The sequence below is a fragment of the uncultured Roseibium sp. genome, from assembly GCF_947494555.1.
Lineage (GTDB): Bacteria > Pseudomonadota > Alphaproteobacteria > Rhizobiales > Stappiaceae > Roseibium.
The window spans coordinates 287,456-343,396 of record NZ_CANLVF010000002.1; the positions used below are offsets into that span (position 1 = coordinate 287,456).

56 protein-coding genes, 2 tRNA genes and 1 pseudogene (2 of these 59 only partly in view) are annotated in these 55,941 nt (G+C 56.7%); 33 read left to right on the forward strand and 26 right to left on the reverse strand.

The genetic code is table 11. From position 1 onward, the window contains the following. From Q0915_RS09900 to Q0915_RS09910, 3 genes are all read left to right on the forward strand, one after another. Positions 1-5 carry the end of a hypothetical protein gene (locus Q0915_RS09900; protein ID WP_299470875.1) on the forward strand. The gene continues 1,012 nt to the left of window position 1, outside the view, so the window shows 5 of its 1,017 coding nt (coding positions 1,013-1,017); its start codon lies off the left edge, out of view; its stop codon occupies positions 3-5. Between the two features lie 265 nt (positions 6-270). Then, the gene (locus Q0915_RS09905) at positions 271-975 is read left to right on the forward strand and encodes a Crp/Fnr family transcriptional regulator (RefSeq protein ID WP_299470877.1); all 705 of its coding nucleotides are present in this window, start codon (positions 271-273) and stop codon (positions 973-975) included. Positions 976-980: 5 nt separating this feature from the next. Further along, entirely contained in the window at positions 981-1,535 is a 555-nt protein-coding gene (locus Q0915_RS09910) for a DUF4202 domain-containing protein (RefSeq protein ID WP_299470879.1), read from the forward strand. On the opposite strand, the gene Q0915_RS09915 is transcribed toward Q0915_RS09910, so the two are convergent. From Q0915_RS09915 to Q0915_RS09940, 6 genes are read right to left on the reverse strand one after another with little or no spacing between them, the layout of a single operon-like run. Next, positions 1,525-1,797, reverse strand: a complete 273-nt coding sequence (locus Q0915_RS09915; RefSeq protein WP_299470881.1) for a hypothetical protein — start codon at positions 1,795-1,797, stop codon at positions 1,525-1,527. The two genes, Q0915_RS09910 and Q0915_RS09915, sit on opposite strands and share 11 nt — an antisense overlap. 7 nt (positions 1,798-1,804) lie before the next feature. Beyond that, complete coding sequence (locus Q0915_RS09920) at positions 1,805-2,368, reverse strand: cytochrome c oxidase subunit 3 (RefSeq protein WP_299470883.1); 564 nt, start codon at positions 2,366-2,368, stop codon at positions 1,805-1,807. A 4-nt stretch (positions 2,369-2,372) separates the two neighbouring features. Next, positions 2,373-4,310, reverse strand: coding sequence for a VWA domain-containing protein (locus Q0915_RS09925; RefSeq protein ID WP_299470885.1), 1,938 nt, complete (start codon positions 4,308-4,310; stop codon positions 2,373-2,375). Between the two features lie 10 nt (positions 4,311-4,320). After that, complete coding sequence (locus tag Q0915_RS09930; protein WP_299472302.1) at positions 4,321-5,130, reverse strand: CbbQ/NirQ/NorQ/GpvN family protein; 810 nt, start codon at positions 5,128-5,130, stop codon at positions 4,321-4,323. 5 nt (positions 5,131-5,135) lie between these two features. Further along, positions 5,136-6,506 (reverse strand): cbb3-type cytochrome c oxidase subunit I, encoded by a 1,371-nt coding sequence (locus Q0915_RS09935; RefSeq protein WP_299470887.1) that lies wholly within the window; start codon positions 6,504-6,506, stop codon positions 5,136-5,138. Positions 6,507-6,529: 23 nt separating this feature from the next. Beyond that, positions 6,530-6,982: a cytochrome c gene (locus tag Q0915_RS09940; protein WP_299470889.1), complete on the reverse strand. Its 453-nt coding sequence runs from the start codon at positions 6,980-6,982 to the stop codon at positions 6,530-6,532. A gap of 219 nt (positions 6,983-7,201) precedes the next feature. Here Q0915_RS09940 and Q0915_RS09945 point away from each other — a divergent pair, with 219 nt between their 5' ends. The 15 genes and pseudogenes from Q0915_RS09945 to Q0915_RS10015 all read left to right on the forward strand — a co-directional run bounded on the left by Q0915_RS09945 (position 7,202) and on the right by Q0915_RS10015 (position 19,970). After that, entirely contained in the window at positions 7,202-8,878 is a 1,677-nt protein-coding gene (locus Q0915_RS09945) for a cytochrome D1 domain-containing protein (RefSeq protein ID WP_299470891.1), read from the forward strand. Between the two features lie 242 nt (positions 8,879-9,120). Further along, positions 9,121-9,612, forward strand: a pseudogene (locus tag Q0915_RS09950) (NapC/NirT family cytochrome c); the annotation flags it as partial. Between the two features lie 66 nt (positions 9,613-9,678). Continuing rightward, positions 9,679-10,857 carry an ethylbenzene dehydrogenase-related protein gene (locus Q0915_RS09955; RefSeq protein WP_299472303.1) on the forward strand — a complete coding sequence of 393 codons (1,179 nt, stop codon included), beginning with the start codon at positions 9,679-9,681 and terminating at the stop codon, positions 10,855-10,857. 55 nt (positions 10,858-10,912) lie between these two features. Next, positions 10,913-11,335, forward strand: coding sequence for a plastocyanin/azurin family copper-binding protein (locus tag Q0915_RS09960; RefSeq protein WP_299470893.1), 423 nt, complete (start codon positions 10,913-10,915; stop codon positions 11,333-11,335). 116 nt (positions 11,336-11,451) lie between these two features. After that, positions 11,452-12,246 (forward strand): uroporphyrinogen-III C-methyltransferase, encoded by a 795-nt coding sequence (gene cobA / locus Q0915_RS09965; protein WP_299470895.1) that lies wholly within the window; start codon positions 11,452-11,454, stop codon positions 12,244-12,246. Beyond that, entirely contained in the window at positions 12,239-12,544 is a 306-nt protein-coding gene (locus tag Q0915_RS09970) for a cytochrome c (protein ID WP_299470897.1), read from the forward strand. Before cobA ends, Q0915_RS09970 begins: the two co-directional genes overlap by 8 nt. After that, positions 12,541-13,704, forward strand: coding sequence for a cytochrome D1 domain-containing protein (locus Q0915_RS09975; protein ID WP_299470899.1), 1,164 nt, complete (start codon positions 12,541-12,543; stop codon positions 13,702-13,704). The genes Q0915_RS09970 and Q0915_RS09975 overlap by 4 nt, the downstream gene beginning before the upstream one ends. A gap of 3 nt (positions 13,705-13,707) precedes the next feature. Next, entirely contained in the window at positions 13,708-14,697 is a 990-nt protein-coding gene (locus tag Q0915_RS09980) for an Lrp/AsnC family transcriptional regulator (RefSeq protein ID WP_299470901.1), read from the forward strand. Then, a complete protein-coding gene (locus tag Q0915_RS09985; RefSeq protein WP_299470904.1) occupies positions 14,694-15,149 on the forward strand; it encodes an AsnC family transcriptional regulator in 456 nt (151 codons plus the stop codon). Before Q0915_RS09980 ends, Q0915_RS09985 begins: the two co-directional genes overlap by 4 nt. Then, positions 15,146-15,634, forward strand: coding sequence for an Lrp/AsnC family transcriptional regulator (locus Q0915_RS09990; protein ID WP_299470906.1), 489 nt, complete (start codon positions 15,146-15,148; stop codon positions 15,632-15,634). The genes Q0915_RS09985 and Q0915_RS09990 overlap by 4 nt, the downstream gene beginning before the upstream one ends. Positions 15,635-15,637: 3 nt before the next feature. Continuing rightward, complete coding sequence (gene nirJ, locus Q0915_RS09995; RefSeq protein WP_299470908.1) at positions 15,638-16,858, forward strand: heme d1 biosynthesis radical SAM protein NirJ; 1,221 nt, start codon at positions 15,638-15,640, stop codon at positions 16,856-16,858. After that, positions 16,833-18,365, forward strand: coding sequence for a nitrite reductase (locus Q0915_RS10000; protein WP_299470910.1), 1,533 nt, complete (start codon positions 16,833-16,835; stop codon positions 18,363-18,365). Before nirJ ends, Q0915_RS10000 begins: the two co-directional genes overlap by 26 nt. Next, on the forward strand, positions 18,322-19,272 hold the full coding sequence (locus Q0915_RS10005) for a CbiX/SirB N-terminal domain-containing protein (protein ID WP_299470912.1): 951 nt from the start codon (positions 18,322-18,324) through the stop codon (positions 19,270-19,272). Before Q0915_RS10000 ends, Q0915_RS10005 begins: the two co-directional genes overlap by 44 nt. Further along, positions 19,269-19,517 carry a hypothetical protein gene (locus Q0915_RS10010; RefSeq protein WP_299470914.1) on the forward strand — a complete coding sequence of 83 codons (249 nt, stop codon included), beginning with the start codon at positions 19,269-19,271 and terminating at the stop codon, positions 19,515-19,517. Before Q0915_RS10005 ends, Q0915_RS10010 begins: the two co-directional genes overlap by 4 nt. 54 nt (positions 19,518-19,571) lie before the next feature. Further along, the gene (locus Q0915_RS10015; RefSeq protein WP_299470916.1) at positions 19,572-19,970 is read left to right on the forward strand and encodes a hypothetical protein; all 399 of its coding nucleotides are present in this window, start codon (positions 19,572-19,574) and stop codon (positions 19,968-19,970) included. Between the two features lie 66 nt (positions 19,971-20,036). Here Q0915_RS10015 and Q0915_RS10020 read toward each other — a convergent pair whose 3' ends face one another. From Q0915_RS10020 to Q0915_RS10055, 8 genes are all read right to left on the reverse strand, one after another. Continuing rightward, positions 20,037-21,047: an FAD:protein FMN transferase gene (locus Q0915_RS10020; RefSeq protein WP_299470918.1), complete on the reverse strand. Its 1,011-nt coding sequence runs from the start codon at positions 21,045-21,047 to the stop codon at positions 20,037-20,039. After that, complete coding sequence (locus tag Q0915_RS10025) at positions 21,044-21,592, reverse strand: nitrous oxide reductase accessory protein NosL (protein ID WP_299470920.1); 549 nt, start codon at positions 21,590-21,592, stop codon at positions 21,044-21,046. Before Q0915_RS10025 ends, Q0915_RS10020 begins: the two co-directional genes overlap by 4 nt. Continuing rightward, positions 21,589-22,419, reverse strand: coding sequence for an ABC transporter permease subunit (locus Q0915_RS10030; RefSeq protein WP_299470922.1), 831 nt, complete (start codon positions 22,417-22,419; stop codon positions 21,589-21,591). Before Q0915_RS10030 ends, Q0915_RS10025 begins: the two co-directional genes overlap by 4 nt. Positions 22,420-22,422: 3 nt before the next feature. Continuing rightward, positions 22,423-23,328 (reverse strand): ABC transporter ATP-binding protein, encoded by a 906-nt coding sequence (locus tag Q0915_RS10035; RefSeq protein WP_299470924.1) that lies wholly within the window; start codon positions 23,326-23,328, stop codon positions 22,423-22,425. Beyond that, positions 23,325-24,608: a nitrous oxide reductase family maturation protein NosD gene (locus Q0915_RS10040; RefSeq protein WP_299470926.1), complete on the reverse strand. Its 1,284-nt coding sequence runs from the start codon at positions 24,606-24,608 to the stop codon at positions 23,325-23,327. The genes Q0915_RS10035 and Q0915_RS10040 overlap by 4 nt, the downstream gene beginning before the upstream one ends. A 3-nt stretch (positions 24,609-24,611) precedes the next feature. Then, on the reverse strand, positions 24,612-26,522 hold the full coding sequence (gene nosZ, locus Q0915_RS10045; protein ID WP_299470928.1) for a TAT-dependent nitrous-oxide reductase: 1,911 nt from the start codon (positions 26,520-26,522) through the stop codon (positions 24,612-24,614). A 29-nt stretch (positions 26,523-26,551) separates the two neighbouring features. After that, a complete protein-coding gene (locus Q0915_RS10050; protein ID WP_299470931.1) occupies positions 26,552-28,795 on the reverse strand; it encodes a NosR/NirI family protein in 2,244 nt (747 codons plus the stop codon). A gap of 106 nt (positions 28,796-28,901) precedes the next feature. After that, positions 28,902-30,152: an NnrS family protein gene (locus tag Q0915_RS10055; protein WP_299470933.1), complete on the reverse strand. Its 1,251-nt coding sequence runs from the start codon at positions 30,150-30,152 to the stop codon at positions 28,902-28,904. A gap of 1,005 nt (positions 30,153-31,157) precedes the next feature. Here Q0915_RS10055 and Q0915_RS10060 point away from each other — a divergent pair. The 8 genes from Q0915_RS10060 to Q0915_RS10095 are packed head-to-tail and all read left to right on the forward strand — an operon-like array spanning position 31,158 to position 39,995. Further along, positions 31,158-31,868, forward strand: a complete 711-nt coding sequence (locus tag Q0915_RS10060; protein WP_299470935.1) for an FCD domain-containing protein — start codon at positions 31,158-31,160, stop codon at positions 31,866-31,868. Then, positions 31,861-32,886: an ABC transporter ATP-binding protein gene (locus tag Q0915_RS10065; protein WP_299470937.1), complete on the forward strand. Its 1,026-nt coding sequence runs from the start codon at positions 31,861-31,863 to the stop codon at positions 32,884-32,886. The genes Q0915_RS10060 and Q0915_RS10065 overlap by 8 nt, the downstream gene beginning before the upstream one ends. Continuing rightward, entirely contained in the window at positions 32,883-34,019 is a 1,137-nt protein-coding gene (locus Q0915_RS10070; RefSeq protein WP_299470939.1) for a dipeptide ABC transporter ATP-binding protein, read from the forward strand. The genes Q0915_RS10065 and Q0915_RS10070 overlap by 4 nt, the downstream gene beginning before the upstream one ends. Continuing rightward, the gene (locus tag Q0915_RS10075) at positions 34,012-35,517 is read left to right on the forward strand and encodes an ABC transporter substrate-binding protein (protein ID WP_299470941.1); all 1,506 of its coding nucleotides are present in this window, start codon (positions 34,012-34,014) and stop codon (positions 35,515-35,517) included. The genes Q0915_RS10070 and Q0915_RS10075 overlap by 8 nt, the downstream gene beginning before the upstream one ends. A 60-nt stretch (positions 35,518-35,577) precedes the next feature. Then, entirely contained in the window at positions 35,578-36,525 is a 948-nt protein-coding gene (locus tag Q0915_RS10080) for an ABC transporter permease (protein ID WP_299470943.1), read from the forward strand. A gap of 14 nt (positions 36,526-36,539) precedes the next feature. Then, the gene (locus tag Q0915_RS10085) at positions 36,540-37,403 is read left to right on the forward strand and encodes an ABC transporter permease (RefSeq protein ID WP_299472304.1); all 864 of its coding nucleotides are present in this window, start codon (positions 36,540-36,542) and stop codon (positions 37,401-37,403) included. A 35-nt stretch (positions 37,404-37,438) separates the two neighbouring features. Next, a complete protein-coding gene (locus Q0915_RS10090) occupies positions 37,439-39,226 on the forward strand; it encodes a gamma-glutamyltransferase family protein (protein ID WP_299470944.1) in 1,788 nt (595 codons plus the stop codon). Between the two features lie 16 nt (positions 39,227-39,242). After that, positions 39,243-39,995, forward strand: coding sequence for a DUF1028 domain-containing protein (locus Q0915_RS10095; protein WP_299470946.1), 753 nt, complete (start codon positions 39,243-39,245; stop codon positions 39,993-39,995). 608 nt (positions 39,996-40,603) lie between these two features. On the opposite strand, the gene Q0915_RS10100 is transcribed toward Q0915_RS10095, so the two are convergent. Further along, positions 40,604-40,680 (reverse strand) — tRNA-Pro (locus Q0915_RS10100). A 222-nt stretch (positions 40,681-40,902) separates the two neighbouring features. Between Q0915_RS10100 and Q0915_RS10105 the strand changes: the two genes are divergently transcribed. Then, the gene (locus tag Q0915_RS10105; protein WP_299470948.1) at positions 40,903-41,259 is read left to right on the forward strand and encodes a hypothetical protein; all 357 of its coding nucleotides are present in this window, start codon (positions 40,903-40,905) and stop codon (positions 41,257-41,259) included. 766 nt (positions 41,260-42,025) lie between these two features. Here Q0915_RS10105 and Q0915_RS10110 read toward each other — a convergent pair. The 3 genes from Q0915_RS10110 to Q0915_RS10120 form a co-directional block, all read right to left on the reverse strand. Next, positions 42,026-42,541, reverse strand: coding sequence for a DUF192 domain-containing protein (locus Q0915_RS10110; RefSeq protein ID WP_299470949.1), 516 nt, complete (start codon positions 42,539-42,541; stop codon positions 42,026-42,028). Positions 42,542-42,685: 144 nt separating this feature from the next. Further along, positions 42,686-43,267 (reverse strand): cold-shock protein, encoded by a 582-nt coding sequence (locus Q0915_RS10115; protein ID WP_299470951.1) that lies wholly within the window; start codon positions 43,265-43,267, stop codon positions 42,686-42,688. Between the two features lie 137 nt (positions 43,268-43,404). Further along, positions 43,405-44,184, reverse strand: a complete 780-nt coding sequence (locus tag Q0915_RS10120) for a Sir2 family NAD-dependent protein deacetylase (protein WP_299470953.1) — start codon at positions 44,182-44,184, stop codon at positions 43,405-43,407. Positions 44,185-44,237: 53 nt separating this feature from the next. Between Q0915_RS10120 and Q0915_RS10125 the strand changes: the two genes are divergently transcribed. Together Q0915_RS10125 and Q0915_RS10130 are read left to right on the forward strand one after the other, a co-directional pair. Further along, a complete protein-coding gene (locus tag Q0915_RS10125) occupies positions 44,238-44,678 on the forward strand; it encodes a VOC family protein (RefSeq protein ID WP_299470955.1) in 441 nt (146 codons plus the stop codon). A gap of 125 nt (positions 44,679-44,803) precedes the next feature. Then, a tRNA-Glu gene (locus tag Q0915_RS10130) sits at positions 44,804-44,879 on the forward strand. 51 nt (positions 44,880-44,930) lie between these two features. On the opposite strand, the gene Q0915_RS10135 is transcribed toward Q0915_RS10130, so the two are convergent. Beyond that, entirely contained in the window at positions 44,931-45,785 is an 855-nt protein-coding gene (locus tag Q0915_RS10135; protein WP_299470957.1) for a hypothetical protein, read from the reverse strand. A 473-nt stretch (positions 45,786-46,258) separates the two neighbouring features. Here Q0915_RS10135 and Q0915_RS10140 point away from each other — a divergent pair, with 473 nt between their 5' ends. Continuing rightward, positions 46,259-47,833 carry a caspase family protein gene (locus Q0915_RS10140; RefSeq protein WP_299470959.1) on the forward strand — a complete coding sequence of 525 codons (1,575 nt, stop codon included), beginning with the start codon at positions 46,259-46,261 and terminating at the stop codon, positions 47,831-47,833. 100 nt (positions 47,834-47,933) lie between these two features. Here the strand turns inward: Q0915_RS10140 and Q0915_RS10145 are convergent, their stop codons facing one another. Then, positions 47,934-48,359 carry a biopolymer transporter ExbD gene (locus Q0915_RS10145; RefSeq protein WP_299470961.1) on the reverse strand — a complete coding sequence of 142 codons (426 nt, stop codon included), beginning with the start codon at positions 48,357-48,359 and terminating at the stop codon, positions 47,934-47,936. Positions 48,360-48,506: 147 nt separating this feature from the next. Here Q0915_RS10145 and Q0915_RS10150 point away from each other — a divergent pair, with 147 nt between their 5' ends. The 3 genes from Q0915_RS10150 (at position 48,507) to Q0915_RS10160 (ending at position 50,172) form a co-directional block, all read left to right on the forward strand. Beyond that, on the forward strand, positions 48,507-48,965 hold the full coding sequence (locus Q0915_RS10150) for a DUF1036 domain-containing protein (protein ID WP_299470963.1): 459 nt from the start codon (positions 48,507-48,509) through the stop codon (positions 48,963-48,965). A gap of 69 nt (positions 48,966-49,034) precedes the next feature. Beyond that, positions 49,035-49,466, forward strand: a complete 432-nt coding sequence (locus Q0915_RS10155) for a hypothetical protein (protein ID WP_299470965.1) — start codon at positions 49,035-49,037, stop codon at positions 49,464-49,466. A gap of 34 nt (positions 49,467-49,500) precedes the next feature. Continuing rightward, on the forward strand, positions 49,501-50,172 hold the full coding sequence (locus Q0915_RS10160; protein ID WP_299470967.1) for a MotA/TolQ/ExbB proton channel family protein: 672 nt from the start codon (positions 49,501-49,503) through the stop codon (positions 50,170-50,172). Here Q0915_RS10160 and Q0915_RS10165 read toward each other — a convergent pair. The 6 genes in view from Q0915_RS10165 to tssM are tightly spaced (at most 47 nt apart) and all read right to left on the reverse strand, a layout consistent with a single transcriptional unit that may run on beyond the window. Continuing rightward, positions 50,164-52,023 carry a hypothetical protein gene (locus Q0915_RS10165; RefSeq protein ID WP_299470969.1) on the reverse strand — a complete coding sequence of 620 codons (1,860 nt, stop codon included), beginning with the start codon at positions 52,021-52,023 and terminating at the stop codon, positions 50,164-50,166. The genes Q0915_RS10160 and Q0915_RS10165 overlap by 9 nt on opposite strands. A 2-nt stretch (positions 52,024-52,025) precedes the next feature. Next, positions 52,026-52,442 carry a biopolymer transporter ExbD gene (locus tag Q0915_RS10170; RefSeq protein ID WP_299470971.1) on the reverse strand — a complete coding sequence of 139 codons (417 nt, stop codon included), beginning with the start codon at positions 52,440-52,442 and terminating at the stop codon, positions 52,026-52,028. Between the two features lie 47 nt (positions 52,443-52,489). Next, positions 52,490-54,394, reverse strand: coding sequence for a serine/threonine-protein kinase (locus tag Q0915_RS10175; protein WP_299470973.1), 1,905 nt, complete (start codon positions 54,392-54,394; stop codon positions 52,490-52,492). 20 nt (positions 54,395-54,414) lie between these two features. Then, a complete protein-coding gene (locus Q0915_RS10180) occupies positions 54,415-55,158 on the reverse strand; it encodes a protein phosphatase 2C domain-containing protein (RefSeq protein ID WP_299470975.1) in 744 nt (247 codons plus the stop codon). Then, entirely contained in the window at positions 55,155-55,838 is a 684-nt protein-coding gene (gene tagF, locus Q0915_RS10185) for a type VI secretion system-associated protein TagF (RefSeq protein WP_299470977.1), read from the reverse strand. Before tagF ends, Q0915_RS10180 begins: the two co-directional genes overlap by 4 nt. A 10-nt stretch (positions 55,839-55,848) precedes the next feature. Then, on the reverse strand, positions 55,849-55,941 hold the end of the coding sequence (gene tssM / locus Q0915_RS10190; RefSeq protein WP_299470979.1) for a type VI secretion system membrane subunit TssM. The gene runs 3,561 nt beyond the window's last position; the window shows 93 of its 3,654 coding nt (coding positions 3,562-3,654); its start codon lies off the right edge, out of view — the gene reads right to left on this strand; its stop codon occupies positions 55,849-55,851.

The window sequence follows — 55,941 nt, forward strand, 5'->3', positions numbered from 1 at the left end:
TCTAGCTGGAGCTCTATTTGTAACCTGCCATGCAATCACGCAACCCGATACGTGCCTGCCGTGGATGCATGCTCCATCGCAAGCAGTGGCAAAGACCAAATCCGACGAAAGGCGGGCGACGCGCGTCGCTTGAGACATGGTATTGGGGCACCCTCTATTTATGTGTGATTTGATCCGGAACAATCCGCACGCGCAAGCATTCTGGTATCGTGGAAAGTAACGATATGGAGGGAGCAGGTTCATCCTTCGAACCTGAAGAGGGTTTCACCAATGCCGAATGAACGCCGCAAGAAAATTGCGCAGAACTCGTTGTTGCTCAAGAGTTTTCCGCAAGAAATCCAGGACATGGTTCTCAGCATGTCAAGCTGGCGCGAATATGATCGAGGTGAAACCTTGTTCCTGCAAGGCGAAACGGCGCATGCCATTCATATCGTCACAGAAGGCTGGGTGAAGCTTTACAGGATTGCGCCGAATGGCGGCGAGGCTGTCGTGAACGTGTTTGCCAAGGGCGAGAGTTTTGGCGAGGCGGTCGCCTTCCGCGGGCACGCTTACCCGGTTTCGGCTGAAGCGGTAACATCCTGCGAAGTCATGCGTATTCCAAGTTCCGCAATTCTGGAAGCCATGCGAAAAGATCCAGATATCTCAGTATCAGTACTTGCCTCGACGTTTGCGCACCTCCATTCTCTTGTCTCTCAGCTTGAGCAACTCAAAGCGCAAACAGGACCGCAACGTGTCGCAGAATTTCTGCTGGATCTGTGCGAGAAGGACGCTGGCGGGTGTGTCGTGACACTGCCATATGACAAATTCCTGATCGCGGGACGGCTTGGGATGAAACCGGAGAGCCTGTCGCGCTCTTTCTCAAAGCTGAAGGCCGTAGGTGTCCATATTAATCGCAATCACGCCGAAATCGACGACATAGAACACCTGCGAGATTTTTCCGAAACCGACCCGGTAGAGACATGGCACAAGGCGTAACAATTATGCTCCAAAAGGCCCTTCACGCCATAGACGAAGCGAACGCCGCCGATCCGACACTCGAAAACGGCAAGCCCGCCGCCCTGCTTTATGGACAACGCATGAGTTCCGAATTGGAACGCCTGTACCCGGACGCCCCGGATGCCCTCAAAATCGCTGCGCGCGGCCAGCATATCGAACGATGGATCCTGCCGCGCAACACCTATCCCGAAGGCCGGGCCGGGTACCACGCCTGGCGCCGCGACCTTGCCAGGCATCATGCCGACCGGGTCGCCAGGATCATGTCCGAGGCCGGATATGAGAGCGGCGCAATAGAAGCCGCCGAACGCATGCTTCGCAAGGAAGGTATCAAGCGCCACGAGGATGTCCAGGCGCTGGAAAACGTTATCTGTTTCGTGTTTCTCCGGTTTTACTTCTCCGCGTTCGCTGACAAGCATCCTGAGGAGAAGGTGCTTGGAATCGTGCAGAAAACCGCGAAAAAAATGTCGGATGACGGAAGATCCAGGGTCCTGAACGAGTTTGAACTTCCCGAACACCTCGCGGCAGCTTTCAAGTCCTGATTTCCGGGATCAGGAACAGGCCCAACAAAAGCAGGCAAAACAGTCCGAGCGCCCAATTGAAGCCGGTCAGCCAGACCGGTGCCTGCCAAAGACCAAGGTATCGAGACAGCACAACGCGCGCCTTCATCCAGGCAAAGATCAGCACGAGTATCCCGGTCGCCGCTGCGCCGAGCGTTCCCGCCGCGCCTGCGGCGACAAGCACGGATGCACCGCTTAGAAGAAGCAAACAGAGCCAGGCTCGTGTCGTTGCGTTGAAGCTCATGTCGTTCTCACGCCAGCAGATAGATCACCGGAAACAGCAGAACCCAGACGAGATCCACCATGTGCCAGAAGGCTGTCCCGACCTCGACATTGCGTAGTTCCGTTTTCCAGATGACCAGACCCAGGATGATCATGCCCGCCACCACGTGCAACGCGTGAAAACCGGTCAAAAGGTAATAGAAAGTGAAGAACGGGTGTGTTTCCGTCGAAATGCCCTGCCCTGCAACATCGGCGTATTCGTAGAATTTGATCGCCAGAAAGACCGACCCAAGCATTATCGCGAAGAAAAGGCTCCACCGTGCCGGCGCCATTATGTTGTTTTTGACGAGATCAAGCGCACGGGCGGCGAAAAACCCGCTGGTGATCAGAACAACGGTATTCACCCCGGCAAGGGTTGGATGAAGGTTAAGCCTCGCGGCTGCAAAGCCGGCCGGATCCGTGACCCTGACGCCCAGAAACGCCGCCAGTCCGGCACCGAATACCAGGAGTTCACTGACGATCAGGACCCACATCATGAGATCGCCGGGAAGCTCATCAAGTGCACTTGCCGGTTCGCTTTCTCCGGCAGACATTCGTTTATCCCCCGACAAGTTGGCGGTAAATCTGCGGCAAGGCCTGGGTCAGCTTGTCGGGATGCGAAATCAGCGCGAAACCGCCCTGCCCGAACAGTCGCGGGAACCAGGATTTTGCCGACTTGTCGATGGTGACGCCAAAAACGGCCTGCCCGGCTCTGCGCGCTTCCCTCACAGCCATTCGCGTGTCCTCAATTCCGTGCCTGCCTTCATAGTGATCCAGATCATTCGGCTTGCCGTCCGTGATCACGAGCAAGAGCTTGCGCTTGCGGGACTGGGTTTCCAATTCATGGGAGGCATGGCGCATTGCCGCTCCGAGCCGCGTGTAGAAGCCCGGCTTCAATCCACTGATGCGATGCTCGACGACAAGAGACATCGGCTCGTCGAATTGCTTGCAGCTTTGCAGATAGACGCGGTTTCTCTTGAGCGACGAAAACGCCGAGATGGCGAAGTCATCACCGCAGGCATTCAACCCCCAGGCAAGAGCCGTAAGAGCCTCCCGTTCGATATCGATAACCGGGCGACCTGTAACCGCGCTCTCCGTTGAGCGGGAAATGTCAAGCAGAATGGAAACCGCAAGATCCCGCGCCTCCGGCCGGGTCTGCAGCCAGATCCGCTCATTGCCGCGACCGCCGGCGATCCGGTCGACCTCGGACCTGACGGCAGCGTCCATGTCGAGCGCGTCGCCTTCAAGGTGTCCGCGCGTTGTGACCCTGCCCGGTCTCAGCGCCTCGAACTGACGCTTAACGGCCCGTATGCGCCGCGCGGCCTTGGGGTCCCTTGCAATGATGTCCTGAGCGGGGTCTGCGTCTGCAACGCTGGTGAGCACGCACGCATGATCAGGTAGATACTTACCGGTGCGCGTGTCCCACTCCGGATAGAGGATCTTACCTGAGAGGTTTTCCCTGTCGACATCCTCGGGCGCCAGATCCAGATGCAGTTTCAGGCGCGTTGCGGGCGCTTTGGAGATCTGCCCAAGACCGATTTCTTCCTGATCCTCGGCTGCTTTCCTGGCGTTGTCGTTATCGTCGTCATCGACCCTGCGGTTAAGATTGAGGAATTCGGTCCAGCTCAGGATCGCTTCGAACTTGTGCAGAATGAGGCTGTCCTTGCGTTCCGCCTGTTCGGCTTTACGCCGTCTTGCGCGGACCGTCTTCCCGGTCGCCTCTTCCGGTGTGCCATCCGTATCCCGGTTTTCAACTGCGTCTCCGCTCGAAAACACGACATCCCGCAGACGCGGCCAGACCGGAACGGGACGGAAGGGCTGATAGTTTCCAGGTCCTGCAAAAGACGACAAGTCATTGTTCCAAAGCGCTTCCTTGAGGTCTTCAACATCTGATGGAAGGTCCGCTGGGTCACCAAGCATGTGCCGAACAAGTTTTTCAACGCGGTTTTCAACTTTCGGCAAGGAAACCGTCTTTCGCTGCAGCAGTGCACCGCGGCGCAATTCGGAATAAAGCGGGCGAAGCCCGGGCGCTGCGTCCAATGTGCGCTGAACTGTCTTACCGACGGTCTGCAAAGCGCGCAGGTCCGCACGCAACTTGTCGTCCTCCGGGTGATGCTCAGGCGTGTGCGCCGCCATTGCCGTTAGCCAGACATAGAGCGCGGCATTGGCTTCCCGAAGCGGGAAAACAGCCAATTTTTCCGGAAGCCTAAGCGTTTCTCCATCGAAACTCGCTTGCGGAACGTTTTCCGATTCAGTGCCGAGCCGCCTCAAAAACCCGAGGCGGTGCCGGGAGACTTCTTCGGAGACCGGGCGAACGTCCACACTGTGGCATCCTCCCAGTCCCCGAAAAAGCACAGCAAGCCGCCCGCCGACCTCAGAAAGGCCGACCGCGGCTCCATGATGCACCTCGGGTGCATCCAGGCGGCTTGCAAATGCGTGCCACAGTTTCCCGACTGTTTCTTCGGGTTCCCATGGCTCGAAGTCGATCTTGCCCATCGGTCTGGCCTCACCCAAACACGACCGTGACAAGATCCTGGAGCCCGCGTTTGACGTCTTCGTCATCCGTCAGGGGTTCGATCATCGCGGCCAGAACAGCCCTTTCCACCGCCATGCCTTGCGCTACCAGTGTCGCGGCATAAACGACAAGGCGGGTCGAAACGCCTTCTTCCAGATCCTGCCCTTTGAGTGCTCTCAGTTTGCCGGCCAGGCGAACGAGTGCCAGCACCCGGTCACGATCGAGCCCACTCTCTTCAGCGACAATCTCAACCTCAAGATCGACAGGCGGAAAATCGAATTCAAGTGAAACAAAGCGCTGGCGGGTAGACGGTTTCAGCGTCTTCAGGATGTTCTGGTATCCGGGATTATAGGAGGCAACCAGCATGAAGCCGGGTGCAGCTGCGAGCTCTTCGCCGGTGCGGTCAATGGGAAGCGTCCTGCGGTCGTCTGTCAGAGGGTGAAGGACCACCGTGACGTCCTTGCGCGCCTCAACGACCTCGTCGAGATAACAGATCGCTCCTTCCCGAACCGCCCGTGTGAGCGGACCGTCCACCCAGACAGTTTCGCCGCCCTTCAGCAGGTATCGGCCGATCAGGTCTGCGGCGGAGAGATCGTCGTGGCAGGCAACGGTATAGAGCTTGCGCCCCAGGCTGGCGGCCATATGGGCGACAAAGCGCGTCTTTCCGCAACCGGTTGGCCCTTTCAAAAGAACCGGCAGTCCGTTGTTGTAGGCGGCTTTGAACACCGTGCACTCATCTCCCTGAGAGAGATAGAAAGGGGCGGCTGCCGCCCCTTTGTTCAAGGATATGGAACCTTCCATCATGTTCACTCCGCAGGAACGTTAGCCGCTTCACCGGGCTCGATGATTTCGCGTTTGGGCACGGCGACTGCGTAGATGAAGAGCAGCGCACCGATCACGAAGACCGCACCCGCACCGAATCGCATCCAGTAGAACAGGGCGATCTGGTCCTGAACGTCCATGAAGTACTCGCCATTTACCCGTTGCAGGTGTGTTTGAATGGTTCCGGCAAAGGTCAGGACAAACGTCATGAAGGTCATTCCCCCCGCCATCAGCCAGAATGATGCCATGTTGAGCACCTGATTGTAGGGATCACGTCCACGCAGGATCGGCAGGGCGTAGGTGATGATCGCAAGGTTCAGCGAAACATACGCTCCGAAGAATGCCAGGTGGCCGTGCGCGGCAGTAATCTGGGTGCCGTGGGTGTAGTAGTTCACCCCGTGAAGCGTGTGCAGGAAGCCCCAGACGCCAGCACCGAAGAAGGCGAGCGTCGCGCAGCCGAGCGACCAGAGCAGAGCTGCCTTGTTCGGGTGATCCCGCCGGCCCTTCCAGACCATCACGAAGGCGAAGGCCATCATCGCGAAGAACGGCACGACCTCAAGCGAGGAGAATATCGAACCGATCCACTGCCAATAGCCGGGCGTGCCGATCCAGTAGTAGTGGTGACCGGTTCCAAGGATGCCTGAAAACAGTGCGGCCGCGACGATGACATAGAGCCATTTCTCAACCACTTCGCGGTCAACGCCGGTAAGCTTCAGCATCAGGTAGGCCAGAATGGAGGCCATGATCAGTTCCCAGACACCTTCAACCCATAGGTGAACGATGTACCACCAGTACTGCTTGTCGAGCGACAGGTTGCTCGGATTGTAGAAGCTGAAAAGAAAAAGCAGAGCCAACCCCCACAAACCCAGCAAAAGAATGTTGGTGATCGCGGTCTTCTTGCCCTTCAGAACCGTCATTGTGACGTTGTAGAGGAACATCAATGCGGCCACGACAATGCCGGCCTTCACCCATTTGGGCTGCTCGATAAACTCCCTGCCTTCCTTGCCGAGCAGAAAGTTGCCTTCAAAGAGATTGAATACATAGGTGAGCACCGCGCCAAGCGTTCCCAAGACAAGAATCGCGAGTTGCAGATAAGCCAGCTTCGGCGAATGAAGCTCACGTTCCGCTTCCTCGGGAATGAGGAAGAACGCGGCTCCGAAGAAGCCGAGCAGCAGCCACACGATCAGGCTGTTGGTGTGCAGCATACGGATAATGTTGAAGGGCAAGAGCTCAGACAGGAAATTCGGCTGAACATAGACCCAACCCGCAAGCAATCCGCCGAGTACCTGGATGGCAAAAAGAGCCAGGGCGACGGCGAAATACGCCATGGCGACCTTTTGAGATTCATATTTCATTTTTCAATCCTCATGCTCTCGGATCAGCCGGCATCGTTCGGCGGCCAACCCTGCGCGTCGATCTTGTCGGTCCAGATCAGGAAGTTCGCGAGGTCGCGGATTTCCTCGTCGGTCAAATTGAAATTGGGCATCTGCCTGCGCCCCTCGATGCCGGTCGGCATGGATTCCATCCAGCCCTTCAGCGTTTCGAAAGCCGCATCCGGGTCGTCCAGCACCCCCCAACGGGTCATCACATTGCCGACTTCAGGCGCGAAGTAGGCCCCCTCACCCAGGATCGTGTGGCAATTGATGCATGCCTTGTCTTCCCAGACACGTTTGCCCGCCGCCACGCTTTCGGTGATGCCCGCGTGATTTGTCGACGTCCCGGTGATGTAAAGGTGACTGTGAATCGACAGTCCCAGGAAGATGATGATGAAGAAGAGTGACCCGCCATAAAATATGTTTCGGGCCATGCTTTTGGTCATGACTTCGCGCATTACGCGCTCCTTTCCCCGAGTTGATCGTCTTCTTGAAGGTGACAGGGCGCGGCCGTGTTTCCTTAACCAAAGTCAAGCTCGGGGCGGAGCAAAACGCGTTGCGGAATTCAATCTCACGCCTTCGGCCGCTCGGGCGGTCTCTTCTTAACGAAAGTCAAGGAACCCCAGTGGTCTTTGCGCAAACTCGCGAATGCCTCACCTGCATTTGGAGTTCGGAGAATGTCACATCCAAGGAAGAGAAAAGGGTCGGGTTACGCGTTAGCGACCTGTCTGGCGCTGCTGATGGGCAGCGTTACAGCGCCTGCCTTTGCTGAAGGTCCAACTTTGAGCGAGGAGGCCTTTGAAAGTTCCAAGCAGCTCTACTTCGAAAGATGCGCGGGGTGCCACGGTGTCCTGCGCAAAGGTGCGACCGGCAAGAGTCTCGAGCCGGAATGGAAAAAGACAGCAGCAGACGGCACCGTCACCAAGGGCGGCACGCTGCAACTTGGCCAGGAGCGGCTTGAGAAGATCATCTCGTGGGGCACAGAAGGCGGCATGAACAACTTCTCGGACATCATGACCGAGCAAGAAATCAAGGACATGGCGACTTACATCATGATGGAAGCGCCGACACCGCCGGAAATGTCCCTGGCGCAGATGGAAGCGACCCGCAAGGTTTATGTCGAACCAAAGGACTATCCGACCGAGCCGCTACACGGACGGAACTGGGAAAACTTCTTTGTCGTCATCGAGCGTGACGTGGGCAAGGTTGCCGTTGTCGATGGTGACACCAAGGAAGTGCTGGCGCATATCCCGACCGGGTATGCTGTTCATGTGCTGAAGGCTTCCGAGCACCACTCGGTCACCGAACCCGAACACCCAGGCCGTTTCTGGTACACAATGGGCCGCGACGGCAAGATTACCAAGATCGACCTCTGGCAGAACCCGGAGAACATGCTGGTCGCTGAAGTGAAGATCGCCTACGACGCACGCGATGTTGCCGTTTCCGGTGACGGAAAATACGTCATAGGGGGCGGATACTGGCCGCCGCACTTCGCTATTGTAGATGCCGAAACGATGGAACCGAAGAAGGTCGTTTCAACCCGCGGTGTGAATGTCGACGGTGAATACGTGGAAGAAAGCCGCGTGGCCGCCATCTATACGACGCCGAACGAGCCGACCTGGATCGTTGCGGTCAAGGAACTCGGCCAACTTTGGCAGGTCGACTATACCGATCTCGACAACCTTCGCATCGACAAGATCGACTCGGCAAAGTTCCTTCACGACGGGTTCTTCGATCCAACAGGCCGCTATTTCCAGATTGCAGCGAACGCGTCGAACAAGATGGTTGTGGTCGATACGGAAACGCACAAACTCGAGGCGATGATCGACACGGCAGCTCTGCCTCACCCCGGCCCGGGTGCAAACTGGAATGATCCCAATTGCGGTCCGGTCGGAGGTACCACACACCTTGGCGAAGGCACCGTGACGGTCTGGGGCAATGATCCGGAAGGACACCCCGATCAGGCGTGGAAAGTCTGTTACGAGGTTGAAACCGATGGTGCCGGCCTGTTCATCCGGACGCACCCGAACTCAAAATACATCTGGGCCGACCAGACCAAGCATCCTGAACCGGAAGTGCAGCAGTCTGTGCAGGTGATCTCGAAGGAAACCGGTGAAATCGTCAAAACGATTCAGATCACCGATGAAGAAGGCAGCGCAGCTGTTCATTTCGAGTTCAACCAGGACGGTTCGGAAGTTTGGGTGTCCAAGTGGAACCGGTCCACGTCGTTGGAACCGAATGGCGAGATCGTCATCTTCGATGCCGATACGCTTGAGGAAAAGACCAGGATCAAGGGCCTCTTCGCTCCGACCGGCAAATTCAACGTCTACAACCGTTCAAACCACGTCACCTGATGTGAAGACAATAGATGGAAGGGCGGGCAGAACGCCTGCCCTTCTCCTTTCCAGCGGCGTCGGGACTGCTTCGACGGGACGTTGCCCGGAACAGTGGAAACGCTCCCCTCATCCTGAATGCGATTGTCGGCGGATCAACCGGCAAGGGTCCGCAAAGTCATAAAATTTGGAGCCTGGACATGAGTGAGAGCAGCCAAGGTGACAAGAAAAAACCGATCTGGCGCAGATATTTTCTTTGGGGAATGCCCATTGGTGGCGCTGCGGCCGTTTTTGTTGCCGGCATAATCTTCTGGGGCGGTTTCAACACCGCGATGGAGGCCACCAACACCAAGCAATTCTGCATCTCCTGTCATGAGATGCGCGATTACGTTTATGAAGAATACAAAGGCACGATACACGACGTGAACCGCTCAGGTGTCGGCGCTACGTGCTCCGATTGCCATGTGCCGAAAGACTGGACGCATAAGATCATCCGCAAGGTCCAGGCAACCAAGGAACTTTACGGCAAGGTCGTCGGCACCATCAACACGCCGGAAAAATTCGAGGCAAAACGGCTTCAGCTCGCCATGAACGAATGGGAGCGCATGAAAGCCAACGATTCTCGCGAATGCCGGAATTGTCACGATTTCGAATCCATGATGCCGGAGTTTCAACAGCCACGTGCGCGCCAACAGCATATGAACGCCATGTCCAGCGGTCAGACCTGCATCGACTGCCACAAGGGTATTGCGCACTCCGATCTGCGTGATCGGGCGGAAGAGGACTATCTGGAAGAGCTCGAAGCCCCGCATCCCGGTTTCATGCGCGAAATTCCTCAGGAATATCTTGCAAGCCTTGCCCGGGTAGAAGCACTGGAAGCCGAACAATCTGCTGCTGCAAAGGCTGCCCAAAAATCGCAGCAAGAGGCTGTCCAGGCTCAGATCCAGGCAGCTGTGGAGAGCGCGCTTGCCGAAGAACGGGCAAAAGCCGACGACCCTGCGACCAGCGAACCGGCCGCCGCCGCCAGTGCTGCTGGTGATGTTGCGTCCAATGTCGACTGGGCAACGGTGCCTGTGACCGACCTCACGCTCTTTTATCCGGGACAGGCGTCCTTTGAATGGGTGCAGAACGGAAAGACCCATGGCGGTGCGCGTCCGCTCACAAAGGGAGGTGATGCCTGCACGACCTGCCACGCGAAGGAAGTGGAAGCAATCGGCACCAAGATTGTGGCCGGTGGCGAGATCGAGCCGACACCGATACCCGGCAAACGCGGCACCATCGACGCGAGCATCCAGGCGGCCCATGACGATGAAAATCTTCATGTACGGATCCAGTGGCCGGACGCCGGTCACAATCCGGCACCGTTCGTCGACGGCGGCAAGATGGACCCGGACAACCAGATCAAGGTCGCCATGATGATCACCGGTACGGGCATCGAGATGGGCGAGACGACCGGATGCTGGTCCTCATGCCACGCAGACAACACCTACATGCCCTTCGACCCGGGAGCGGACGCAATTGCCGCAAACGCGGACATTGCCAGTCAGCTCGAGGCCAAGGAAACGATCACAAAATACCTGACCGAAAGCCGGACCAAGGTTGAGGTCAAGGGCAGACGAGGCAAAGCTCAGGGTGGCTGGGACAAGTTGAAACCGGCTGAAGAGATTGACGAACTTCTTGCAAACGGCACCTTCCTTGATTTGCTCAGGATCTATGCCGACGGGTCTGCCTCCAACGGCTATCTGCTTGAGCGCAGGGTCGCAAATGGCGGTGATATCTCGGCTGAGGCCAACCTGTCGGGCGGTGTCTGGACGGTCGTTTTCTCAAGACCGCTTGCTTCCGGCGCACCTGGAGATGTCCCGCTGGAACCCGGCAAAACCTACACGGTGGGCTTTGCAATCCACGACGACTATGCCGCGGCACGGTTCCACCATGTGACTCTCGATACAAGTCTCGCGCTCGATGATGACGCGGCACAAATCAACGCGATCAAACAGTAGCAAGCAGGGCGGCCCGTAAAACGGCCGCCCTTTACGATAACGAGGGAGAAATCGTATGTCTCTGAATTCGTTCTGTCTTCCTGCTGCGCTGCTTTCAATGGCAATCGCCTGTTCCACGGTAGCAGCCGACGACGACCCCGCTGCTGTTTGCGCGGAAGCGGAGGAGCGTTACGTAGAGCTGTTTGGCCAACCGTCGTCGGAAGCGGAAGGCGTCACCGTCGTGACGATGTTCAAGTACAAATTCTGTCCGGAAGACCTGAGCGTGCCGGTTGGCACGACTGTCCGCTGGGTGAATGTGGACAAGCGAACCAGCCACAGCGTTGTGCTGAAAGAGGAAGGCATTCCGGAATCGGACCGGCTCTTTCCTGAAGAACACTTCGAATTCACGTTCCTCACTCCAGGTCCACCGCAAACCTATCTGTGCGGCCCTCATTGGGAGACACAGGAAATGATCGGGAGGGTGACCGTAACACCCTGACTTTCATATGTTTTTTCGCACTCAAAAAGAAAAGTAACCCTTGACAATAGTCAAGCAGGGCGTGCGCGAAATAAGTGACCATAGGACATCGAACTTCCGGGGAAACGAGGTCTTTCATGACGGGAAAAGTCTTTCTCATCGGAGCCGGGCCAGGCGATCCTGATCTGCTGACGCTCAAATCGGCACGCATGCTGCAGGCAGCAGATGTTGTGGTCTACGACCGTCTCGTATCCGCTGAAATTCTGGCTCTGGCGCCGGCCGGCGCGCAGTTGGTAGCGGTGGGCAAGTCGCCCGAAAATCATCCGGTGCCGCAAAGCAAGATCAATGAAATCCTCCGTGCATTTGCTGAAGACGGCCTGACCGTCGCACGGCTCAAAGGTGGCGACCCCCTTATTTTCGGCCGCGGATCGGAAGAGGCTGCCCATCTGATCGCTCACGATATCGACGTTGAATATGCGCCCGGGATCACGGCCGCACAGGGCGCTGCGTGTGTCAGTGGTGTTCCGCTGACACATCGCGGACTGGCAACCGGCGTGCGCTATGTCACCGGGCACCGTCAGGCCAATGGATCGCTTGACCTGGACTGGAAGAGTCTCGCTTGCGAACAGACAACGCTGGTCGTTTACATGGGCGTTGCGAATATTGGCCAGATCGCCATGCGACTCGTTGCCGAAGGCCTGAGCGACGACACGCCGGTCATGGCAATCGCCGAAGCAACCACTCCACGAGAAACCAGACTGTTCTCCAAGCTGGGCCGTGTTGCGTTCGATATGCGCGATGCAGGTCTCAAGGCGCCCGTGCTCTTTGTCATAGGCAAGGTCGTCACGCTCAGTGCCGAGTGGTCTGTGTTCGATTCGGAGCAAATGGTTGTCACAGATCCATGCGCAGCCGGGCAGCGAGCCCATGTTTAGGCTGCTCGCACTTTTTCTGCTGTTTTGCTCGCCGGCGGTGGGCGAAGAAACGAGCCCCGTCGGGAAACTCATCAATTTGGTTCATCAGGACTGCGGGTCGTGTCACGGCCTCACCTTGAAAGGTGGCCTTGGTCCGGACATCACGCCGCACTCGCTCACCCACTACGACATCGAAACCCTTTCCATGGTGGTTCTGGATGGCATTCCGGAGACTGCCATGCCGCCATGGCGTCCGATCATGAGTGAGAAAGACGCAGAACGAATAGCCGAATACCTGCTGAGAGGAGAATTGAAATGAACATTCTCAAGCATTTCTTTCTGGCTTTCGCCGTGACGAGTCTAGTTGTTGCCCCCTCACCCAAGGCAGAAACAATACGCGCCACAGGTGACCTGGGTCTGGTGGTGGAGCGCGCAAGCGGATCACTTCTCCTCATCGACCAGTCCGAGCGTACCGCGCTCGCCAGGATCGAGGGTCTCGGCGACCTTTCCCACGCCAGTCTTGTCTACTCGCCCGACCAGAGATTCGCCTATGTGTTCGGTCGCGATGGCGGCCTCACGAAAGTCGATATCACAACAAGGAAAATTGTCGGGCGCATTGTTCAGTCTGGCAACGCCATCGGCGGTGCCATCTCTGATGATGGACGTCTTGTTGCGGTTTCGAATTACGAACCGGGCGGTGTTCGGATCTTCGACGCCGACACCCTGGAGCTTGTCGCCGATATTCCGGCAGGTTCAAAAACGATCGGTCTTGTGGACGCGCCGGGGCGAAAGTTCGTGTTCTCGCTTTGGGATGACGGCGAGACCTGGATAGCAGATCTTTCCTCCGGTGATCCAATTGTCACCAGGATCGAAGACATCGGCACCAATCCTTACGACGCGCTGATCACCGATGACGGGCGTCTCTACATCACTGGCCTTTTCGGAGAGGATGGATTGACGGCTATTGATATGTGGGATCCGGAGCCGCACCCGATCCGGGTCCTGCCAGAATATGGCCGCGGCCAGAAGGACCTGCCGGTTTACAAGATGCCCCACCTTGAAGGCTGGGCACGCGCAGGCCGCGAATTCGTACTTCCTGCCGTTGGACACCACCAGGTCCTTTGGATCGACGCGCAGAACCTTTCCGAGACCGGACGAACCGATACTTACGGACAGCCTGTTTTTGCGATGGCACGACCGGATGGCCGGCAGGTTTGGGTCAATTTCGCGCATCCGCTCAACGACACAATCCAGGTGATCGACACTGTGAGCAAGAAAGTTGTTCACGAATTCAAACCGGGTAAGGCTGTCCTCCACATGGAGTTCACGGCGCGAGGTCATGAGGTTTGGGTGTCTGTACGCGATGCCGGAAAGGTCATCATTTACGACACGAGAACTTTTGAAAAACGCGGGGAGATCGACGCGGAAAGCCCATCCGGCATCTTTTTCACCTCACGTGCACACAAGATGGGACTATGAGCCATGGAATGGATCGGCGATCCCATCGATCTCGGACTGTTGGATAACTGGCAGCGTGATCTTCCCATCGTACCGCGTCCCTTTGCCGAGATCGGCCGGGAGTTGTCCCGACCAGAAGCCGAAATACTTGAGCGGCTCAAGAAACTGAGCGCGTCCGGCCGCATCACGCGAGTTGGTGCTACCTGTGCTCCCAACAGCGTATCGGCGAGCACTCTTGCTGCTCTTGCAGCACCCGCAGAGCAGCTTGAAAGTATTGCCGAACTTGTTGGTGCTCAACCCGGTGTCAACCATTCCTATGAGCGGGAAAACCACTGGAACCTGTGGTTCGTCGCAACTGGTCCCGACAGACGGCACATCGACAAGGTTCTTGGAGACATCGAGAGACAGACCGGATTACGCGTACTCGATCTTCCCCTTGTCAGACCGTTCAATGTCGATCTGGGATTTCGGCTGAACGGAGAGATGGACCGGCCACTCACGCCCCGGCCGGTCCGGAAGGAGCTCCTGCAGGATGGTGACAACGATCTCCTGCAGGCGCTCACTTCCGGCATGCCGTTGACCGAGCGGCCCTACCTTGAGATCTCGGCAACGCTCAACTGGTCGGAAGAACACGTTCTTGAGCGTATTTCTGTCTTGCAAGACGCGGGTATCATTTCGCGCCTCGGGGTGATCGTACGCCATCGAGCGCTCGGCTGGCGCTCTAATGCGATGGTGGTCTGGGACATAACGTCCGAGCGGATAGACGAAGCCGGCCCGGCACTCGCTGCGCATCCTGGCGTGACCCTTTGTTACGAGCGCAGTCCCGTCGAGCACGTCTGGCCCTACCGGCTCTATTGCATGATCCACGCGCAGGCGCGGACAAAAGCCCTTGATACACTGACACAGGCATCACTCCTGCCTGAGCTGGCAAATGTTCCCTACAGAATTCTATTTTCGAACCGCTGCTTCAAGCAGACAGGGGCGATGATTTCGAGACAGGGAGCAGCGGCATGAGCCAGGAACTTTCCGATCTGGACCGCAGATTAATCAACCGCCTGCAGGACGACCTGCCCCTCACCCAGCGGCCTTTCGCCAGTATTGCCGAGGAGCTCAGTCTCACCGAACAGGAGGTCGTCGACAAGGTTCGACAACTCAGGGACGACGGCCTGCTCACCCGGTTTGGCCCCTTCTTCGATGCCGAGGCGCTTGGCGGTGCCTTTTGTCTCTGCGCGATGTCGGTTCCTGAAGAACGTTTCGAAGACGTCTTAACCAAAGTCAATGCCCATGCGGAGGTAGCGCATAACTATCAACGGGATCACGCGCTCAACATGTGGTTCGTAATGGCAACAGAAACACGCGGCGACATCATTAGAACGGCCAGGGAAATAGAACACGACACAGGCCTGGAAGTGCTGATGTTTCCAAAGAAGCGCGAGTATTTCGTCGGCTTTCGGGTAAACGCATGACACTGGACCCAAAAGACAGGGCTATCATTGAAGCGACGCAGGCCGGCCTGCCGCTCGTGCTTCAGCCATATACCGTTGTTGCCGAAACGCTCGGGATTGCTGAATCGGAGCTGTTGGAACGCCTGGAAAATCTCAAAAAAAACGGCGTCATCCGGCGCATCGGCGCAGCGCCCAATCACTATCGCCTTGGCATGACCGCCAACGGCATGACCGTTTGGGATGTCGACGACAGCCTGGTTGACGATCTTGGTGACAAAATCGGTGCCCTGCCCTTCGTGACGCATTGTTACCGGCGCCCTCGGGCTCTGCCGATGTGGCCCTACAATCTCTTCGCGATGGTCCACGGAGCCAGCCGCGACGAAGTTCACGCCAAAAGGGACCGTGTTGCCGAGCTTCTCGGCGATGCTTGCCGGGCGAGCGACATCCTGTTCTCAACCCGCATCTTGAAAAAAACGGGTATGCGGCTGCGCGGTCAGAAAGGGTGAACCATGTTTCGTCTGACGGAATACATGAAACAGATCATCAATCCGACAGCTCCCAGAACACGCAGGCACAGCAGCGCGGTAAAACCCGTCGTGATCTGGAACCTGACGCGCCGATGTAACCTCAGGTGCCGGCATTGCTATACGGTCTCCGCGGATGTGGATTTTCCAGGTGAACTAACCCACGCGCAGGCTATGGAAACACTGGAAGATCTTGGTGAATTCGGGGTCCCGGCACTCATCCTGTCCGGCGGTGAACCATTGGACCGGCGCGATCTCTTCGACATTGCCACACGCGCCCGCGATCTCGTGCGCATGCTCGCACTCTCGACCAACGGCACAAAACTTTATGGTGAAAGGGCAGACAAAGTCGCTGAAATCGGCTTCGACTATGTCGGCATCTCTATCGACGGGATCGGTGCGACCAACGACTGGTTCCGGGGTGTTGAAGGAGCTTACAAGCAGGCCCTGCGCGGTGTCAGAGAATGCAAGGCACGAGGAATCAAAGTCGGGCTCCGGTTCACCCTGACAGAGGCAAATCACAAACATTTGCCGGATCTTCTCAGACTGTGTGATGCCGAGGGCGTCGACAAGTTTTACCTCTCGCACCTCGTTTACGCAGGACGCGGCGACAAGAACCGCGGTGAGGACGCGGAACACAAACGCTCCCGTTGGGCGATGGATTTGCTTCTCGAACGAGCCTGGAACGGCGTAAGCGGCGGGCGCGAACTTGATATCGTAACCGGCAACAACGATGCCGATGCGGTCTATTTCCTGAACTGGGTGCGCCGGAGGTTCGGCGATACCACAGCGGAACACGTCCGCGAGCACCTTGTTGCCTGGGGCGGAAATTCATCGGGTCTTGGTGTTGCCAACATCGACACGCTCGGCAATGTGCACCCGGATACCTATTGGTCGGATTACACGGTCGGCAGTGTGAAGACCGACGCTTTTTCCAAACTCTGGATGAGCGACGATCCGATCCTGGCACAGCTCCGAACGCGTCCGAGACCTCTCAAGGGCCGGTGTGGCGCCTGTGGGCTACAGGACGTTTGCGGAGGGAATACTCGTATCCGCGCGCTGCAGCTGACCGGCGATCCCTGGGCAGAAGACCCGGCCTGCTATCTCGATAACAATGAAATCGGGCTCTCCGATGACAGCTATGAGCGTCTGACCGTGACCCCTTTCAGAGGAAAACGCCATGACCCGGCTCATCGTTTCGCTTAGCGCCCTCCTCGTGGCTGTCTCGGCACCTTTGGCGGACCCAATGCGAGACTACGCGGATAACTGCCAGGAATGCCACGGCGTCAACCGACTGGGCGGGATCGGGCCGGCCCTTATCCCGCAAACGCTCGGCCGTATGCGTGGACCCAACCTGATTTCAGTTATCCGCGAAGTTCGCGAAGCGACGCAAATGCCGGCCTTCGGCGAACAGATGAGCGAAGACCAGATTGACGCCCTTTCCGCTTTCCTGAACGAGCCGCTCGCTGACGTCCCTCCCTGGGGTGCTGAAGAAATCATGGCAAGCCGGGAACTCAATGAGGACTACAAACCGGTAGACGAGCCCGTCTGGTCATCCGATCCAATGAATATCACCCTCGCAGTCGAGACCGGTGACCACCACGTCAGCGTACTCGACGGTGATACCTTCGAGACACTCGACCGGTTCCCGACGCCCTTTGCAGTCCATGGCGGACCGAAATTCAGTCCGAATGGACGATTTGTTTTCATCATGTCACGCGATGGCTGGGTACAAAAATACGATCTCTATTCGTTGCAGGAAGTGGGTCGCATCCGCGCAGGCCTCAACAGCCGTAACATTGCGATGAGCCACGACGGCAATTGGATCGCTGTGGCCAACTATCTTCCGAACACGCTTACGATCCTTTCGACCGAAGACCTCAGCGTTTCGCAGGTCAAGCAAATCAAGGGCAAAGACGGAACCCCAAGCCGGATATCAGCGGTCTATCAGGCCCCACCGCGCAAAAGTTTCGTTCTGGCGCTCAAGGATGTTCCGGAGATCTGGGAAGTCTTCTACGGCGAAAACCCGCCGCACTACGGCTTCGCCCATGACTGGCGCATAGAAGGCCCGGCGCCTCACACCAACCCGTTTCCCGTAAGAAAAATCACAACGCCGGACTATCTGGACGATTTTTTCTTTGATCAGAGTTACGAGTACATCATGGGCGCGTCACGCAGTGGCGATGGTGGGCAGGTCATCGATCTGGTCATTGGTCAAAAGACAGCGGATCTTGATTTGCCCGGAATGCCGCATCTCGGCTCCGGGATCACCTGGAAACACCGTGACACGACGGTAATGGCAACCCCGCACCTCAAGGACGGTGTGGTGTCCGTAATCGACATGAAAACCTGGAAGACGGTCAAACGGATCGAAACACTCGGACCGGGCTTTTTCATGCGCAGTCACGAAAACTCGCCCTATGTCTGGGTCGATGTCTTCTTCGGACCGAACAAGGACGTCATGCATATCATCGACAAGGAAAGCCTGGAGATCGTCAAAACGCTCCGGCCCGAAGAAGGTGCGACTGTCGCGCATGTCGAGTTCACGCGTGACGGTCGGCACGCCCTCGTATCCATCTGGGAGGAAGATGGTGCGGTGATCGTCTACGACGCGAATACACTGGAAGAAATACGGCGTCTGCCGATGCGGAAACCTTCAGGAAAATACAATGTCTGGAACAAGATCACATTCTCTGAAGGCACCAGTCACTGAAGCCCTGATCGTCTCGCACGGTCAGCCCTCCAGCCCCGCAGCCGGAGAGTGGCAATTGCAGCAACTCGCTTCAAAAGTCAGCTTGCTTCTGCCAGGTTGGAAGATACGGTCTGCAACGCTTGCGGCCCCGGGAAACCTTGAACGGGAACTTGGTTCCTGCGAAGCAGAGCCCTTTGTCTATCCTGTATTCATGGCCGACGGCTGGTTCACAAAACAGGCACTGCCGGACCGGATTGGCGCGGTTAGGGTTCACCAACTCAAACCGCTTGGCCTTCACCCGGGACTTCCGCATCGAACGCTGAAGATGCTCAGGCGGGAAGCAGAGCAGCGAGGCTGGTCGCTGAATTCCTGCAATATCATGATCGCGGCGCACGGCTCGGAGACGGGCTCAGCTGCATCAGACTGCGCCTACTACTTCGCGAAGCGTTTGCGCGGCCTGATGCCTTTCAAGAAAAAGATCCATACGGGTTTCCTGGCTCAGGAGCCATCTCTGTCCCTGGTCGCACAAGTAAGCACACCCAGAACGCTTTTGTTGCCGTTTCTGGCGGGAACAGGATCCCATCTGACGGAAGACATTCCGAATGCCCTCGCCGAGGGCGGGTTCAAGGGCGTTCTCCTACCCGCCATTGGCGAAGCCGACTTTGTTGCGGAACTGATTGCCCACAGTCTGACGACCGCCCGCCTCGGGAGGGAAAATTTCGACCCGCTCAATCTGCAACATACCGCGTCAGGTGGTTCTTCCGATGCAGTTGATGTTCCACCGGCCTTCACGAAAATTTTTTGCGGTGAAACCTCAGGGCAATGCGAGTGCTCTCAACGACCCATATTCTCCGGTTTCGGCTTTGCCGCATCGCTTCTGGAAAAATTGCAAAAGCGCGTCTCGGGAAAAATGAGACAAGCTGCATGACAGACATAGAGAACAACTGGTCCATACGAAAACTCGCTTTGCTGCTCTACCCATTCACTGCGGCGGCGGTCGCGATCAATCTGTTTCTGCTTGGTCTGATTGGAATAGCGCTCGGGTTGCCTGCGATTTCGCCGGTTACGGCCATCTGGTTCAGCATTCCTCTCGGAGTTCCCGCCGCTTGGTGGGCTGCCAGATGGGTGCGTGGATTGATGGATGAGGCTGACGGCAAATCGCATTCGGACTGACACTCGATCTACCCGAAGGATTGAAGGCCATCCTGCAATAGCAAGGAGCTGATAATGACAGCCAAAGAGGCTAAACGCTCGGTATCAGCACCCGTTGCCCTGTTCGCGATCGTCTTTGGCCTCATGACGATCCTGTCTGGTGGACTTGTTCTTTTTGGCGGCAATGAGGTCAAGGAAGCGGCCGGAAACGTTGTTCATTTTGTGCTTTGGTTCAACTTCCTGGCTGGTTTCTCATACGTTGCTGCAGGATACGGACTCCTACGAAAACTCCAATGGGCGTATTGGCTATCGATTGCAATCTTTTCATGCACTGCAATGGTGATGGCGGGTTTCGTTATGCACATCGCGATGGGCGGCGCGTACGAATTCAGAACTGTCGTGGCGATGATGTTTAGAACGATCGCATGGGCCTTGATTGTGCAGGTCGCACGCAGCCGCGGGAAGCGAGGATAGACCTCGTCGAAGCTGATATTCTCAAAGAGGTAACCGACCTGGAATGCCGGCCTGTTTTCCCTAGTGCTATGCTGCCAACCAGGCCGTGGACCTGTCTTCCCGCACGACAAACGCGCGTGCGGTCTGAAGACAGCTCAACGCTTGCTGCAGTTGAGTTTCGCTGCAGACGAGAGCAGCCGTGGAGAGCCCGTCCGCCAATGCTGCGCTTGGGGCAACAACGCTCGCTCCCACCAGGCCGGTTTCGACGGGGCGTCCGGTTCTAGGATCCAGAATGTGTGAACGCGATCCGCCTTGATCGAATGTCGTTCCCAGACGCGCCGAGCTTGCAACCGCAGCGTTGGAAAGATGTATTTCTGCTTGCGCGTCGGTCAATGAAGGATCGGGGCGAAGTGTGACCGGCCACCCCTTTTCATCCGAACTGGTCTCCCTGGAAGCACTCCCTCTGGCGGCCAATTCGCCGATTTCCACGACCATATCGGCACAGTGCTCCTGTTCCAAAAGCGTCGTTATACGGTCAGTGATGAAACCCTGTGCGATGCCGTTAAGCGTCATTGCCATCCCGGATTTCCGGAATCGAATTTCGTCGGGCTGGATCTGAACACCGTTGAACCCAACACAAGCAAACACCGCCTCGAAGTTGCCAGTGTGATTGCCGGTAGCGTGCCGCGCATAGTAGCTCCACAGCGGTTGAACTGTTGGATCGAAGGCACCTTCCGTCACGCTGTGCAGCCTCTGCGACAGGCTGAGAAGTTCCAGCATTTCGAAGGATGGGGCGAACAATTGCCCTTTGCTGTTCAATCGGCTCAATTCGCTATTCGCTTGATAGAGACTGAAAATGCCCTCCAGTCGCCTGATTTCTCTTTCGATCGCGGTAAACAGACCTTGCACTCTGCTGGCGTCGTCGTGCACCACATTTATTTGCGCTTTCGCACCAAGTGCGACCCCGCGCCATGTGTGAAGCGTAGGTTCGGCACTCGCCTTTTGCAGCGGAAATACCGCACCGGCAGCTGCAACCGCGCTGATCGTGATGAAGCGGCGTCGGCTAAGCCGTAGAGGTGCGGAAACAGTATGGTTCATTGCACGACCTCGTCTGCTGCGTCTTGCTTCAACTGGGGGGTTGACGAGAGCTCAACCGGTGCAAGAACGTATTCAGTCGGGATATCATGGAGGCGAAGGACTCGCCCGCCCTGAGCTGCTGCGAATTTCTTTGCGCCTTCTTCAGTTCCGAACGGTATCGTCTCGGGCGCGCCCATCCCCCCTGCCTGTTTGCTCTCAACGACAAACCATGCCGCCTCCGCATCAATCCAGTTGTCAAAACCCGGCTCCTTCCAATTGGCCGCAACGTCCATGTCGTTCACATAGATTGCAGCTATGTCTTTCGGCTCTTCCGGCGAATGCATGAAGGCGATCGCGTCCCTGACCTGGGTGAACCAGAAAGGAAAGGGATTGCCGGAAAGATGGATCTGCGCTTTCGGACCTTCGTGTTCCAGGACGGTCATCTGGCAATAGTGTCCGGCAGCTTCAGCTGTCAGCGTGATGGCGGCCGGCTTGGCGAGTTCCGGGGCCTCCTGGCAGCCGGCAAGGAGACCAAGAGCAAGAAGAAGAATGAAACGTCGTTTCATGGCGTAATCCTTCGGATCAGAATGGCCGACGCGGTCAACACGATCGCTGCGAACGCAAGCAGGGATATGAACGCCAGAGTCGGATCGAACGGCAGTGTCTCTGAGACACCCGACATGCCACCCACGAGATCGCTCGCGCCGAGCGCTGCAAGGTTGAACAGACGGAAGGCGTCTGCCGGGTTGAGCAAAATCGCGTAAGGGAACACGTGCGAGGCGAAAAAACCGCTCGGATTGGCAACAAGAGCGCCAAGAAGCGCCAGATCATAGAGCACAACAAAAAGCAGCCATGCGGCAATTGCAGCGGCTGCAGCCGTTCCCAATTGACGCGTGAGCGAGCTGAGAACGTAGCCGATTGCGAGGAAACAGATGCCGAGTAATACAGACGTTGCGACAAGCCTTGCGAAGTCAGCCAGACCCGAGAGGGACCCAGTTCCCATTGTCAGCAACACCGCCGCCGTCAGGCCGTAGCCTGCCACCAGCGCAATCGTCAGCACGAGCGTGTGGCCAATGGTTTTGCCAAGCAAAAATTCGGTTCGTGAAATCGGGCAAGAGAAGGTCATCAGCAACGTGCCGCGCTCGATTTCGCCGCAAACCGCGTCAAACGCGAGCAACAGCGCGATCAGTGGGACGAGATAAACGGAAAGGCTTGCAAGCGAAGCGACCGTTATCGTCAACCTATCGACGCCGAGTGTTCCCGCAGGTGCGGAACCGAGCAGTGCCAAAGCGAGTGAAAAAAAAGCGAGGATCAGCGTCGCCAAAAGGATCCAGCGGTTCCGGATACCGATGCGCAACTCCTGTTGCGCGATTGTCAGAATGCGCGAGACCATATTTCAAGCCTCCTTTTGGACGGTGTTTGAGAAATGCCGGTAGACATCGTCCAGGCTGGGCGGGTGGACATCGACATCTTCGACAAGATTACCAAGAGCACTGATGGCCGAGAGCTTCCGAACCTTGTCGTCCGTCCCGCAGTCGAGTTCGACCGAGCGCCCGTTCATCCTGCCGGCACCGAGTTGAGCGGCCACTTCCTGCGCCGCGCCCGGCTTCGTCCAGACTTTCAAACGGATCGGCAGACCGGCTTGAGCCCGCAACTTGCCGAGTTCGTCATCGGCGACGAGTTGCCCTTTTGACAGGATCAGGATCCTGTCGGTTCTGGCCTCCAACTCAGTCAATGCATGGGATGAGAGCAAAACCGTTGCGCCCTTCTGCGCGATTTCGCCAATCAGCTGATAGACATTCTGGCGAGAAATCGGATCGAGACCCGTCGTTGGTTCGTCAAGAAGAACCAGCTTCGGGTTGCCGATCAGTGCCTGCGCCAGCCCGAGGCGTTGGCGCATGCCCTTCGAATATGTTCCAACGCGCCGTTTGCTTGCATCCGCGAGCCCTACCTGTTCCAGGAGTTCCAGGGAACGGGCAGAAGGCTCGCCCTTGAGGCGCGCATAGAAACGAATGACCTCCTCACCGGTAAGGGCACTCGAAAAGGCGACTGATTCTGGCAGATATGCGGTGCCCTGACGGGCGGGATTGCTTCCGGGTGCACATCCCAGTACCGAAACGTCTCCACTGTCACGCCGCAGGAATCCGAGGACCATTTTGAACAGGGTTGTCTTTCCGGCGCCATTGTGTCCAAGCAGCGCGACGCGCTCGCCGGGCTTCAACTCAAACGACACCCGGTCGACAGCGATGTTGCCCTTGAAGCGCTTTGTGAGCGATTGAACGGAAAGCGTTGAATTTGTCATCCCTGAACTCCCGCGTTTGGTTCACGGCGTGTGGGTGGCTGCATGAGCGGTGCGTTGTCGACAATCCCTCCGGGCAGGAGGGCTGGAAACTGGGCTTGCGTCCAGCGCAGCAACTGGACAGCAGGACTGCCGACCAGAAGCTTGGCGGAGGGCTGGGTCCACAGCACCTGATCGACCAAGTCGTTCGGGCGATAGGCGGTATCGGCCAGACCGTCGCCATTCATGTCGAAGGCAGCGTGATCACTCCAATAATTTCCGCGCCCGTCCGTACTCCAGTCGAGCATCCGGCTGCCGACATATTTCACCTGTGTCCTGTTGCGGATGAATGCATTGCCCTGGAATGTGTTCTTGGCGGACCCGGCTGTGAAATGAATGCCTATCGGGCAGCCTTCGAAACGGTTGTCTTTCACGCTGTTTTTGTTGGCGTTGTACATGAACAGGCATTTTTCGCCGCCGCCGGACACATGGTTGCCGCTAATTTTCGCGCGGTTCGCATAGTTCAACATGAGGCCGTGCTTCAGGTCACCGATCGAAACATTGTTGCGTATCGTCAGACGATCCGAAAACATCAGCGCATAGCCGATGTCGTTGCCGATCGAGACGTTGTTTTCCACCACACCGCTGTTGCCATGCATGTAATGCACCGCGAAGCGCAGGCTTTCGAAGTGGTTGTTCCGGAACGTGTCCTTGTGGCTGGTGTTGACGAAGATCCCGTCGCGGCCATAACGGATCGTGTTGTATTCCGCCAACAGGTCCGGCGCGTTCCAGACATAGATACCGTTACCGCGTTCGTTTCTGCGCAGGTCGCGTCGGCCTTCAATCAGGTTGTTCGAGACCGTGGCATTACGCGCACCGTGGACATCGACACCTGTCAGATTGCTGAGGATCTTGTTGTTACGGACAATCGCCCGGTGGGCTTTCTTGGTCAGTTTTACGCCGGCATCAAGGGTTTCGTGGGAAAGGCCTGAGCCGGTCAGGATCAGACCGTCCACCGTGACATCGGGCACGGTCACAGTAATCACACTCCCGTTTCCACTGCCGATGATCCGCGCTTTGCCACCGCCATCGAGTGTTATGGGTTTGTCCAGCGTTACCGGACCTTGATGATCCCCTGGTGCAAGCCGGAGAAAGTCCCCGGCTTGTGCTTGTTCAATCATGTCCTGCAACGCACCCTGCCCTGCCGGAACGGACCACTCCTCCCCACCAGCCGGTCCGCAAACCAATACGGTGGTGATGAGCAGGCCCACCGTTTCCACCAGATTGCGCAGAGTGCGACGCATTGGTCAGGTTCCTCTTGGCTCGACAAACATCCGCCCACGCATTTCCATGTGGAGCGCGTGACAGAACCATTGGCAATAGAACCAGTGGACACCAGGGCGTTCTGCAATGAACGTTACTGACGCGGTCGCCTGCGGCCCGACTTCCATCGCGACACCGTAGTTCGCAAGACAGAAGCCATGCGTCAGGTCATCGATGTCGTCGATATTGGTGACATAGACCGTCACCTCATCGCCCTGTTTCACGGTGAATTTCTCAAGGCTGAATGTCGGGGCGACAGAGTGCATGTAGACCCGAACCTTGTTGCCGTCACGGATCACGTCGGCACCATATTCAAGGTCGACCCCGTCTGCCTCGGCCTGCTTGATGGCATCTTCGAAGCTCGGATCTGAGCGATCCCAGACAATCGCCGGATTCACTTTCGAACGATGAACGATGATGCTGTCATGAGGCTCGGCAAAGGTCGGGCCGTCATGAACCACCGTCATCTCATCGCCCGAAATATCAATAAGCTGCTCATTCTCCGGTTTCAGCGGACCGACATTCAGGAACCGGTCCTTGGAAAACTTGTTCATCGAAATCAGCCACTTGCCGTCCGCCTCCGCGGTTTCGCCCATGGAGGTGGAATTGTGGCCTGGCTGGTAGTGCACATCGACTTTGGAGATGATCGGATCGACGGCCTCGCCAGCATAGGACCGAACGGCCTTGTCCATGTTCCACTTCACGACCTGGCTGTCGAGGAACAGTGTGGTGAAACAATTGCCCTTGCCATCGAAAGCGGTGTGAAGTGGGCCAAGGCCGAGCTCCGGTTCGCCGACAATCGCCGAGCGTGGATCGGCGTTGTCGTCAAAGAGCGCATCCACTTTCGTGACATCGATGATCGAAACCGTCGGGGACAGTTTGCCGTTGATAACGATATGTTTCTTGTCCGGTGCGGCATTACAGCCGTGAGGACTGTTCGGGATCGGGATGTACCGCGTGAACTGAGAGTTCGCCTCCTTCCGGCCGTCGACAACCGGAACACCTTTCATTTCGGTGTAGTTGCCGGCAGCGACAGCCTCTTCAATTGCCTTGATGTTGAAGACAACGCAGTGGTCCAGCTCGTTTTCGGTCATTTCGGCAAGGTTGGTGCCCATTTCCGAGTTGTAGCTGGTGGAAAAGGCGTATTTTCCCTGGTAGTCGGCATCGGTGTTGTCGAGGTTGCCCGAGACAATCACCTGCCAGGCAACCTTCATCTCGTCGCCGTCAATGGCGGTGAAGATGCAGGCATACTGGTCCGGATCATCCAGGATCTTGCCGTCGTTGACGAGCGGGGCTTCATGCTCGCCGTTGGCGAAAATGTAGCCTGTGCGGGGATATTTCTGTGGCCGCATGCCATGGATGTCATGTGCGTTCGGGATCTCGATGATCTTGTCGCATTTCATCGTGGTGCAGTTGATGCGGGCAACTCGCACGTTCGCCTTGTCGTTTGCAAAGATATACCGGCCGTCATATGTGCCGTCTGTAAAGGACATATGCGGATGGTGCAGGTCACCGTTGTCGTAGGTGACCTTGCCCTGCGCAGCGAGGAAGGCCTTTGTTTCCGGTAGCAGCCCTTCGGTCAGAACCTTCAGCGATTCATTCGTCTGCCCCCAACCCGTAGCCGAGCACCGGTTGACGACCGGTATCCTCATGAGTTCACGCATGGAGGGAACACCCAGAATGCGGACTTCACCCGTCTGTCCCGACGACCAAAAGCCGTAGTATTCGTCGAGTTCACCTGGCGCCATCTCGAATTTCTGATGGCCGTCCTGTGCAAAAGCCGAGTTGGCTCCGCCTACGGCAACAGCGCCCATACCGGCAACGACGGCTGTTTTTGCCGTCCCTCCCAAAAGGTCCCGGCGGGACACACCCATTTGGTTTTCTTTCTCCTTCATGGCTGATCTCCTTGTTTGCCCATTGAAGGTTAGGCAACCGGCTCAGGCGCTGCCGTCTTGGCGGTCGCCTCCGGTTTTCCAAGCCCGGTCTGCTTTTCAAAGCGGCGCCTTTTCGCGAGCTTCTTGATGCAAACGGGACATTTCTGATCGTGCTGGTAGAGAACCTGGCAGTGCAGGCAATTCAGGCACTCGTTGGGATTGATGTTGCCTTCCGGATGGATGGCCTGGACCATGCATTCCTTGGCGTAGCGGTGACACGGATTGCCGCAGTCCCGGTAACGTTTCAGCCAGTCGAACATTCTGAGCCTTGCCGGAATGGCCAGCGCCGCCCCGAGGGGGCACAGATACCGGCAGTAGAATCGCTCGATGAAGAGGCCTGCGACCAACAGGGATACTGCGAAAAGCACAATCGGCCACGCACGCTGGAACTTCAGGATGATCGCCGTCTTGAACGGTTCGACTTCCGCGTAGTGTTCGGCAACGTCCAGGGAATAGAGAGACAGGCCGAATAGCCCCAGAAAAATCATGTATTTGAGCGGCCACAGGCGCTCATGCAGCCCCCAGGGCACTTCAAATTGCGGAATACGGGCAAGTTTTGCCAAACGGTTCGTCAGTTCCTGCAAGGCACCGAAGGGACAGAGCCAGCCGCAATAAGCCCCCCTTCCCCAGAAAAGCAGCGCGGCGGCAACCGAGAACCACAGAAGGAAAACCAGCGGATCCATCAGGAAGGCATCCCAGCTGAATTCGCTCGTGAGTGACGAGAAAAACGCCATCACATTGACGACGGAGAGCTGTGCGTTTTCGATCCACCCGAGCCAGACCAGCGTGAAGGTCAGAAATGCGATCCGGAACCAGAACGTGAAGCGTTCATTGTGGGTCACTTGCATCTGGAAAAAGAAGACCAGCGTCAGAATGACGATGGCGGTTGCCAGAACAACAATGTCAATCTGGCGGTCATTCCAGATCCGCGTCCACAAAGCCCGTACTGCTTCGTCATCGGAGACAGCTGAACCGGCACCGCCCACTTCAAAGCCGGTTGCAGTTGCGTTCACGGCGGTAGGTATCGTCTTCAGATAGTCATCAGGCAACTCATAGCCGAGATCAAAGGTCAGGAAGACTTTGTCAATCGGTCCAACGGCCCGTTGCACAAGGAGCTGCAGGCGGAAGTCCTTTGCAGGGTCAAACCCGATATCTGCCGGGATGACGAAAAGATCCATTTCGACGAACGAGGGTGCGCCGTCGGCGACGATCTCACCGAGGCGTTTGTGCTGCTTGTCGAAGAACCGTGCGGAGACATCGTGCTGGATCATCTGGATCCGGTCGAAGATGCCACCGCGAACATATCCTGATCCCTTGAACGAATAGCGGCCGCGCCCCATCACAAGAAGGGCATGCTCACCTTCCTTCAAGCGTTTCTCGAGATTGGCGTACTCGGCTTCACCCAGTAAAGAGCGGCCAATCGTCGGCACGTCCGCGAGCGCTACATAAAGATCAATGAATGTGTCCGTGTCCGCACCGGCTTCGGGGCGCGCAATTGCGCGCTCATCACCCTGACGGGCAAAGGCATCGTTGACCTGTGCAACGTCCAATGACATGCGGCGCACCGAGCCGTTGCCGAGCAAGGTCATCCAGTCGAGAACTTCCTGGCGGCCAAAGTCGATTTCCCTTTTCGGCCCCAGTTCGGCGACTTCGAGCGCCAATCCGCCCAGACCAAGCGCACGGGCAACCTTGAGGCCGGAGCGCACGATGGAATCATCGATCACCATGATCGTCACCGTCGCACCGGAAATGATATCGAGTTCGTGCGCGGAACCACCGCTCTCTGCTTCGGCTTTCAGGTCAAGACCGGCATATCCTTCCGTCACGGCTCGGACCTTGGACTCCGGTATGCCGATCAGCACAATCGGTTCTGAATGCTTGACCAGCCGGACACCGGTAACGACGGCGTTCTCATCGACACCGACCAGTGTGTGGATCGGTTTGCCAGAATATCCCGTGGTGGACACAAAATCCGAGGTCAGGAACACCCAGCCAACGGTGTCATTGCCTTTGAGAGCGGGTACGACAGGAACATCTTTCCGTGGAACTCCGAAACTGTCGGCACCCGGGACCAGTTCGGCTGGCTGAACCTTGTCAAGAAATCGCGTGACTTCAGCACCGGCAGCGATGGCGACCGGGCTGACCGCAATGGAAAACATCAGACTGGCGGTCAGGCAGAGAAGACCGAAAATATGAAAGAGAGGACGCACCTCGAGCGCTTCAGCAAGTGTCATTCGCGACGTTGGAGCGATAATCCGTCTTCGTTTCGGGAAGTGTCTTGACGATAGTCAAGCAGAGGAAAATTTGACCACCAAACTCATGTTTGGTTGAGGGACAGGGTCACTGCTGCAGCTCTTCCCGGGGCCGCGATGGCCTTGGGCGTGTCAGGATTGGAAAGTAGATCCAGACAAAGAGCGCAAAGGCTCCGGTCCACATCAATCCGGAAATCAGCATCACGGCAAAATAATCGAAAGCAAGATTTCCAAAGCTTCGGATCAGGGCCGCTACGATCACCATCAGATAGGCAAGCACGATCGGCCGCTTCACGATCAAAGGCCGTCCGCTGTGGCCTAGCGAAGCCCGGGTCATCATGGCCAGTGTCATGCTTCCGATAGCACCTATTGCAAGCAGATGCAGCGCCGCGGTTTCACTCATGTAGTCCAGGATCAGTGTACTCCCGTAGACAAGATAACCGGCTGCCAGCAACAGAAAGGCGAGATGCAGGATCCAGAGGATCGGACTGTTGCGGACGGCCCATCCATTCCACGCGGACAGTCGCAAGATATTGGTTGCTCCGGCTGCAATTGCGATACAGCCAAGCAAAAACTGCGGCACGAACGGAAACGCTGCCAGCGTTGCCAGGAGGGCCGAAAGAACACCTAGCCTATCCAGCCAGGCGTTTGATCGCGGCAAGGCTCCTGCGTACCCGTCCCTGTTGAGCGCATTCCGCGTAAATGCCGGAACGACCCGTGCGCCGACAATTGATATCATCGCAGCGCTTGCGAATACGCCAACGCGGACACCCGCCTCCGCCGTTCCGCCGCTCCAGCCGATCCAGCCGATCCAGTCCAGGTGCATCATCAGGTTGCCGAGGAACAGAGTGCTGAGCAGAAACAGGAAAATCATGTTTCTGACCTGTGATTTCCGGGCCAGGCGCCCGAGAATTGCCATCGACAGAACGGGAATGAAGGCTAAATCGACGACCGCAACTGCAATCGGATCAAAGGCGCTCGAAAACCAGACACCGAGCCTTCCCAGCAGCCAAATGAAGCCACTAACCGCCACGAATTTAGCGCCAGCCTCTTCGGTACCGGTCCAATTCGGTACCGCAGTGATGAAAAACCCTGCCATCACTGCCATCGTGTATCCGTAGACCATTTCATGTGCGTGCCAGAGATGCGGCGCCATCGACATGGGAAGTGATACAAAAGCGGCCCCGGCTGCATGCACAGCAAGCCAAGCTGTCCAGGCCAGCATGGCAAACACAGAAAACAGACCAGCACAAAGGAAGTAGAAGCGAAAACCGCTGGTCAGGACAATCGGGCAACCGCCTATTCTGCTGACGTTTTTCCGTTGAAGGGTTGCAGCCATAAAATCACTTTCTGTCGGTCTTGTTCCGGGGCCAAGGCCATGCCCTGCCCCAAAGCCCTCCCAACCGCCATTCATGGTCACCGGATCTGGCATCCAATGTCTTGACCATGGTCAAGTGCGACTGCCGTTCAACGCGAACTTCATTTGGCGAATTCTCCACTATCCGCTTCTCTGCGCAAGGTTCCGTGCGCGCGTTAGTGGCGAGCCGTCTGATCAATCGGGAATCGACCAAACTCCGCGATCCGCGGACCGCCCAAACGATGCAAATCGAGTGCGCGAAAGCAAGCAACGGCACGTGATCAGAAGGTTCACCTGTCTTTCAGAAATGCCGGGTTAGCAAGGTGCGCACTTGCGACACCCTGGCCCCAAACAGGCTGGCCAGGTGGAGACGAAGGAAGTTCTTCGGAACTGCCATGAAGTTACTCTCGCCTGAGGCCAGAACAAAGCGACCAGTACGACATATTTTCAACCACAAATGATCTTATGTCACAGCGGGAGGCGATCTGCATGGCTCACTGGAAAACCGGTGTGGGTAGACAGGAACCGAGAACGCCTGAGTAGGTCCTTTCGCATAAGACAAGACGCGATTGCTGTGTAGTCACATTAGTCGTCGTAGACGTTTGACCGTGCCTGTGTGTGTCTCTGCTTAGAAGCGAAGCCTTGATTTGTAGCTTGTGCGTTATTTTTCCGATACTTGCGATCAAAAGATAACCTGATATAGCAACAGCTCCTGACCGCATATTCAGCACGAAACTGCGACGCGGTTTGCCGCGAATACAGATGACCTGCAATCACAAACATTCAGCATCGCACTTGTCGGCAATGTTTTCAATGCGGCTCGTCCTAGCCTCCGCAGCATTGCGGTGCGTCATCAGAGCGCCCACGGACGCGTTATGACACAAAGATTGCCCTCTTTTGAAAAAATGCATTCGAAGCTGTTGCCAAGCGACAAAAAAGGGACAAATAATGTGACCAATTGAAATTGGTTCCATCAAGAGACTTCGTATGACAGAAGATCGTCCAACCCGGCGAAACTCCAGTCTGGCGCTCGAACGCCTTCGAATTCTCGTTGATCAGCTTGCAATGGACGGGGTACGGCAGCTTCCGACAGAGAGGGACCTTTCCGAACAAATTGGTGTCGGTCGCCGTGCTGTACGCAGGGCGCTGGAAGTGCTTGAAACCGAGGGTTTCATCTGGCGGCGGCAGGGTGCCGGTACCTTTATCGGGTCAAAACCGCGCGACGGCGAACAGCAGCTCAGCAAACTGCCTGAAATGAGCAACATGCTCGAGGTGATGGAAGTGCGCTTGCGCCTGGAGCCAGCCCTGGCGCAACTGGCCGCCATTCGGGCGACGCCGAAAGACATTGAGCAGATGCGCCATGTAGCTGACAAAGTCGGCGAAGCCGATGACATGGACGGGCGTGAATTGTGGGATGGCGCCCTTCACCGGGCCATCGCGAAGGCCGCAGGCAATACATTGTTCCTTGCGCTTTTCGACGTCGTCGACCGTATGCGGCAGAACGAAAACTGGCGCCACGTGCGCGAAGCACTGCGCACACGCGAGACGGTTTCACAATACAAGGCCCAGCATTCTGACATCGTTGATGCGATCGAGCGCCATGATCCCGTATCCGCCGAACGCTTGATGCGCCAGCATCTGCTCGCTCTTCAGGAACGCCTGCTTTTCCAGACCTCGGAACACGCCGGCAATGAGTGAGCGCCCGGTAAATCAGGTGCGTTCATCAAGTGACGCCCCTCTTCTAACAGTCGAGGACCTCTCGATCCGCTTCAAAGGCGCTCCGGCCAATACGGTCGACGGCGTGTCTTTCAGTGTCAACCGCGGCGAGACGCTGTGCATTGTCGGCGAAAGCGGTTGCGGCAAATCCATATCTGCGCTGGCATTGATGGGGCTTTTGCCCATGCCTCCGGCGGAAATCGCGGCTTCGCATATTTCCTTTGATGAAAGGGATTTGTTGTCGCTTCCGCCCAAAACCCGCGCGGACCTGCGCGGTGATCGCATGGCGATGATCTTTCAGGAACCGATGACGTCCCTCAACCCGGCCTTTCGCATCGGGGACCAGATTGCCGAAGGTGTGCTGCGCCACAAAGCCGTCAGCCAAGCAGACGCCCGCCAACGTGCGCTCGTCATGCTGGACCGGGTGAAAATCCCTGCTGCCGCCGAACGTCTTGACGACTATCCGCACCAGCTTTCAGGCGGCATGCGCCAGCGGGTGATGATTGCAATGGCGCTTGCCAATGATCCGGATCTCCTCATCGCGGACGAGCCGACGACCGCGCTCGATGTGACTATCCAGGCCCAAATCCTCGACCTCATGAGAACGCTTCAGGAGGAAACGGGAACCGCACTGATCATGATCACGCATGACTTGGGTGTCGTTGCAGAAGTCGCTGATCAGGTTGCCGTCATGTATGCCGGGAAGATTGTCGAACAAGGGCCTGTTCAGGCCATCTTCGACGATCCGCAACACCCCTACACCATCGGCCTGATGAGCTCCCTGCCCTCGCTCGGACAAAGGCAAAGCCGCTTGACCACGATTTCCGGAATGGTTCCGACAATCGACACGATGCCAACGGGCTGCCGTTTTGCACCTCGCTGTCCGTTTGCCGCAGAAGCCTGCGCGGTTGAGGTGCCGGTGCTGACTTCCATGTCGCAAACGCATCTTGCCGCCTGTCATCTCGCTCCACTCGAAAACCACCTGGTGGAAACGGTATGAAGCACTTTGCGCAGGACACAATACTTGAGGCGCGCAATGTTGGCCGCAATTTCACGCGCGGTGGCGGTCTCTTCCAGCAAAAGACAATCGTGAGAGCTGTCGACGGTGTCGACATGGCGGTCAGACGCGGTGAAACCCTTGCCATTGTTGGGGAAAGTGGCTGCGGGAAATCGACACTCGCCAGAACCCTGGTCCGGCTGTTGGAACCAACCAATGGCGAAGTTCTTTATGAAGGCAACGACATTGCCCACCTTCCTGCACGCGACATGCGCAAGTTGCGCAAGGATCTGCAATTCGTCTTCCAGGATCCGTTCTCGTCGCTCAATCCGAGGATGACCGTTGGAGCCATCGTCGAAGAGCCCCTGACCGTTCACACCAACGGCAGCAAAGCTGAACGGCAGAAGAAGGTGGTCACTTTGCTGCAGCGGGTTGGGCTTCGCGCGAGCATGGCGGACAGATACCCGCACGAATTTTCAGGTGGCCAGCGGCAGCGCATCGGCATTGCCCGTGCCCTTGCAAGCGATCCGAAGGTGATTGTTGCCGACGAGCCCGTCTCCGCACTCGATGTGTCCGTGCAGGCCCAGGTGATCAATCTGCTTGAAGACCTGAAAACCGAATTCAATCTTACGCTGATCCTGATCGCACACGATCTCGCCGTCATCCGTCATATGAGCGACCGCGTTGCAGTCATGTATCTCGGCGAAGTCGTTGAGATTGGCGATACGGAAACTGTCTACGGTGCTCCCCGGCACCCTTACACCCAGGCGCTGATGCGCTCGATCCCGGTACCGGCGCCCGGTATGCGATCAATGAAAGCGGATCTGCCGGGCGATATCCCTTCGCCGTTGAACCCTCCTTCCGGATGCCGTTTCCACACACGTTGCCGGCACGCAGACGAACGCTGCGGGACCCAGCGTCCCGTACTTGAAGCTGCCAATGGAACACGCGAGGTCGCCTGCCACCGCTGGCAGAAAATTGCAGGAACCCAGACGAGACAAAAACAAGAGCCGTCCCGAAGTGCGGCCACTGAAAAACGCTTTTCCCTTTACCGGGACTGGAGCGAAAAAAAGTCGAAAAACACCGCCTCCTCACCCGGTACCACTCCCACCCAGAGGAAAGACAAAAATGCGTAAATCTCTCCTAGCCGCACTGTTTCTCGGTGCTACATCGATGATCACCCCTGCCATGGCGGCCGACCTTCGCATCGGCCTTCAGGAGGACCCGGACGTCCTCGACCCGGATCAATCGCGGACCTTTGTCGGCCGTATCGTCTATGCATCCCTTTGCGACAAGCTTGTCGACATTACGCCGGACCTGGAAATTATTCCGCAGCTCGCCACGGGCTGGTCCTGGTCCGACGACGGCCTGACACTCACAATGGATCTTCGCGACGATGTCACGTTTCATGACGGCACAGCGTTCGATGCCGAAGCCGTCAAAGCCAATATCGACCGTTCCCAGAACCTGCCCGAAAGCCGGCGCAAGAGTGAAGTCAAAAACATTCAATCCGTCGAGGTCACCGGCCCTCATCAGGTGCAGTTCAAGCTTAAGGGCCCAGATGCAACACTTTTGGCACAGTTTGCAGACCGTTCCGGAATGATGCTGTCCCCGACCGCCGCCGCAGCAGCCGGTGTCGATTTGGGCGCGAAACCTATCTGTTCCGGTCCGTTCAAGTTTGTCGAGAGGATCGCCCAAGACAGGATCGTGCTGGAGAAGTTTGCCGACTATTGGAACGCGGGCGCCATCAATTTCGACAAAGTCACTTTCCTTCCCATTCCCGACACGACCGTCCGGCTGGCAAACCTGCGTTCCGGCGATCTTGATATGCTGGAGCGCCTGGCGGCTACGGATGCTGCGTCCGTGAAAGGCGATGGATCGCTTCAGTATGAAGAAGCCGTCAGTCTCGGCTATCAGGGCATTACCATAAATGTCGGCAACGGGGATCGCGCCAACAATCCGATCGGCCAGGATGCCAAGATCCGGGAAGCCTTCAGCCTGTCTCTTGACCGCGACGCCATCAATCAGGTCGTCTTTGAAGGCGCGTTCGCACCCGGCAACCAGCCCTATCCGCCAACAAGCCCCTGGTACGACAAGGACCACCCGGTGCCGGCAAGAGACGTTGAGAAAGCCAAGGCGCTCTTGAAAGAGGCTGGTTTCGACAGTCTTGATGTTGAGGTTCAGGTCGCCAACAACCCGGTACAGACCCAACTCATGCAGGTCGTTCAGTCCATGGCGGGTGAAGCCGGCTTCAATGTCGAATTGAAGTCGATGGAATTTGCCAGCCTCCTGTCGGACCAGTCTGCCGGGAACTACCAGGCAAGCCAGATCGGCTGGTCAGGACGCGTCGATCCGGATGGGAACATCCACCAGTTCGTGACCTGCGAGGGCGGCATCAACGACAGCAAGTACTGCAATCCGGAAATTGACGCCCTTCTGGATGAGGCGCGCACGTCCACAGATCTTGAGATCCGCAAAGAGAAGTACGACGCAGCCCGCGACATCCTGAACGCGGATATGCCGCTCATCTATCTCTACCACGTCACGTGGATCTGGGCCCTCTCGGACAAGCTTGAAGGCTTCAAGCCTTATCCGGACGGCATGATCCGCCTGGAAAACGTGAAGTTCAAGTAAATCCAGAACATTGCGGAACCCGGCACCTTCGCCGGGTTCCGGTCACCGGCGGACCCCAAGATGCTGTCTTTCATCGCAAGACGACTGGTAATAGCCATTCCGACCATATTCCTGGTCTCGGTATTCGTCTTTTTCCTGCAAAAACTTCTGCCGGGTGACCCGGCGCTGGTTTTGGCTGGTGAAGAACGCGATCCGGAGACGCTGGCGTTTATCCGGGAAAAATATCACCTCAACGAACCGATCCTGCTGCAATACTTTTATTGGGTCAGTGGCATGCTGCGGGGGGACTTCGGCATATCGCTGCGAACCAATCAGCCCGTCCTTGAACTCATTGGCGAAAAATTGCCGGTTACGATCCAGCTCGCGGTCATGGCCATGATGATTGCGATGATCATCGGCATACCTGCCGGCATCCTATCCGCAGTCAAGAAAGGCACCGCCGTCGACTACGCTGCTAATTTCGTTGCGCTTTCCGGTCTGTCGATACCGAATTTCTGGCTTGGGATCATGTTGATCATGTTGGTCTCGGTCCATCTCGGCTGGTTGCCGGCGTCCGGCTATGAGTCTCCTTTCGTCGATCCGATCCGATCCCTTGAAACAATGATCATGCCCGCCTTCGTACTCGGCACCGCCCTGGCGGCCACACTGATGCGCCATACACGTTCGGCAATGCTTGGCGTGCTGCGGGCGGATTATGTCCGAACGGCAAGAGCGAAAGGGTTGCGGGAAAAAGTGGTTGTCCTCAAACACGCCTTCCGCAATGCCCTGTTGCCTATTGTCACATTGAGTGCCCTTTTGTTCGGCGAGCTGCTCGCCGGAGCCGTGTTGACCGAACAGATCTTCACGATCCCCGGTTTCGGCAAGCTGATCGTCGATGCGGTGTTCACGCGCGACTACGCTGTTGTTCAGGGCGTGGTCATGTGTACGGCTGTCGGTTTCATTCTCATGAACCTTGTCGCCGATGCCCTGTATTTCCTCCTCAATCCACGCATGAGGACTGCGCTGTGACCGTTGCTGCAGACATACCCACCGCCGGGCCCGAGGATCAGCCGAGGTCCGGAAACCGGGCCTGGAAGAAACTCAAGGCCAACAAGAGCGCCTATGTGGGTTTCCTTCTGGTCGTGTTTTTTGTCTCCATTGCCATACTCGCCCCGGTGCTGCCGATCGCAGATCCGACCGCGACGGACTGGGGTGCCATTCGCAATGGCCCTTCGGCAGCTCACTGGCTCGGGACAGACGAACTCGGCCGCGACATTCTCTCCAGGATGATCTGGGGGGCGCAGGCATCGCTGCTGGCCGGCGTGGTTTCCGTGCTGATTGCCGTCTCCATCGGCGTGCCCTTCGGCCTGATTTCCGGATATTTCGGTGGCTGGATCGACCAGATCATCTCGCGCGCGACCGACGCTCTTCTCGCAACGCCGTTTCTCATTCTGGCAATCGCCCTTGCCGCATTTCTCGGACCGAGCCTTACCAACGCGATGATCGCAATCGGCCTCTCGGCAATGCCGATCTTCATCCGGCTGACACGGGGCGAAGTCCTGGCAGTCAAAATGGAGGACTATGTCGAAGGTGCCCACGCAATCGGCCTCTCCACCCCAATGTTGCTAATGCGCTACATCCTGCCGAATGTGTTCGCCCCAATTCTTGTTCAGGCAACATTGACCATTGCAACGGCCATCATCGCGGAAGCGAGCCTGTCTTTTCTCGGGCTCGGCCAACAGCCCCCGGCGCCGAGTTGGGGCTCGATGCTGAATGTTGCCAAAAACTTCATGACCCAGGCTCCCTGGATGGCGATGTGGCCAGGCATCGCGATCTTTCTGGTCGTCCTTGGCTTCAATCTTCTGGGCGACGGGCTGCGTGACGCGCTCGATCCCCGAGAAACATAAAAATACCCAGGAAACGCTCAAACCCGGATTTCCAAATGACAGTCTTTACCACAAGACCCGAAATCAAAGGCACCTTCGGTGTCGTTACATCAACGCACTGGATTGCCACAGCGGTGGGAATGCGCATGCTGGAACTCGGCGGCAACGCGTTTGACGCGGCGGTCGCCACCGGTCTGGCCCTCCAGGTCGTCGAGCCGCATCTCAACGGTCCCGGCGGGGACCTGCCGGTCCTCTTCCACAATGCAAGCCAGAACGAAACCAAAGTTCTCTGCGCGCAGGGTCCCGCCCCGGCAGGCGCAACGATCAGTCACTACAAGTCGGAAAACCTGGATCTCATTCCGGGCAATGGGTTGCTTGCGACTGTCATTCCGGGCGCGTTTGATGGTTGGATGCTGCTTTTGCGCGACCATGGCGTCCTGCCGCTCAGAACCGTTCTGGAACCGGCAATTCACTACGCCCAACAGGGGCATCCCCTTCTGCCAAGGGTCAGCGCTACAATTGCAGGGCTCAAAGAGTTCTTCGAGACCGAATGGCCGACGTCCTATCAGGCATGGGTTCCCGGCGGCATCGTTCCGGCCCCGGAGTCGAATTTCACGAACCCTGTTCTCGCCGAGACATGGTCGAGGATTTTGAAAGAGGCTGAAACTGCAACCGGCCGCGAAAACCAGATCGATGCGGCCCGCGACTGCTTCTATCGCGGGTTTATCGCAGAAGCCATCGGCGACTATCTGCAAACGGCCGAAGTGATGGATGGTTCCGGCGCTCGCCACAAGGCCGTTCTGAGCGCTGACGATCTTGCCGGATACGCGGCAGCGTACGAAGACCCGGTCAGCGCTGCCTATAATGGCTGGACAGTCCTGAAGACCGGCCCCTGGGGTCAGGGTCCTGTTCTTTTGCAGTCATTGTCGCTTCTGCGCGGGCTCGATCTCGCTTCGCTTGAGCCCACCGGTCCACAATTCGTGCATCTTGTCACGGAGGCAATGAAACTCGCTTTCGCCGACCGGGAGGCCTATTACGGCGATCCCGGTTTCTGCGATGTCCCGCTGAACGTCCTCTTGTCGGAGGCTTATAACGCGGAAAGACGATCGCTCATTTCCGAACACGCGTCCGTCGATCTGCGTCCTGGTGTCATTCCCGGTTTTGAAGGTCAGGTCGACCGCACGATGAAAGTCATCGAAAGCGCGGGGATCTCTGAAACCGGGGTCTATGAACCGACGATGGCGCATTTGTCGGAAAAACGCGGCGATACCGTGCACATCGATGTCATTGATCGCTGGGGCAATATCGTGTCTGCGACCCCGTCCGGCGGTTGGCTGCAATCATCTCCGGTTATTCCCGGACTTGGGTTTGCGCTCAATTCCCGCGCTCAGATGTACTGGCTGGAAGACGGCCTCCCGGGTTCGCTTGCGCCGGGTAAACGTCCGCGAACCACACTCACACCCAGCATCGCCTTTCACGACGACGGGACAGCCCTTGCGTTCGGCACCCCGGGCGGTGATCAGCAAGACCAGTGGCAACTGGCCCTTTTCCTGCGCCTGGCACATCACGAGCGAAATCTTCAGGCAGCACTCGACATGCCGCTATTTCACACCACTCATTTTCCAGCGTCGTTCCATCCGCGTCAGCGGCAACCGGGTCACATCATGGCGGAAGAGAGTTTTGGCGCCGACACGCTCTCAAGCCTCAGAAGCCAGGGACACTCCGTCGAAGTGGCAGATGAATGGACTATCGGCCGTTTGACGGTGGCGGCGCGAGACCCCAGCGGCCTGTTACGGGCAGGTGCAACGCCTCGCCTGATGCAAGCGTACGCGGCAGGCAGATGAGGAAAGGCAAGCAAAAATGACATTTTCGATTGTCGCCCGGGACAAGACCACAAGGTACTACGGGATCTCTGTTGCGAGCCGTTTCTTTGCCGCTGGAGCCGTCGTGCCGCACCTTGCCGGACAGGTTGGCGCTATCGCGACGCAAGCGCTCGTCAGTCCGATCTATGGAACGGAGGGATTGTCCCTGCTGCGCTCCGGCGTCTCGGCACAAAGGGTCATCGACACGGTCGTGGCCCGCGACAACGGCAGCCATTCCCGCCAGATCCACCTCATTGACGCTAAAGGCCGGGCGGCAGCCTTCACGGGTGACAAGTGCATCGACTGGTGCGGTCATCTGATCGAAGACAATGTCACGGTTGCCGGAAACATGCTCTCCGGTCCGCAAGTGGTCGACGCGGCCATGGAAACCTATCTGGCAAACTCCGGGTTGCCCCTCGAAGAAAGACTGCTGACCGCGATGGAAGCGGCAGAGGCCGCCGGCGGAGACAAGCGCGGGCGCCAGTCAGCTGCCCTCAAAATCGTGCACGATGAAGACTATCCCTGGCTGGACATACGTTCGGACGACCATGCGGCACCACTTGAAGAACTCCGCCGTCTGCATGCAGTTGCACAGGAACGCTATCTGCATTTCGCAGAACTGATGCCGACGCGCGAAAACATCCATGGCCTTCTGGATCGCACTGAAATCGACCGGAAAATCGCGGACCTGGAAGCAGAACGAGAGAAGGCAGGCCGTTCAAGCGCTTCCTTTGCAACGCCCCCGAGCTGATGCCGAAACCCGCGTCATCGAGGCATCAGAACGTAACCGGGCACTCGGCTTTCTGTGAGCGCCCATGCAAGTTTTCACGATCCAGCGAAATCAAACGCTTAAGCCTCCAGTGCCGAGATTGAGCACGCGGCATCCGGGTCGATCAAAACGCCTGCTGTTTGCAGACGAGCCCGAAAAAAACGCTTCGTAGTGGCTGGCGCCCTTCTCTATTGTTAATATGAGATCGGGCATTCATTGCCTCCCGCGTGCACCACATCGTGCTTCCAGGAAGACGGTGAAAAAGTAAAAACCAGCGATCAACCGTGCTGGAGCCCTCAGATCAGACAGGACCCTGCACCACCCGAAGCCAATTCGGCATTTGGCCGGAATTTATGCGTGACGTCACGGTCGCGAAAGATTTTGTCAAAAGAGAACTTGACCTGAACGCGAGCAGGCGACGCGTACGCCCGGGCGCTCCAGCCGCACTTGAACTGACGCACTCGTCCGCAACAGATCAGACTGGAAAAAAGTTTTTGTGATTTGCCGATGGTCAGCGCTCGTCCATTCTCACAGAGCTCTCACGAAGCCAACTGCCGAGAAATGTCAAATCCGCCAAATCGTTGGAAAAATGGTCGGGGCAGCAAGATTCGAACTTGCGACCCTCTGCTCCCAAAGCAGATGCGCTACCAGGCTGCGCTATACCCCGATCCGTTGATTTGGGGGATGTACCGGTGTTCGTGGTCGGCGTCAAGAGTGGAAAAACCGGAAACCGGGAAGGTTGTGAACAGTCCCTTATCGGCTTCGTTTGCCAATCAATCCGCAGCCATCGAGGGACTGGAAACCGGGTAACGGCAACCGGGCCGAGCAAATTTCGTCCAAGATGAGCGCTCAGATTTGCTACACTGCATTATCGTTTCGGAGGAATGTCATGAGAAACAAATTTATTGTCCTGAGCGCAGTAACGTTTTGTATTTCAATTATTTTTTTGGCGTGGCTGATTGCCATCTATATTGGTGAAAATGCGCCGCGCCCGGACCCTATTATCGATGAGACGGGAGCCGAAATTCCGCCTCTTGTCTTTCTCGATACAACGAACAATCTCGTATTGCCATTTTTGATATCTGTTGGGGGTCTCCTTTCGACACTCACAACGATTGCGCTCGGCTGGCGCACGGATCGTCGTCAGGCCGTAGAAAGTGAGCTTAAATCGCGCGAGCTGGAACTTAAAATCAAGGAAATGGAACTAAAACTTCTGCAGGCTACGAAACCCGCGGCGGGCTCGTGATGAGGAGGTTTGAAAAGCCAACCTTTTCGGAGATCGCAAGCAGCACGAAATCCATTGGCGACATCGTGGTCACTGATTTCAAGATCCATGATCTCAGGCACGATTTCGCATCAACGCTTTTGCGGGTTAGCGGCGCTCAACACCAGGTACCCGCTGATCGGGCACAATTCCAAATAATTTCACGGAAGAAAAAAGGACGTCGCCCCGGTGAAAAAGCGGCACAAACGTTACCTTTTTGCGTTCGTCATTGGTTGGTTTGGAGCTGCCTGCCTGATGGCTCACGCCATTTACACCCGGGGACTTGAACCGAATTTCACACGCGTTTTTGCCTTTCCGGTAATGTTTGGGGTTATTTTTGTCGGCGGCGCCTGGCGTATGAATTTACGGCGGATAATGACCCGACGAGAACGAGAAGGCTTTAGAAGGCGCGGATGGAACTGGAACGCTTATCGGAACACCATGTTGGTCCTTGCCATCCTCATTGGGTGCGGACTCATTGTTTATAAGTTTTACGCGCGATAAATGTTCTTACGCTCTGAAATAGCCCTACCCCTTCACGAGGGTGTTTCAAAGTAAATTATCATCAGCTTTCAATGACTTGCGGGTATAATGAGATTTACTACCAAACCAGATGCGCTACTAGACTGAGTTAACCTCCGATCAATCGATTTTTTGGGGTGCCTACGCATTCGTGGTCGGCGTCAAGAGTGGAAAAACCGGAAATCGGGAAGGTCGTGAACAGTCCCTTATTGGCCTCGTTTGCCAATCAATCCGAGGCCATCGACGGACTGGAAACCTTGTCGCCGACATCGATCCCGAGTTTTGCCGCCGTGCCGGCATTCAGTTCCAGGACGTATTGCGCAGGCGCGCCGGACGGTATGGTCTTTTCGGAGTAAGGCGTCGTGTCAGCGGCTATGCTGACGATGTCGCCAGAAGCGGCGATATAGATAATGTCGAGCGGCAAAGGCGTGTTTTTCATCCAGAAATAGCGATCGCCCTCGGTCTCGAAGATGAAAAGCATGCCGTGATCCGCGGCCATTTCCTCACGAAACATCAGGCCTCGGGAGCGTTGCCGGTCGGTGGCGGCGATTTCGACCTGGAAACGATGAGCCGTCTCACCGGACTGCACATTCAGTTCTTCCTGCGGCAACTGGGGCTGAGCGTCCTGCGCGAATACAGGGAAAGCAAAACTGGCAAAAGCGAACATCAGAACGACGAGAGGCGCAGCTGCGCGGAAGACTTTTGAGACCATTTCGAACCCTGTAATAAAACTTGAGGCCATCAAGGCATCCGGACCTTGAGCACACAAACACAAGTTGGAAAGCTGAGAGCCGTCTGCCGGGGATACCTGTCGAGGGCAGCTTCGACAAACAAAAAGGCCGGATCAAGTCCGGCCGGCAGTCAAAACTCATCCAAACACGTTTTGTCAGTGCGATGCAGGAATATGGGTCCCTGCCCCCATCGGCCGGATCTCTGCCGCCATGCGTCCTTTGGGGCCCTGTCCGAAACGCACAAGCACATCCTGGCCCGGCCGCAGTTCCGTAATGCCGAAGCGGCGCAGCGTTTCCATGTGGATGAAGATGTCTTCGGTCCCCTCGCCCTGGGTCAGGAAGCCGAAGCCCTTGACCCGATTGAACCACTTTACGGTCGCCTGCTCGAACCCGCCTTCGGGGACAACCTGTACATGGGTCCTGGACGGTGGCAACTGCGATGGATGCGTTGCTGTCGTTTCGTCCATCGACAGTATGCGAAAGGCCTGAAGTCCGCGTGGCCTGTCGAGGACTTCGCAGACGACCCGTGCACCCTCATAGGCTGTCTGGTAGCCGTCTCGCCTGAGACAAGTCACATGCAGAAGGATGTCACTGTCACCACTGTCCGGTACGATAAAGCCATAGCCCTTGCCCACATCGAACCATTTTATTGTTCCGGCAATCTCGAATACATCAACGGCAACGTCGTCCGCAACTGTCTCGAGCGCGCGGGGTTCCCGTGCGGTTTTAACCCCCATAGCGATTTTGTCCCGTCTTTAGGTCCGCATCATTAGGCCGAAGGCAAATCGCGACTCACCTACGGCCGATTCCTAATAAAAGGATAACATTGCGACTTATAGCGAGAAGCGAAATTGTGGAACTAACCACAGACCATTTACGTGTTTTGATCAAAATCTTCAGAAAATTCTGCAAAAGTTTGCGCCAATGGTGTCCGGATGACAGTAGAGGCGAGTGAATCCAGCGGTGTTTCTTGCGCATTGAGAATCACCAGTTGGGCGCTATGACGGACTGCGGCCATAGGCAGCTGCGCCGCTGGATGGACCACCAGCGATGAACCCAGCACCAGAAAAAGATCGCAATCCCGGGCCGCATCAAATGCGCGCTCCAGTTCCATCTCGGGCATCTCCTGTCCAAAACTGACAACGGCGGCTTTCAGCAGACCGCCGCAAGAGTTGCAACAAGGGCTTACTCCTGAGGCGACCGTCGCGCGCTGTTCTTCAAGCTCAGCGCGCCGTCCGCAGTCAAGACACGTCGCATAAGTCGAATTGCCGTGGATCTCGATCAGCCTGTCTTCGGGAAACCCCGCTGCCTGGTGCAAGCCATCCACATTCTGAGTGACCAGGCACTGCAGTTGTCCCGTTTCAGCGAGCCGGGTCAGGGCCAAATGCGCCGCATTCGGCTTAGCCCTTGAAAAAACATCCATCATTTCAAACCGATGATCCCAATCCTTGAGGCGGCTTGTTTCGGATGAAACAAAGTCCTGGTATTGAACCGGCTGGCGTTTGGACCATATCCCGCCCGGGGACCGGAAATCCGGGATGCCCGAGTCCGTCGAAATGCCCGCACCGGTCAATGCAACAATTGTGAGGCGGTCATTTCCATGAATTTGTGCAACAAAGTTTTGAGCAGCGGTCAGGCTGGTGATAGATGTCATGGGCCGGTCGGCACCTCCCGCTAAAATTCCCCGCATGAGGAAAAGGACAAGTTATGCGTTATCTGCACACGATGGTTCGCGTCACGGACATTGAAGAGTCTCTCGACTTTTATTGCAACAAAATGGGTATGACGGAGACTCATCGCATTGAAAGCGAAAATGGCCGTTTCACTTTGATCTTTCTCGCCGGAGCGGAAGACATCGACGCAGCAAAAGCCAGCAAGGCCCCTCTGCTGGAGCTGACCTACAACTGGGATCCTGAAGAATATACCGGCGGCCGCAACTTCGGCCATCTCGCCTTTGAGGTCGATGACATTTATACGTTCTGCGAAAATCTTCAGAACAAAGGCGTCACGATCAACCGTCCTCCGCGCGACGGACGCATGGCGTTCGTTCGTTCGCCGGACAACATTTCATTCGAACTGCTTCAAAAGGGCGAAGCCCTTGAAATCAAAGAGCCATGGGCGTCGATGCCGAATACCGGCGAGTGGTGATTTCAAAGGGTTTTCAACATGTGCAGGTCCGGAAGACCGGGCCTGCAAAAAATTGTCGCAAAGGCTCTTGCGGGCAAGTCCATTCCCGCCTATAAGCCTCCCCACGACGCAGCCGCGTCGACCGCGCGCCCATCGTCTAGCGGTCTAGGACGCCGCCCTTTCACGGCGGAAACACGGGTTCGAGTCCCGTTGGGCGTGCCACTTTTTCCCCCAAGACAACACCTTTGAAGTCGTCAGCACCTGAGCCGGGTGCTAACCGGATGTCGGTGAAACGAACCGGCATTCAATGTCCTGGCCAGGGTCGTCTTTTCCAAAAAGCGTTCTTCCGGGAAATTCACGCTGGTAAAAGGCATCTATGTCCTGGGCTGACGGACCGGCATAGTCGACCCGTCCGTCCGGGAAAAAGACGTCAATGTCATCATCTTCATGACCTGTTGCGTAGGTTTCCTGTGACCCGTGCAGGATCATGTTCACGCCGATCCTGTTGTTGACGAAATTCTGGACATCCATGAATTTCGGTGAGCGGGCATGTGTCTGTCCCAGGCGCCTCTCCTTTACCCTGACGATTGTGTCTGGGGAGTCCATGTCAACAATTCCGTAGAGATCAAAGTCACCGTGAATGCACTTGCCGGCGGCAATGAGCGAACTCGAAGTGAACTTGACACAGCCGAAATACGGATCCTGCGGGTTGCGCTCGACAAAATAGAAACCGACGCCCGGAATATAGGTGTTCTTCTTCTGCTGCTCAAAACTTGCCATTTCCGGTTTCAGCTGGCTCGAAAATGATCGCCACGCAGCCACGGCCTTGGCGTATCTACCGGCTGAATAGGCACGCTCACCCACAAGTTCCGGGTCGACCACCAGGCCTGCAATCGAAGGCCTCTCGACATCCGGCACCCTGCTGCCTCTGGGCGTAACGTCATAGTCCGCGGTCTTTGCCTTGCAATCCAGTCTTTTGGGCAAGGCATAGCTTTCGCCGATATGCTGCAACGACGCCGTGTTGGTGCGCCGAACCAGGATTGCGACGTTGTAAAGTTTTGCGGCGGAGCGGAAAACACCGATATGAGCCGCCTTCATATGGTTGAGTATGTCAGAACGACCGGCCATCCGAACCGCCTCCTGGGAAATTAAAAGGCGTCAGTCTGAGGTGACGCTGATTTCCCGACTCCTACCAGATCCCGCGGCGGATGAGACGTGATCCAGGTCACTCAATTTTGGCCTTTGGCAGCTGTCCGGCGCATACGCGGAGCATCGGGTACAAATTTGCAAGACGCGCTTGCGGTAACCAGCCTTTACGAACAACAAAAAATTGATACAAAAAACGCCGCGTCGGCGTTGAGAATCGTGGAACTGGCGAAAAAGATTGGATATAATCCGTGTCTGACTACAAGTTTATACGGAGTTTATGGAACGCGATTGATTGGCTTGTTTTTAAGATGAATTTCACCAAAACAAATAGTTGTGACACGTATTACAGAACATTTAATGCCGCAGGGGTAGGTCTGATTACAAGAGGACACGAACCTCGGATCAAGATCGGACCAACCGACAGGCAAAATTGATCTACGAGAGGACAGGACATGTTCACACGATTGATCGCCGTGCTGGCAATACTCATTGCAGGGACCGTCCCGGCACTGGCAAAGCGCGTCGCCCTCGTTATCGGCAACGGCGCATACGAGCATACAATACCACTTCCGAACCCCTCCAACGACGCCGAACAAATGGCGGCCAAGTTGCGCAGCCTTGGGTTTGAAGTCGTTGCGGGTCAGGATCAGACCTACAACGACATGCGCCGTTCTGTGATGGATTTCGCGAAAAAGGCCTATGGAGCCGAAATCGCACTTCTGTTTTATGCAGGGCACGGGATGCAGGTCGGCGGACAAAACCTTCTCGTGCCGATCGACGCCAAGATCGAAGACGAGACATCGCTCGATTTCGAAACAATCTCCGTCGATTTCATCATGCGCCAGATGTCCAAGGACGTGAAGGTTCAAATGGTGTTTCTGGATGCCTGCCGCGACAACCCGCTGGCACGCACTCTTGCGCGCCGCATGGGACCGAGCCGTTCAGGCGGCCTCGGCGCGGGTCTTGCTGAAATCAAGGTCGAAGAAACAGGCGGCGAAGGTTCTGTGATTGCCTTCGCGACCAGCCCGGGCGACGTCGCACTGGATGGTGAAGGCCAGAACTCTCCGTTCACTTCCGCACTCATCCGTCATATCGATACACCGAATGCATCTATCCAGACGGTCATGACGCGGGTCACTGGCGATGTTTACGACGCCACGGAAAAACGTCAGCGTCCGTGGGTGAACGCTTCCCTGATCGGCGAAGTATTCCTGAATAAGCGGACCGCCGATGAACCGGGCACTGAAGTTGCTTCACTCGGTACCACTTCGACAGCTGTTCCCCAGACTGCCGTGACTAATGCAGCAACGGCCGCAGCAGCTACGGCCTCCCAGACAAACCTTGACTGGGAACGGGAAAAGCTGATCTGGGAAGCTGCAAAGTCGAGCGATACAGTGGCAGACTATGAATCGTATCTGTCCGCCTATCCGAATGGCACTTTCTCGGATTTCGCGCGCAATTCGATCAAGCGCCTCGATACCGGCTCTCAGGTGGCTGCGGTGAATCCGGCGGCAGCCGCGGGCGCTGCTGCAGGTCAGCCGAATTCAGCCAACGGAGCTGTTACGAACCTGCCGAACCCGCAGACTGCGATTCCGGGAACCGCCGAGACCGAAGCGGCGCTTGGCTGGAACCGGACCGCCCGGCGGGAAATCCAGACGCGGCTGAACCTTACCGGGAATAATGTCGGCCGTCCGGATGGTGCTTTCGGCCCGAAGACGCGCGCTGGTGTCGTTGCATGGCAGACCGCGAACGGATTGGTTCCTTCCGGATATTTCACCGCGTCGCAGCAGCTGCTACTCACCAACCAAACGGCAGCCCAGTACACGGCCTACATTGCTGAAATCAAGCGTAAGCAGCAGGCCGCGTCGGCTTCACGCAGCACGACAACGCGCCGGTCCAACACCACGACGCAGCAACGGACTACCACCACGCGCCGTACGAATAACGGTGGTGGCGTGAACCCGGCAGGCGCTGCATTCATTGGCGGTGTGGTCGGTGGAATTATCGGCGGTGCAATCGGCCGCTAACTCCGACTTGGCAAGCAATAAGACAAAGCCCGGCGAAATCGCCGGGCTTTTTTTTAAGCTCAGTTGTTTTTCAAGGTCATTGTGCCGTTGGTCCCAAAGGTCAGTTCAACTTGAGACTCACACGTCCAATCCTGGATGTTTTCGCCTCGTCAAGCACGCGAACAACTTGCTGGAAATCCGAATTCGCATCCGGGATCAGGACGGCGCTTGTTGCCCCCACACCTGCCAGACGATCAAGTTCCTGCGCCAGGCTTTCAACCGGTACACGTAGCCCATTGACGATCAACACAGGGTTGTCCGGATCCGGACCCGGCTTCAAAATGACAAGGACAGCCAAGGTTGGCGCAGGCTGGGTGCTTTCTTCACTTGCGACAACCTCCTCGCCCCCCAAAGAGACATCGAGCGGACGCCAAATGCCGAAAGTCGACGACAACAGAAAAAACATGACGAGTATGAAAATCACGTCGATCAGAGGTGTGAGCGGTATCCGCCGTTTTTTTCCCACCGGTGTGTGAATGGAGAGCATTCGCGGTTGTTTGCCTGCGTCGTAAGCTGCTTGAACGTTTCAATACACTCCCGCAGTTCTTGATAAATCACAATGGCAAAAGGCAAATTGACGGTAAGGCCTCACTTGCTTAGCGTTGGAACAGAACAGATTATCGAGTGCACACGCATGAATGAAGCCACCGGCATTTTGTTTCCGAAGCGAGGTGTTGGCCGTTTTCTTGGAAAGCCCGGCCTGTTGTCGCTGACGCTCTTCCTGGGCCTGACATTCCCAAACGCTGCCAGTGCCGGTCTTCGCGTCTGCAACGGCTCGGTGGACCTTGTGAATGTCGCCATCGGATACGACACCGAAGATGGCCTCAGAACGGAAGGCTGGTGGACGATCACTGCAAATGCCTGTAGCCAGGTCCTTCAGGAGCCTCTCAAGGCAAACAACTACTATCTCCACGTCTCGGATGGTTTTGGCGAAAGCCGTCTCGGCGGCGACGTTACCCTTTGCATTCGCCAGGAGAAGTTTGTTCTGTTCGACGGTGACCAGTGCTGGCAGCGGGGACTGATCGAAGCAGATTTTTTCAAAATTGAGACCGACGGCGCCGAAGACTGGACAGTCTTGTTGTCATATGACTGATTTTTGTGTCTGATGGACCAAAGGTTTATGCGGCTTGCTATGCAGCCGGACATGTTTTGGGGGATCTAAATGCGATTTTTCACGAAGCTGTTTCTATTCGGATATTTCTGCGCCGTTGCGAGCGCATCTTCCCTTGCGCAGCAGCCCAACGGAAAGATCAGTCTTGAGCTGAATCACGTCCAGGCAACGCAGGATGGTGGCTGCCGGCTTTCGATCATCGCAACAAATGGCCTGGAGCGTCCGATAAACCAGCTTGGACTGGAAATCGTTGCATTCAATACCGAGGGTCTTGTCGATCAGTTTCTGAGGCTCGATTTTTCGCGCATTTCGGCCGGCAAAACAAAGGTCCTTCAATTCGACCTTGCGGGCAAAGCATGCGACAGCCTCTCCAGACTGCATATCAACGATGTGCTCAATTGCGTCCCGGCGAGCGTTACCGACGTCTACTGTCCGGACCTTCTGGATCTGCAAAACCGCACAGCCATCCAGTTCGGCGACTGACGTCGCACAACACGCTGCAGGGACATGCATCTGAATGGTAGAGTCGTCTTCTTCGTGGCTTGAACTCGGCGGACCCGTAGTCCTCGTCCTTCTTGGTATTTCTGTCCTGGCGCTTGCGGTCATTCTCGCAAAAGCATTCCAGTTCTCCAGCGCGCGGGTTGGCCGTCACGTCCTTGTGCGCCAGGCGGTGACGATGTGGCGAACGGGCGATCGCGCAAAGGCAGCGCAAGTGCTTTTGAAAGACCGTTCCCTGTCCGCCGGGTTGGTGCGCAGCGCGATGGACGCGATCCAGATGCTGGACAATCAGCCGCTCAGTTCCCAGGAACGGGACATTCGCGAAGAAAGGCTTCGGGAGGAAATTTCAGCACGTGCAGCCGACCGTCTCTTCGGGCTCGCGAGTTGGCTCAAGGCGCTCGATCTCGTGACTCAGATCGCCCCGTTGCTCGGTCTTTTCGGCACCGTTCTTGGAATGATCGAAACGTTTCAAACGCTGCAGGAATCCGGAGCGTCAGCAAATCCCGGAGCACTCGCCGGCGGCATCTGGGTTGCGCTTTTAACAACGGCATGCGGACTTGCCGTCGCCATCCCGGTCTCCGTTGCAGTAACCTGGTTCGAAACAAGGCTCGAGAAGGAGCGCGCGGCATTGGAAATCCTGCTGACGGGCATTTTCACCGCCGGCGCCGCAACACCACAGCCATCAACGTGAAACCTTAAACGCCGAAAGCGAAAAAACGCCGGGTTCGGCGAGCACACTTGCGATCCGTTCGGCAGAGAGTGTGCCAAACCTGGGCGGTTGCGTGTCTTTTGGCCGGTTCCAGACCGCCAGCAAAAGCGCTGTTTCGGTCTGTCCGCCGGTGACCAGTGTAACCGGGATCGAGAAACTCCACCCCCCTACCGTCGTTGTACTGTTTTGGACGCGGACAAATCCGCGACCGTCATGGATCTGCCCCGCATCATCAATAAGGTACAGCTCCGGCGGTCCCTTGCCGTTCAAACGAAGTCCGGCCTGTTCAGCCTGCGCAATACGCCCGAGTGGCAAGTCACGCTGGATCACGCCCGAAACCCGCGCACCGCTTGTCACCACTGTCCGGTCAAGCTCAACAAGCCCGGGGGCTTCGACGCCCTTTGACACACTCAGAGCATCAAGGACTGCGCACTGGCGTCCGGTGACCAACCGAACTTCGATATCTGCCTCATAGCCCTGATCCGCGGCAAAGCGCTGGTCGAATTTGAAAAACGGATCGATCACGGCCCCGAATGCGGTCACCTGCGCAGTCTCGGTTCCTGCAGACATTACCGAAAGATGGACACATTCACCGGCATCATAACCGGCGACATAGGCGGTGACATTTGCCAAGGGATCGATGGTGGCAACTTCGTCAGGGAGAACGCTTGGTGCGGGATCGGATGACGTCGGGGCGGCAGGAACACTTGAGGTCTCCGGATCATTCGGTCCCAACGCCGGTGGGTTGATTTCCGAAGGAGCGAGGGAGGCTATGACGTCTTCCACCGGTTTGACAGGCTGAACGGTTCCAGCCTCAACCTGAACCGCGCTGGTAACCGGTTCAACCGCAGCCACGGTGCCGACCTGGCTTGGTGGTGTGTTGCTTGAAACGGTGACGGGAGCTGCCGTACTCGACGAAGAAACCACCGGCGCAACCGTTTCAACTGAAGATACGACAGGGGCCGCTGCCGTCGGCTGGCTCGCAGATGGAACCGCTGCCGAGCTCGTGTTTGCCGAAACGGTTTGCGAGGCCACCACGGTTGTGGTCACCGTGGATGGACTCACCTGAACGGGCGCTACGGATGATTGCGGTCGCGTCTGAACGACGCTTTCGGCAGCCTGAGCTGGAACCACGTCGCTCGACGATGAAATCTGCGGTAATGGATTGGTTGGACTGGGAGAAGTCACAACCTCCGGCACGCTGTCGGGAATTGCCTCGATGACAATGGGCGATGTCACCTCACTTACAACGACTGTGGTTTGCGGTGCCGACGCGACGACTGGAGCAGATACAGCATTTTCAATCGTCTCGGGTACGGGCTCGATCACGGTTTCCACAGGAGTGGAAACAATGGTTTCGGCATCCGTTTGAGCAACGGGTTGTGGCGTATTCGAAGTGGCCTGTTCTGCCGCTGCGAGATTTACCGGCTCCGCCTGAGTGGTGGATTGTAAATCCGGCGTAACGGAATTGATGTTCTCTGTTTCCACGACTTGCGGCTGAATGGCTTCGCTTGTGTCCGGTCGGCTTTCGACATCGGCGGGCGCAACGGAGGAAGCAACCTCCGGAACCGGTTGAACCGGAGCTGCGTTCGTTGCCGCGGTTTGGACAACGACGGACTCCACCTGCTCAGCAGGTTCAAATATCAGGTCTTCGCTCTCTATTATGATCTTGGTTTCGGCCGGGGGGGCCTGAGGCTCAACCTTCCATGTGAAGGCCGGCAATCCATAGATCAGAATTGCAATATGAGCAGCGACGGACATACCGAGACCGGCAGTCCAGACGGCGGCCGGAATACGTGCCTTGTCATCTCTGTTGTAGATCGCCACTGTCACGGCTATTCCGTTTCAATTGTGATGAAGCTGAGCTGCCTGATCCCGGCGGTACGAAAGCGTTCGGCATTTGCCGCCACGGCAGCCATTTTTGCACGCCGATCCACCTGTATGGACAGTTTGTCCGTTTGATTGCCCAGGCGTGTCAGCAGTTCGTTCAACGCCTGGTCATCCAGTTCTGCGCCTTCAAACCAGACAGTGCCTTCCTTGCTGATAACCAGGCTGTTTTGAATGTCGCCTTCGCCAGACTTTTCTATTGTTTCAGCCCACTCGAATTCCTCAGGCAAAGGCGGACGCAACGTTCCCGAGACAAGCAGGAACAGCAACAACAGGAAAACGACATTGATCAGCGCCAAGGAACTGTCTGCCTTGCGCTCTGTAAGCGGCTTCGGCACATGAATCGGTTTCGTGTAGCGCTTCATTCCCGTTGCCAGTCCATTCCCGATTTGACGCGATGCTTCAGGGCATCTCAGGGCACCACTTTGACCGTGGTTGCCGTTGCCCGCAAGATCGGGAGGTCCTGCATCAATGCGTCAAAATATTTGTCAGCTTGCGTTTCCCGCCGAACAGCAAGATTCGAGACGAGATTTGTCCCAACCATGGAAATGATCAATCCGGTTTCTTCGGAAAGCGTTTTCAGGTTCAGCGGAACCACGAAACCGGCACCGCCGTCATCCGCTTGCAGATACGGTGAGAGATTGATGACCTTACCGTTGCTTGACACGAACAACAGTCCGAGTTCGCCGGTTGACGGATCGAAGCCGGAAATTCGGCCCGCCATGTTTTCGCCGTTTGGAACCACCGTTCTTTGCATGTCCAGCCGCAATTCGGTCTTTTCATTACCCTGCGGTGTCGCACGCAGGAAGGCGACCGCAGGACACTGAGAATCCGAGACCAGGTTTGCCTGGATCTTCGCCTCAAAACCCTGTTGGCGGGTGAAATCGCTGTCAAATGCAATAAAGGGCGGTGTGCGGGAGGCGAAACCTTCGATTTCCGCGGAATTCGCGGCAACCTGAACGGGCTGCAGATACATGCACTCCCCTGCCTTGTAGTTGCTTATGAAGCTCCGGACACGATCTTCGGGTTTCAGCGTTGCCTGTTCTATGGGGCTGGTTGTCGAACCGTCACCAGAATCGTCTGGCGGCAAAGGAAGGGTATCGTTTCCGCCACCTTGCGTTAGGTTGGATGTCTGATCATCCGATCCGTTCGGCTCAACAGGCCTTGGAGATTGCCCGCCGCCAGTTTCATTGTTGTCGATCTGGGTTGTTGTTCCACCACCCTGGCTGGTGTTCTGAACAGGTGTCTTGGGAGCATTTTCCCGCGGTTGCGCAACCAGGACCGGCTTCTGGTCGACATTCGGAACCGTCTGGCCGACAAGGAAATAGACGCCTGCTGCCCCGAGGCCCGCAAATCCAAGAAGCGACAACGCCACAAGAACCCTGCGCCCCCACCGGACAGGTTGCGGCGGCTGGTCGAGCGCGGACTGCTCCGGCGGTGGAGCAGACGGCCTGATAACCGTTTTTTCAGCGACCGGCCGGTACATCGGCGCGCCAAGCGTCCATTCCGCAATTTCGCCCATCGAAGACGGTCTGTTTGCGGGATCGGGTTGAAGCATCGATTCCAGAAGGGGGCGAAAGCGGTTATCGACCCCATCGAGCGAGGGGACGATCCGGCGCTTCTCGATCATCTCGACCTGGGTACCGCCCATATCTGTCTGCTTGCCGGTCAGCGCTTCGGTGATCACCAGTCCCAGGGAATAGATGTCGCTTCTTGCGGTAACCTTTCCGTCAAACAGGCCGACCTGCTCCGGCGAGACATAGTTTATTTTACCGGCAAAACCATCGCCGATGATTGTCGGGCCGCCTGTGTTGGCCCGCGATATACCGAAGTCGATGATCTTCGCCTGACCGACGTCTCCGTTTTGCAGGATGATGTTATCGGGGGACAGGTCACGGTGAATGACTTCGCGGTCATGAACCGCCTGCAGCGCCGAGGCCACCCTGACAAGAAGTCTGTAGACCGCCTCCGGCTCCAAAGCTCCGGCTTCGAGCCTCGACTTCAATGAGGGACCGGCCACGAACTCCATCGCAAGGTAATATACTCCCAGAGTCGGTTCCTTGGTGAACACGTAATACTGGGTCAGTGCATCATGCTTGAGTTTTCGGAGGATCTTGGCTTCCCGCTTGAACAGATCAAGGATCATCGGATCCTTTGCGAAAGTTGCAAGCAGAACCTTGATCGCGACCGGGTCGCCGCTTTCGATATCCCGCGCACGATAAACAATCCCGATGCCGCCATCGGCGATGTGCTCTTCAATTTCGTAAAGATTGTTGAGCCGCGTTCCTATCGGAAGAAGATGGTCATCCGAATTCATAAGCGGGCATCTCCTTCACCCTAAACAACCTGATCAATATCCACGACGACAACCGTTACATTGTCGGCCCCACCCTGCTCCAATGCCCCATTCAACAATCCCTGAGCAGCCGACTTCTGTGCCCCGTCCAGAAGAAAATTTGATATCACCGTGTCATCAAGATGCCCGGTCAAGCCATCGGAACAAAGCAAAAAGCGATCCCCTTGTCGCAAGTTGCCGGAGACCAATTCGAGTTCCAAATCGACGCCGGAGCCGATCGCCCTCGTAATCACATGCCGCCGGGAAAAGTTTCTGGCCTCTTCTTCCGTCAGGACCTGCTGGTCGACGAGTTCCTGGGCCTCGGTGTGATCGGTGGTCAATTGTTCCATCTGGCCGCTTCTCAACCGGTAGACACGGCTGTCGCCGGCCCAAAGGCAAGCAAAATTTACACCGTGGGTCAAAAGTGCGGCGATGGTGGTTCCCATAGCTGCGCCATTTGCCTTGGCAGAGGCCTGCTCAATCTGTTCCTTGGCATCAATGACGCGGCCCTCGAACTGATCCAGAAGATCGACTGCGCTGAGGGGCACCCTGATCGTGGTGAGCGCCTCCTTGACAAGGTTTGAGGCCATCGCGCCCCCGTTCAAGCCGCCGGCACCATCCATAACGGCGAAAACGCCTTTTTTTTCATCGCAATAAAAGGCGTCCTGATTTTCTTCTCGAACACAACCAACATGTGTCAGGCCAATCGAAAATCCGCGCATTTCTATGTTCTCTGGCTGCATCATGTTCGATGATCCTCCGGATGGTATCGCCCATGTTCTTGCCCTGCCGCTTCGGAACTTAAATCTGCTGCTTCAAATGCTTCGGGCAGGATCAACCATTGAAATGATCCTTGCTCCGGCAAACCGCCACACCGGAACACATATGCCCCCTGCCCCGCACGGCACCAGAAGGCCGTGTCGATTTTTCCGGCGGTGCCCTCGCCAGGTTCGAGGACAAGTCCATCAGCCGGAAGTGCTGTGTCCTGTTCGATCAGCGGCTCGCCCAATGCGGAAACCGCGGTTTGAAATCCCTCAAGATCGGCCTCTTCGTCAAGTGCGCTCAAGAGAATGGCCTCGGTCTCATCATACCAGGCCTCTTCTGGCATTCCGGTTTCGTTCAAACCGCTTGCGGAACTTGCAATCGTCAGCGGAAACTTCCGGCCAACCTTGTCAACGCTCGGCATGAACGCACCGCAGATGGTTTGAGCGATGCCGGCTTCATCCGTCCCCGGTCTCATCAGGAACCGCCAGACCGGCATGGTCATATAGGCTTCTTCCCAGTTTGACCCCAGGTCCTCTCGGGATTGCGAAAGGCCTCGCATCAGAAAAGGTTCCCAGACCCTCGAGAAGCCGTCGGGACAACGGCCGATTACAAAATCGGCACGGTCCGGGAGCTTTCCGAAATATCCGGTTGTGTTCGTCATGACGCTCCGTTCAAAAACTTGTCGGGCATTTGAAGTCGCCGACGGCGGACAGGAAGAACGGGTTGGGCTTGGTCCGCAGTGTCACCGTGAACGCAACCTGGCG

What these genes read in the sequence shown, in the direction of transcription:
- Q0915_RS09940 (WP_299470889.1), bottom strand. Translation starts at nt 6,982, where the DNA reads ATGCGCGAAGTCATGACCAAAAGCATGGCCCGAAACATATTTTATGGC.
- Q0915_RS09985 (WP_299470904.1), top strand. Translation starts at nt 14,694, where the DNA reads ATGAGCCAGGAACTTTCCGATCTGGACCGCAGATTAATCAACCGCCTG.
- tagF (WP_299470977.1), bottom strand. Translation starts at nt 55,838, where the DNA reads ATGACGAACACAACCGGATATTTCGGAAAGCTCCCGGACCGTGCCGAT.
- Q0915_RS09925 (WP_299470885.1), bottom strand. Translation starts at nt 4,310, where the DNA reads ATGGGCAAGATCGACTTCGAGCCATGGGAACCCGAAGAAACAGTCGGG.
- Q0915_RS10035 (WP_299470924.1), bottom strand. Translation starts at nt 23,328, where the DNA reads ATGACAAATTCAACGCTTTCCGTTCAATCGCTCACAAAGCGCTTCAAG.
- Q0915_RS09930 (WP_299472302.1), bottom strand. Translation starts at nt 5,130, where the DNA reads ATGGAAGGTTCCATATCCTTGAACAAAGGGGCGGCAGCCGCCCCTTTC.
- Q0915_RS09915 (WP_299470881.1), bottom strand. Translation starts at nt 1,797, where the DNA reads ATGAGCTTCAACGCAACGACACGAGCCTGGCTCTGTTTGCTTCTTCTA.
- Q0915_RS09955 (WP_299472303.1), top strand. Translation starts at nt 9,679, where the DNA reads ATGCGCGAAATTCCTCAGGAATATCTTGCAAGCCTTGCCCGGGTAGAA.
- Q0915_RS10030 (WP_299470922.1), bottom strand. Translation starts at nt 22,419, where the DNA reads ATGGTCTCGCGCATTCTGACAATCGCGCAACAGGAGTTGCGCATCGGT.
- Q0915_RS09970 (WP_299470897.1), top strand. Translation starts at nt 12,239, where the DNA reads ATGTTTAGGCTGCTCGCACTTTTTCTGCTGTTTTGCTCGCCGGCGGTG.
- Q0915_RS09935 (WP_299470887.1), bottom strand. Translation starts at nt 6,506, where the DNA reads ATGAAATATGAATCTCAAAAGGTCGCCATGGCGTATTTCGCCGTCGCC.
- Q0915_RS09910 (WP_299470879.1), top strand. Translation starts at nt 981, where the DNA reads ATGCTCCAAAAGGCCCTTCACGCCATAGACGAAGCGAACGCCGCCGAT.
- Q0915_RS10055 (WP_299470933.1), bottom strand. Translation starts at nt 30,152, where the DNA reads ATGGCTGCAACCCTTCAACGGAAAAACGTCAGCAGAATAGGCGGTTGC.
- Q0915_RS09945 (WP_299470891.1), top strand. Translation starts at nt 7,202, where the DNA reads ATGTCACATCCAAGGAAGAGAAAAGGGTCGGGTTACGCGTTAGCGACC.
- Q0915_RS10050 (WP_299470931.1), bottom strand. Translation starts at nt 28,795, where the DNA reads ATGACACTTGCTGAAGCGCTCGAGGTGCGTCCTCTCTTTCATATTTTC.
- Q0915_RS10070 (WP_299470939.1), top strand. Translation starts at nt 32,883, where the DNA reads ATGAAGCACTTTGCGCAGGACACAATACTTGAGGCGCGCAATGTTGGC.
- Q0915_RS10075 (WP_299470941.1), top strand. Translation starts at nt 34,012, where the DNA reads ATGCGTAAATCTCTCCTAGCCGCACTGTTTCTCGGTGCTACATCGATG.
- Q0915_RS09980 (WP_299470901.1), top strand. Translation starts at nt 13,708, where the DNA reads ATGGAATGGATCGGCGATCCCATCGATCTCGGACTGTTGGATAACTGG.
- Q0915_RS10170 (WP_299470971.1), bottom strand. Translation starts at nt 52,442, where the DNA reads ATGAAGCGCTACACGAAACCGATTCATGTGCCGAAGCCGCTTACAGAG.
- Q0915_RS10135 (WP_299470957.1), bottom strand. Translation starts at nt 45,785, where the DNA reads ATGGCCGGTCGTTCTGACATACTCAACCATATGAAGGCGGCTCATATC.
- Q0915_RS10115 (WP_299470951.1), bottom strand. Translation starts at nt 43,267, where the DNA reads ATGGGGGTTAAAACCGCACGGGAACCCCGCGCGCTCGAGACAGTTGCG.
- nosZ (WP_299470928.1), bottom strand. Translation starts at nt 26,522, where the DNA reads ATGAAGGAGAAAGAAAACCAAATGGGTGTGTCCCGCCGGGACCTTTTG.
- Q0915_RS09920 (WP_299470883.1), bottom strand. Translation starts at nt 2,368, where the DNA reads ATGTCTGCCGGAGAAAGCGAACCGGCAAGTGCACTTGATGAGCTTCCC.
- Q0915_RS10025 (WP_299470920.1), bottom strand. Translation starts at nt 21,592, where the DNA reads ATGAAACGACGTTTCATTCTTCTTCTTGCTCTTGGTCTCCTTGCCGGC.
- Q0915_RS10005 (WP_299470912.1), top strand. Translation starts at nt 18,322, where the DNA reads ATGTCTGGAACAAGATCACATTCTCTGAAGGCACCAGTCACTGAAGCC.
- Q0915_RS09960 (WP_299470893.1), top strand. Translation starts at nt 10,913, where the DNA reads ATGTCTCTGAATTCGTTCTGTCTTCCTGCTGCGCTGCTTTCAATGGCA.
- Q0915_RS10080 (WP_299470943.1), top strand. Translation starts at nt 35,578, where the DNA reads ATGCTGTCTTTCATCGCAAGACGACTGGTAATAGCCATTCCGACCATA.
- Q0915_RS10065 (WP_299470937.1), top strand. Translation starts at nt 31,861, where the DNA reads ATGAGTGAGCGCCCGGTAAATCAGGTGCGTTCATCAAGTGACGCCCCT.
- Q0915_RS10020 (WP_299470918.1), bottom strand. Translation starts at nt 21,047, where the DNA reads ATGAACCATACTGTTTCCGCACCTCTACGGCTTAGCCGACGCCGCTTC.
- Q0915_RS10095 (WP_299470946.1), top strand. Translation starts at nt 39,243, where the DNA reads ATGACATTTTCGATTGTCGCCCGGGACAAGACCACAAGGTACTACGGG.
- Q0915_RS10180 (WP_299470975.1), bottom strand. Translation starts at nt 55,158, where the DNA reads ATGATGCAGCCAGAGAACATAGAAATGCGCGGATTTTCGATTGGCCTG.
- Q0915_RS10105 (WP_299470948.1), top strand. Translation starts at nt 40,903, where the DNA reads ATGAGAAACAAATTTATTGTCCTGAGCGCAGTAACGTTTTGTATTTCA.
- Q0915_RS10150 (WP_299470963.1), top strand. Translation starts at nt 48,507, where the DNA reads ATGAATGAAGCCACCGGCATTTTGTTTCCGAAGCGAGGTGTTGGCCGT.
- Q0915_RS10125 (WP_299470955.1), top strand. Translation starts at nt 44,238, where the DNA reads ATGCGTTATCTGCACACGATGGTTCGCGTCACGGACATTGAAGAGTCT.
- Q0915_RS10175 (WP_299470973.1), bottom strand. Translation starts at nt 54,394, where the DNA reads ATGAATTCGGATGACCATCTTCTTCCGATAGGAACGCGGCTCAACAAT.
- nirJ (WP_299470908.1), top strand. Translation starts at nt 15,638, where the DNA reads ATGTTTCGTCTGACGGAATACATGAAACAGATCATCAATCCGACAGCT.
- Q0915_RS10140 (WP_299470959.1), top strand. Translation starts at nt 46,259, where the DNA reads ATGTTCACACGATTGATCGCCGTGCTGGCAATACTCATTGCAGGGACC.
- Q0915_RS10040 (WP_299470926.1), bottom strand. Translation starts at nt 24,608, where the DNA reads ATGCGTCGCACTCTGCGCAATCTGGTGGAAACGGTGGGCCTGCTCATC.
- Q0915_RS10110 (WP_299470949.1), bottom strand. Translation starts at nt 42,541, where the DNA reads ATGGCCTCAAGTTTTATTACAGGGTTCGAAATGGTCTCAAAAGTCTTC.
- Q0915_RS10000 (WP_299470910.1), top strand. Translation starts at nt 16,833, where the DNA reads ATGACCCGGCTCATCGTTTCGCTTAGCGCCCTCCTCGTGGCTGTCTCG.
- Q0915_RS09990 (WP_299470906.1), top strand. Translation starts at nt 15,146, where the DNA reads ATGACACTGGACCCAAAAGACAGGGCTATCATTGAAGCGACGCAGGCC.
- Q0915_RS10010 (WP_299470914.1), top strand. Translation starts at nt 19,269, where the DNA reads ATGACAGACATAGAGAACAACTGGTCCATACGAAAACTCGCTTTGCTG.
- Q0915_RS10145 (WP_299470961.1), bottom strand. Translation starts at nt 48,359, where the DNA reads ATGCTCTCCATTCACACACCGGTGGGAAAAAAACGGCGGATACCGCTC.
- Q0915_RS10120 (WP_299470953.1), bottom strand. Translation starts at nt 44,184, where the DNA reads ATGACATCTATCACCAGCCTGACCGCTGCTCAAAACTTTGTTGCACAA.
- Q0915_RS10015 (WP_299470916.1), top strand. Translation starts at nt 19,572, where the DNA reads ATGACAGCCAAAGAGGCTAAACGCTCGGTATCAGCACCCGTTGCCCTG.
- Q0915_RS09905 (WP_299470877.1), top strand. Translation starts at nt 271, where the DNA reads ATGCCGAATGAACGCCGCAAGAAAATTGCGCAGAACTCGTTGTTGCTC.
- Q0915_RS09975 (WP_299470899.1), top strand. Translation starts at nt 12,541, where the DNA reads ATGAACATTCTCAAGCATTTCTTTCTGGCTTTCGCCGTGACGAGTCTA.
- cobA (WP_299470895.1), top strand. Translation starts at nt 11,452, where the DNA reads ATGACGGGAAAAGTCTTTCTCATCGGAGCCGGGCCAGGCGATCCTGAT.
- Q0915_RS10160 (WP_299470967.1), top strand. Translation starts at nt 49,501, where the DNA reads ATGGTAGAGTCGTCTTCTTCGTGGCTTGAACTCGGCGGACCCGTAGTC.
- Q0915_RS10155 (WP_299470965.1), top strand. Translation starts at nt 49,035, where the DNA reads ATGCGATTTTTCACGAAGCTGTTTCTATTCGGATATTTCTGCGCCGTT.
- Q0915_RS10090 (WP_299470944.1), top strand. Translation starts at nt 37,439, where the DNA reads ATGACAGTCTTTACCACAAGACCCGAAATCAAAGGCACCTTCGGTGTC.
- Q0915_RS10060 (WP_299470935.1), top strand. Translation starts at nt 31,158, where the DNA reads ATGACAGAAGATCGTCCAACCCGGCGAAACTCCAGTCTGGCGCTCGAA.